Here is a 57,671-nt window from a genome sequence, read left to right on the forward strand (position 1 = left end):
TATTCTAGACGAACCAAGTATTGGTTTGCACACAAGAGATACCGAAAGACTCATCAAAGTACTAAAAGAACTACAATCATTAGGCAATACTGTGATTGTTGTTGAGCACGATTCTGATATGATTAACGCTGCTGATCATCTTATTGACGTTGGTCCTAACGCAGGAAGACTAGGTGGTGAGATCGTATTTAACGATGAGTTAAAGGTTATTCTCGATGGAAATACCAATGAATTAGTTCAGAAATACCCTCATTCTCATACCCTTAAGTATTTAAAAGGTGTAGAAAAGATTTCAACTCCCGCATCAAGAAGAGCATGGAATCAATCTATTTTACTTACAGGAGCACGAATGAACAACTTGAAAGGAGTTGATATTGAAATTCCACTAAATACCTTTACTGTTGTAACAGGTGTGAGTGGTTCGGGTAAATCGTCGTTAATTAAAGGAACATTATATCCTGCTTTGAAGCGTCATTTAGATGAAACTGCAGACCTACCAGGCGAGTATAACGAGCTAAAAGGAGATTGGGAAAGTATTAAACACGTTGAGTTTGTAGACCAAAACCCTATTGGAAAGAGTTCAAGATCTAACCCTGCAACCTACGTCAAGGCTTATGATGCCATTCGACAGCTATTTGCAGAACAACCATTGGCAAAGCAAATGGGCTTCTCTCCACAATATTTCTCATTCAATGCAGATGGTGGAAGATGTGAAGAATGTAAAGGAGCGGGTGTTATTACCGTTGAAATGCAGTTTATGGCAGACCTTGTTTTAGAGTGTGATGCATGTCATGGACAACGCTTTAAGCAAGATATTCTATCAGTTATGGTAGATGGAAAGAATATAAATGATATTCTAAATTTAACTGTTTCTGAAGCGATTGAATTCTTTACACAACACAAACAAAAGTCAGTTGTAAATAAATTAAAGCCTTTAGAAGATGTTGGACTAGGATATATCAAGCTAGGTCAAAGCTCATCTACATTGTCTGGAGGTGAAAGTCAGCGTGTAAAATTAGCTTATTTCATAGGACTCGAGAAACAAGAACCTACGATGTTTATCTTCGATGAGCCCACAACAGGACTTCATATCAATGATATTAAAAAGCTTTTGGCTGCTTTTGATGCACTAATAGCACGTGGTCACAGTATACTTGTAATTGAACACAACCTAGAAGTAGCGAAATGTGCAGACTATATCATCGATTTGGGACCTGAAGGAGGCGATAAAGGCGGTAAACTTGTATTCCAAGGAACTCCAGAAAACCTTGTAAAATCAAAAGAAAGTATCACAGGAAAATACTTAAAAGACCTACTTTCTAAGAAATAACTCAAATATAATAGATGATAAAACATCATCAAATACGAGCAATATAAAATACAAATATCTAGCAATGGATAAACTATTTTATATTGCTCGTTTCTTGTTACACTCTTCCCACTCTCCTATCCGCTTTTAGATCAACATACTTTATCCTTAGAATTCAATTCCTTTACCCCCTATCTAAGTCACAACTCACACCCTTTTTAGAATACTTTTACCCCGCAAAGGATATAATATATCTTCTACTTTTATTAACTTCATACACCTAAAAAACTTTTCTAGTATTCTAGAATAAGATTTATTGCTTAATAAAAAACTATATCTTCTACTCTAAAAGCAATTCTTTTACATGCTAATAGCATTGAGATTACATTGTAAAAGCATTTTTATTACATCACAAAAGCATAGCTTTTAAAATAGGACAGCTGTTCCTTTATCAAATAACTTCAAATCTACTACATTTAAGATCTAAAGAACTTTCACTCAACATATTATATATTAAGAACTTACAGAGTTATAAATTTAAGTAGAATAATCAAATTTTGGAATATAATCTCTTAGAAACTCCATTTCATTAAGATACCTATTTAGTATAATCTTTCAGACAAATTAATCCTCTTAACATTGAATAATGCAGCCAAAATGTTTGTCGATAATTTGTGTTTTATTTACATCTAATTTGTAATCAAACGTTAATATGTTTTATATTTTAACAGTAAAGCGAAGAATAGTTTAAAACTTTGCAATGCAAACTCAACCTATATATACTAAGAATGCCCAACTCTTCACAGAGCTAGGCATTTAAACCAATAGGTATTAGTCTTTTAAAGGTAAAAAGATTGTATTCAGGATAACGTGTACAAAGATAATCTTTTTAGTGTAAAAGACCAAATATTTCAGAAAGATAATTATCTTTTTACATTAAAAAGAAATATTAAAATCACGCTTATCAAACGTAAAGGCAAGCCATAGTTATATATAATTATTGCTAAAAAGAAAAGCCTTTAATAGGCATTTAGAAAAGAACAAAAAATAAAATATATTTAATTGGATCAGTATCTAAATGTGATGAAAACTACAATAGCATAAAACAAATTAAATAAAGTGCATTAATAATGTAATAAAACCTCTTTTATTGCTTTGTTCTTCACCCTATTTTAAGTATCTTTGCACGCATAATTAACATCATAAAGTTATGACAACATTAGAAGGTAACAATACAGAAGAAAAGAAAACTTTAAGTTTTGTAGAGCAATTGATTGAACAAGACCTTGCAGAAGGTAAGAACGGAGGTAGAATTCAAACACGTTTTCCACCCGAACCAAATGGTTATCTTCACATAGGACACGCCAAAGCGATTTGTATGGACTTTGGTGCTGCAGAGAAATATAAAGGTATTTGTAACCTAAGATTCGATGATACCAACCCAAGTAAAGAGAATAATGAATATGTAGACAATATTCTTAACGACATTAAATGGTTGGGCTTTAAATGGGAAAACATTTATTATGCATCGGATTATTTTGAAAAATTATGGGATTTTGCAGAATGGCTCATCAATAAAGGACTTGCTTATATCGATGAACAAAGCGCAGAAGAAATAGCAAAACAAAAGGGAACTCCAACAACTCCAGGTGTTAATTCTCCTTATAGAGATCGCCCTATCGAAGAGAGTTTGGCACTTTTTAGAGCAATGAACACTCCTGAAGCAGTTGAAGGTAGCATGGTATTGCGTGCTAAACTAGATATGGCTAACTCTAATATGCACTTCCGTGATCCTATTATTTATCGTATAATACATACTCCACACCATAGAACTGGAACCAAATGGAATGCATATCCAATGTATGATTTCGCACATGGACAAAGCGATTACTTTGAAGGTGTAACTCATTCTATATGTACTCTTGAGTTTGTTCCTCATCGTCCATTATACGATAAGTTTGTTGATTTCTTGAAAGAAAAAGACAATCAAATGGACAACCTACATGATAATCGTCCTCGACAGATTGAGTTTAACCGCTTGAACCTCACCTATACAATGATGAGTAAGCGCAAACTCCTTGCTTTAGTCGAAGAAAATCTAGTGTCAGGATGGGACGATCCACGTATGCCTACATTGTGTGGAATGCGCAGAAGAGGCTATTCTCCTGAAAGTATACGTAACTTTATCGATTCTATTGGATACACTAAGTTCGACGCTCTCAATGACATGGCACTATTAGAGGCTGCTGTTAGAGATGATTTGAACAAGAAAGCAATTCGTGTTTCTGCTGTACTTAACCCTGTAAAGCTAGTTATCACTAACTATCCTGAAGGTGAAATAGAGCAATTAGAGGCAGTAGATAATCCTGAAGACAAAAACAGTAAGACTCATACTATTGCCTTCTCAAAGAACTTATGGATTGAAAGAGAAGACTTTATGGAAGACGCACCAAAGAAATTCTTCCGTATGTCACCAGGCAAAGAGGTACGCTTAAAGAATGCTTATATCGTTAAATGTACTGGATGTACAAAAGATGCTGAAGGCAATATCGTTGAAATTCAAGCTGAATATGACCCAACAAGCAAGAGTGGACTTGAGGGAGCGAACCGTAAAGTCAAAGGAACTCTACACTGGGTGTCAGCAGATCAATGCAAGAAAGCAGAGGTTAGAATATACGATAGATTATTTAATGTAGAAAACCCATCGGCAGATGAGAGAGATTTCAGAGAGCTATTGAATCCTGAAAGCAAGACTGTTCTAACCGATTGTTATATCGAAGATTATGCAGCAGATATGCAACCAGGACAATATTTGCAGTTCCAAAGAATTGGATACTTTATGAAAGACCTCGATTCTACAAATGAACAACCAATCTTTAACAAAACTGTTGGTTTGAAAGATACATGGGCTAAACAAAATAAAGGATAGGAAATAATGGATTGGTTCACAAGTATAATAGACCAAATAAGAAACTTTCCGGAACTGCTTAACACGCTTTTAGAGCATTTAAATTATGGAACTATCTTCTTTTTAATGCTTCTTGAAAGTACAGTTATTCCTGTTCCGTCTGAGTTTGTAGTGTCTCCTGCAGCCTATAAAGCTGCTTCTGGAGAGCTAAACGTATGGCTTGTTATCTTATTCGCAACACTTGGAGCAAATGTTGGTGCATCAATTAACTACATTGCAGGCTACTATTTAGGAAGACCTGTTATCTATCGCTTTGCTAATAGCAAGTGGGGCAAGATGTGTTTGCTTAACCAAGAGAAGGTAGAAAAGAGTGAAAAATACTTTGATAAGAATGGAAAAGCAGCTACAATAACAGGTCGTTTAATTCCAGGTATTAGACACTTGATATCTATTCCTGCAGGACTCACACGAATGAACTATTGGAAATTCTTTCTTTACACAACCATTGGAGCAACTGTTTGGCACTCTATTCTAGCTGCAATGGGTTGGTATCTTCATTCAATAGTACCTCAAGAGCAACTTCATGAGAAGATAATGGAATACGGAGAATATATCAAATTCATCATTCTTGGTATCGCTGTTATTGCCATTCTCTTCTTCTTAGTAAAGAGAATAGTAAAGAATAAGAAGAAAGAAGTTTAGTTGAAAGAAAACAGAACGATTGATATTTGAATTCAAGCTATTTAATCATTAATCGTCCTTTACAAAGAAATAAGAAAGAAGTCGCTCATATTTGAATTTCAAAATGAGCGACTTCTTACTTTAATATATTCGGAATCGAAATATAATCTATTGAGAACTAAGATGCTAATAAAGCTTCTATACTTTGTTTAAGCTTTCCTTATACCAATCGAATAAACGTTGAACACCTTCTTCAATCTCTACACTATGGCGCCAACCAAGTGCATTTAGCTTTTCAACACTAATCAACTTGCGTGGTGTACCATCAGGTTTTGAAGCGTCAAAGCAAATCTCTCCACTAAAATCAATAACTTTCTTAACCAAGAAAGCTAAGTCTTTTATTGTTATTTCTTTACCTGTTCCGATATTAATATGGCAGTTTCTAATTTCTCCTAGAGATGGTATTGCTCCTCCTCTACCCACACTTTCGTTTCTATCTACAGCACCATCAGTCTTTGAACCATAACAAACAGAAGAATATTTGTCTATCCCTATTATATCTTTAAAGTCGACATTCAATAGCAAATGCACACAAGCATCGGCCATATCTTCGCTCCATAAGAACTCACGCAAAGGTGTTCCAGTACCCCAAAGCTCAACTTTATTATCAGAAATGCCATACTTTTCTAATGTAGATAAAATCACATTTTTATCACATTCACCATTAACTCCAACTACAGGGCGTAGATTTAAGTCTTGTTTTATCGAGTTCCAATCATTTTCATGAACAAGTTTTGCAAGATAAATCTTACGCATCATTGCAGGCATAACATGACTATTCTCTAAATGAAAGTTATCGTTTGGACCATAAAGATTCGTTGGCATCACTGCAATATAATTGGTTCCATATTGCAAGTTATAGCTTTCGCACATCTTTAAGCCCGCAATTTTTGCAATAGCATACTCCTCATTAGTATATTCAAGCGGTCCTGTTAATAACGATTCTTCAGTTATTGGCTGTGGAGCTGCTTTGGGATAGATACATGTTGAGCCCAAAAACAAGAGTTTTTTCACGCCATGTTTATAGGCCTGCCCTATTACATTGCACTGCATTTGCATATTTTGCATAATGAAATCAGCACGATATATAGAGTTAGCCATAATGCCTCCAACAAATGCAGCGGCAAGAACTACCACCTCGGGACGTTCCTTTTCAAAGAAAGAAGCAACGCTATTTTGGTCTGTTAAGTCGAGTTCAGAGTGTGTTTTACCAATAAGATTATGATAACCTCTATTCTTTAGGTTCTTCCAAATAGCCGAACCAACCAGTCCTCTGTGTCCTGCAACATATATTTTGGTATCTTTCGATAGCATACTTACGATATTATTAGAGTTTAATCTTTATGGTGTAATTTATCAACATACTCCAAATCGTGTTGCACCATCAATCGAACTAACTCTTTAAATGATGTCTTTGTTGGATTCCAACCAAGCTTTTCTTTTGCTTTAGAAGGGTCTCCTAAGAGCTGTTCTACCTCACATGGACGGAAATATTTAGGGTCTACTTCAACCAACACACGATTAGTTGCGACATCAATACCACGTTCTTCTACTCCACTTCCTTCCCAACGAAGTTCTATTCCTGCTTCTTTAAAAGCTAAATCGCAGAACTCTCGCACGGTATGCATCTCTCCTGTTGCAATCACAAAGTCGTCTGCTTCAGGCTGTTGGAGCATCAACCACATACATTCCACATAGTCTTTAGCATATCCCCAGTCACGTCTTGCATCTAAATTACCTAAATATAGTTTATCTTGATAGCCCTTTGCGATGCGTGAAGCAGCAAGAGTTATCTTTCGAGTTACGAAAGTTTCACCTCTACGTTCACCTTCATGATTGAATAATATACCATTACAACAGTACATTCCATAGCTTTCTCTATAATTTTTTACAATCCAATAGCCATATAATTTAGCTACTGCATAAGGAGAACGAGGATAGAATGGAGTTGTTTCTCTTTGTGGAATTTCTTGTACTTTACCATATAATTCAGATGTAGAAGCCTGATATATACGGCAAGTTTTATCAAGTTGACAGATACGTACAGCCTCTAACAAGCGTAAAACACCAATAGCATCGGTATCCGCAGTGTATTCTGGCACATCAAAAGACACCTTTACATGGCTTTGTGCTGCAAGATTATAGATTTCAGTAGGACGGATTTCGCCAATAATTCTAATCAAAGAAGAAGAGTCTGTCATATCTGCCCAATGCAAATTAACGAGTCTTTTCTGCTTCATATCTCTCACCCATTCGTCTAAATACAAGTGTTCTATACGACCAGTGTTAAAAGATGACGATCTTCTTAATAGTCCATGAACTTCATATCCTTTATCTATTAGGAACTCTGCAAGATGAGAACCATCTTGACCAGTAATGCCTGTAATAAGTGCTATCTTCTGATTCATTGCTTTCTTTCTATCAATTTTCATCACGAAACTGTCTGATTCGTTGCTCTTCAGACATCTTACATATTAATAATTTACCATCTTGTTCTGCCACAATATATCCATCTAAGCCTTGAATAATTACTTGCTTAGCTTGTGTTGTGTGAATGATACAGTTACGAGATTCAAATAACTTAATATTATTTCCTATGCAACTATTTCCATATAGGTCATTCTTTGTGTGCATAAGTAGTGATCCCCATGTACCAAGGTCACTCCAACCAAAGTCTGATGGGAAGACAAATATTTCGTCAACTTTCTCCATAATAGCATAATCCACAGATATATTCTCACATTCAGGATAACGTCTGTCGATCTCTTCTTGCTCTTTTTCAGTTCCATAGATGGGTAACATTCCTTCAAAAATCTTGCTCATCGCAGGCTGATAAATACGGAATGCATTGACAATTGTACTTACATTCCAAATAAATATACCTGAATTCCAAAAATAGTTATTATGTTGAATATACTCTGTAGCTGTTTCTAAATCGGGTTTTTCACGAAAAGAATCAACTCTAAAGATTTCATTATTAAGTGGGGAACCTAGGCGTAAATCTGCTTGAATGTATCCATATCCAGTTTCAGGACGAGTTGGTTTCATTCCAAGAGTTACAATAGAGTCGGTTTCGCTCGTAAATTTTAGAGATGCTGTGATAACTCTTCTAAACTCATCTACATCGGTTACAATAGCATCACTTGGTGCAACAACAATGTTTGCTTTAGGATCTTGCGACTTAATTCGCCAACTTACATAAGCAATACATGGTGCGGTGTTACGACGACAAGGTTCTAACAAAATATTAGACTCGTTGAGTTCAGGAAGTTGTTCCTTTACTAATGACAAATATTTACGATTGGTTACAACCCAAATATTTTCTTTTGGGCATATTCCACTAAATCTATCGATTGTCAATTGTATTAAAGTACGTCCAACTCCTAATACATCTATAAATTGTTTAGGTACATCTGCAGTGCTCATAGGCCAAAACCTACTGCCTACGCCACCTGCCATTATCACCAAATGATTATTATTGTGACTCATAGGTATCTCTTTTTTATAATCTACAAATATAGTATAAATAATCTGATTATAGAAATTTTAAACGCTGTTTTTATTCTATAACTACGATAAACAAAGGTTCTTTAGGCTTATCTATCATTGATGATGACAATGTTTTATTTATAACATAAATACTTCTTTCTATTTGACTAGGTTTCAAAAACAATGCTTTCACGATGTAAAAGCTATCTTTTTAGTGTACAATTACACTGCTTTTACAATGTAACAACAATGCTTTTATGATGAGAAAATAAACCTCTATTTATCAAAATATATTATGTAATAAGGTAAGAAAAGATTTATTAGAAAATTGTTAAGATAGAAATAGACAAAAAAAAGAAAAGTACAGCATTCATTGTAGTAAGAAATTACTCAACAAAAACTGTACCTTTCGTTATCTGTGACTCTCGTTTATCTTGCAAACGAGATCTTTCTCATTTTCAATTAACCGAAGTTATCGAACATAATGCTCTCAGGTTCAACACCAATACTATACAACATATCTTGTACTGCCTTAGACATTGGACCAGGACCACACATGTAATATTCAATATCTTCAGGTGCATCGTGATCTTTAAGATATGTTTCATACATCACTTGGTGTACAAATCCTGCTGTATAAGGAACTCCTGCTTCATCTGCTTTAGGGTCTGGACGGTCTAAAGCTAAATGGAAATGGAAGTTAGGATATTCTTTTTCTAGAGCATGGAAGTCCTCTAAGAAGAATGCTTCACTTAGTGAACGAGCACCATAGAAGTAGTGCATTTCACGGTCACGAGTGTGCAATGTCTTAAGCATATGCATGATTTGGGCACGCAAAGGAGCCATACCTGCTCCACCACCAACCCATATCATCTCTTTCTTTGAGTTGAAAATAGGATGGAAATCACCATAAGGTCCACTCATAAGAACTTTATCCCCTGGCTTACGAGAGAAGATATAAGAACTTGCAATACCTGTTGGCACATCTTGGAAGCCTACTTCTGGACGTGGTTTAAATGGTGTTGTTGCAATACGAACTGTTAGAGTTATGCGATCACCTTCTGCAGGATAGTTCGCCATTGAGTATGCTCTTACAGTATCTTCTGGATTATGTGCTTTCAAAGAGAATATGTTAAAGTTCTCCCAAACTGGTACATACTCTTCCCCGATATCATTCTTATCGAAATCTTTATCGTAATCAATGCAATCGTAAGCAGGAATCTTTATCTGTGCATAAGAACCTGGAATAAAGTCCATGTGCTCTCCTGGTGGAAGCTCAACAATAAACTCTTTAATGAAAGAACTTACGTTCTTATTCGAAATAACGGTGCATTCCCACTCTTTTACACCCATAACACTTTCGGGAACTTTAACCTTTAAGTCGCTCTTTACTTTACATTGACAACCTAAGCGCCAATTATCTTTAATTTCTTTACGTGTGAAATGAGAACGTTCAGAATCGAGAATCTCTCCTCCACCCTCAACAACTTGAAGCTTACATTGTCCACAACTAGCTTTACCTCCACACGCAGAAGGAAGGAATATACCATTCTCATTCAGTGTATTCATTACTGAATTTCCCTGTTCCACAGATAATTCCTTTTCTCCATTAATGTTTATTTTAACATTACCACTTGGTGATAAGAACTTCTTTGCTATCAATAAGACAACAACTAATAGAAGAATAATAACCAAAAAGACAATAATGCTAACAATAATAAAACTTTGATTCATAACTTATTAGTTTTCTTCTTCTTTTAATTAAATCTTAATTCCACTAAAACACATCATTGCTAATGCCATCAAACCAACGGTAATGAAAGTAATTCCAAGTCCTTGTAATGGTTTAGGAACATCGCTATATTGCATCTTTTCACGAATAGCTCCCATAGAAGTAATAGCAAGTGTCCAACCAAGTCCACTACCAATAGCATACACAATACTATCTGCTACACTCTTAATTGCCTGAGTATTTGATGCATCCATATTCACTCTTTGTTGCATAAACAATGAAGCTCCCATGATTGCACAGTTTACAGCAATCAAAGGAAGGAAGATTCCAAGAGCTGCATACAATGAAGGTGAATACTTTTCTACTGCCATTTCAACTAATTGAGTGATACCTGCAATAACTGCAATGAATAGAATAAAACTTAAATAGCTTAAGTCTGCGCCTTCGATAAGCAAGTCGGGACCTAATACTTTTGTTTGCAATAAATAGTTAATTGGCAATGTTACAAACAATACGAATGTAACTGCAAGACCTAATCCCAATGAGGTTTTTACGTTCTTCGATACCGCTAAGAATGAACACATTCCTAAAAAGAATGCGAAGATCATATTATCTACGAAGATAGATCTAAAGAATAAACTTATTAAATGTTCCATTTTACTTTCTTCCTTTATCAAAATAAGCACGATGAACCCAAATAACTACTCCTAAAAGTATCAACGCCATTGCTGGCATTGTCATCATACCATTATTTAAATAACCTGCATCATACACTCCTTGTGGAATTATTTGGAGACCTAATAAAGAGCCTCTTCCAAAGAATTCACGGAAAGCTCCAACGATAACTAATATCAAAGCATAACCTAATCCGTTTCCTATTCCATCTAGGAAGCTAGGCCAAGGCTTGTTCATCATTGCGAAAGCTTCGAGTCGTCCCATAAGAATACAGTTGGTAATAATCAATCCAACATATACTGAAAGGGCAACACTCACGTCGTAAACAAATGCTTTTAATACTTGACTTACAATTGTAACAAGTGCAGCAACTACCACCAATTGAACAATAATTCTTATTCGTGTTGGAATGGTATTGCGCATTATTGAAATAATTACATTTGAGAATGCAGTGATGATTGTAACAGCTAATCCCATAACAATTGCGGGTTTTAACTGTGATGTTACAGCCAAAGCACTACAAATACCCAACACCTGAACCAAGATAGGATTATCTAGGTTAAGCGGTGTGAATAAAACTTCTTTGTTTTGTTTTGAAAATAATGACATGATCTATTATTTTTTATCATTAAAGAACTTAATATACGCTCCTAAACCTTCATGAAGCATTTCTGTAACACCATTCATTGTTAAGGTTGCTCCTGTAACAGCATCAACCTGATTAGCTTGCTTTTCTGGATCTATCTTCTTTGAAATAGATAACGCTACAGTATTTCTATCATTCGCAAAGATGTGCTTATTCTTAAATAAAGCCTGCCAATTAGCGTTATCTTTGATTTCAGCTCCAAGTCCAGCGGTCTCACTTGCGTGATTAAAATATACGCCATAAATGGTTGACTTATCATCGTTTACAGCAATATAACCATTGATTGGTCCCCAAAGTCCCATTCCATATACTGGAATAACATAAACTTTCTTACCATTTACATTACAATCGAAAAGAGCAAGCTTACCATTTTTGAAATCATCGCCAGTGAGTTTAAAACCGTCTTTTACTCCTCCTTGTTCGCCATTGCTAATCACTTTAGCATTTGTATCAATCACCTTATCTCCCAACACAATATCATGATACGCCTTGTTGGTTTCTTCGTCTGAAAGATCACGTATATTTAACGAGTTAAGAATCTGCTTTTTCTTATCTAATGCCTCATTAGCATCTTGTCGAGATTTAAATACTTGGAAGACAAGAGCCAACAAGAAAGCTACTACAACTACAAGAACTGTAGAATATATAATAATGTATGAGTTTGAATTGGTATCAAATCTCTTTTTATTTCCTTCTGCCATGTCTTTATTTCTTTGTTTTTAAACGTTTCATTCTCTTATCAATATTACGTTGAACTACGCAATAGTCAATTAGAGGAGCAAACATATTTCCGAATAATATAGAAAGCATCATTCCTTCAGGGTAACCTGGATTCATAACACGAATAATGATTGTCATTGCTCCAATCATAAAACCAAAGATGTATTTTCCTGTCTCTGTTCGTGCAGATGTAACAGGATCAGTTGCCATAAATACAGCTCCGAAGCAGAATCCACCTAAGATTAGGTGCTCATACCACTCTATTGAAGTCATACCTAAAGACTTGAAAAGAAGTGACATCACAATACCTCCGAAGAAAACACTAAACATTGTTTTCCAACTTGCGATACCTGTCCACAACAATATAATAGCACCTATTGCAATTGCAATAACACTTGTCTCTCCAATAGAGCCAGGAATGAATCCTACTATCATATCAGAAATAGAATAAGTAATAGGTGTATGTTGTGCTAACTCGCCTAAAGGAGTTGCAGCAGTGAACGAATCAGGAAGGTTATTACCTACTCCTAAAATTGAATTGGTAGATACCCAAACGCTATCTCCTGTCATTGTTGAAGGATAAGAGAAGAATAAGAACGCACGAATACATAACGCTACGTTGAAAATATTCATTCCTGTTCCTCCAAATATCTCTTTACAAATGATTACAGAGAATGCCGTTGCAATTGCAAGAGTCCACAAAGGACAGTTAACTGGAACAATTAAAGGAACCAATATACCTGTAACTAGGAATCCTTCTTGTATCTCTTCGTTCTTCCATTGTGCCCAAGCAAACTCTATTCCCAAACCAACTGCATAACTTACAACTAGCTTTGGCATTACAGCAAGGAAACCATAGAGAAATACTTCGAAGAAACTTGCATCATTATAAGTATTTGATAATGTATAATTGAAATAACCAACGTTATACATTCCAAATAATAATGCAGGCAGAAGTGCAATCACTACAAAACTCATGATTCGCTTTGAATCAATCGAATCATGAATATGAACGCCTGTTTTTGAAGTCTCATTGGGAACATATAGGAATGTTTCCAATCCTTCAAACACACTTTTGAAAGCATGAAGTTTACCTTCTTTCTCAAAAGATGGCTTTATCTTATCTAGATAATTTCTTAAAGACATAAGAATATATTAATTATAAAACAATCTAAATTTATTAACAATAAGGTTTAAGCATTTTCCTTTCGGAGCATATCTAAACCCTTACGAACAATTGATTGAAGCTCTAGTTTCGATGAATCAACAAACTCTGCAAGCGCAAAATCTTGTGGAGTTACTTCGTATATACCAAGTTGTTCCATCTTATCTATATCTTCTGCAATGATAGCTTTTATGAGATACTCTCCAAAAATATCCATAGGAAGAACCTTATCATACTCTCCACTCATGATCATATGACGCTCTCCGCCCTTTATTCTACTATCTAAATCATACTCTTTCTTGCCTAATAGCCAAGAAAAATAGCTTCTATTAGCAGAATATTGATTAAAACGAGGAAGTATCCAGCCAAACATTTCATTACTATCATCGCCTTCTGGGATTACAGTTACTTCAGAAGAGAATGCTCCAAGATAACCTTCTTCACAGCTCTTTACACCAGTTAGAGGATTACCATCAATAATTCTAACATGTTGTTCTTTAACTATTCTGTCCTTTAAAATAACTGACAAAGGAGTTCCTGTTATGGTTTCAACATAAGAAGGTTCGTTTATCATACTACCTGCAACTGCAACTAAGCGAGTAAAGTCAAGTGTTCCTTTATTCAATAAACGACCAATAAAAACAACAACCATTGGATCTACCATCCAAACAACTTCTCCTTTATTTACAGGATCAAGATGATTTACTTGAACAGAAGCATTACCTGCAGGACAAGACCCATCAAATATATTTACTTCTACATCTTTTGCACCAAGTAAAGCTTCACTCTTCTGATGACGTCCAACGCCCAAGTAGGTTTTAGCTACACGTGAAAGAGCAGTCAATCCTGTTTGAAACTCATTCTCATTACCTTTTAATTCAAATTCGAAGTCTGCAGAAAGAGGCATATCTCTGAATGCAGAAACAAAAATAGATTTTGGCTTTACTGATGCATTTGTTGACACGCCATAAGGTAATTGGGTAATATAACCCAACAATCCTGCTGAAGATAAAAGTGTAAGTAACTCGTCATCTGAGAAGTTCGAATGTCCTTTCACCTCAAATTCTTTATACTCCTGCGCTTCAGAAGCAAGAACTTTAACGTAAAGAACCTTACGTCTGTCTCCTCGAACGATTTCTTTTACAGTTCCACTTACTGGAGAAGTAAATACAACATCTTCAAAATCTTTGTTCACAAATAAAGGATCTCCAACCTTAACATTATCACCTTCGCGCACAACTACTTTTGGACGTACTCCAATAAAACTGCTTGGAGCAAGTGCATACTCGCCTTTTATCCCCAAAACATCTTTTCTTTCCTTCGCTTTGCCTTTTAGGTTTATGTCTAAGCCCTTACGTAACTTAATTACATTTGCCATAAATTTTTATATAACTAATAGACTAAAAAGTTTATCAAATCGATTCTTCCTTTAGAAAAGAGAATATCAAATATACAATATTTAATAACTCTTTTATAGGCTGTGCAAATTTACTAAAAAAGAAATAGAAATGAAAGAAAACAGCCCTTTTATTCCTCTTTCCTGTATAAATATTGTAATTTTGTGCAGGTTTTTAGTTCTTTAGGGGTATTTGAGACGACTTAGAAAGATAATAAACACTGTAATTTGGTCGCTAGTTGGACTATATTTACTTTCTGTAATACTATTGCACATACCAATAGTACAATCTTTCATTGGCTCAACTGTAGCTCAAGCTGTTAGCAAAAAATTAGGGACCGAAGTTGTTGTAACAAGAGTTGACCTTGGATTCTTCAACAGAATCATCATTGATAACTTTTACATTAAAGACCACAAACAACAAAACCTTCTAAAAGCATCACGTCTTTCTGTAAAGATCAACCCTATTTCGATCTTCAAAGGAAAGATTATTATATCATCAATACAGCTTTTTGGTTCTAAATTTAATCTCTATAAAGAAAGCAATACTGCAAAAGCTAACTTTCAATTCGTTTTAGATAGCCTTGCGTCAAAAGATACTTTAAATCAAACTCCATTAGACTTAAAGATCAATTCTATCATTATTCGAAATGGAAAAGTTTACTATAACATTCTCAACACCCCTCATACTCCAAAGAGATTTAATACAAATCACATTGACATTAGCAATCTAAGTGGACATATTATACTTAATACTCTCACCAATGACTCGATAAATGTCAATATAAAACGACTCGCATTAAAAGAAAAAAGCGGTATTGATCTCAAGAATATTCAACTGAGTTTGGATGCAGGAAAACAAAGTGCAAAACTTAAAAAATTACAAGTTCAACTACTCAACTCTACCCTTCAATCCGATAGTATAATGGCCTTCTATCGCATTAAGGATAAAACTATTGAGCTACCTTCTCTCACTTTCAATGGAAAATTTAACAAGATTGATATAAACCCTTATGATTTAAGCACTTTTGAGAATACCTTAAATAAGATAAATCATCATTACATTGGCGCCTTTTCTTTTGAGGGAACCTCTACATCTCTCAACATTAAAGACTTTACCCTACACTCTTCTGATGGTGGTTTGAAGCTTAAAGCAGGCATATTTGTGAAAGGTGGATTCAAAAAACCAAAATGGTTCATCAGTATTCCTCAATTAATAGCCACTCAAACACACATCAGCTACATTCATAAACTTATAACATCGCAAAAAGAACAGCCTCATTGGCTCACTCAATTAGGTACAGTTTCTTATACAGGAGAGCTGGGTGGATATGGAAAAGAGTTATCCACTCGAGCAAATATCAAGACAAATGTAGGTAATGTTCTACTAGACTTAGGTATCCATGGAAAAGATATTAACGGACACATCAACTCTAGTAATATTAACATTAAAGAACTTACAGATAATCAAACATTTGGAAATATATCTTTAAAGTTAGACTTTAATGGAATAATCAACAACAATAAGCTCAGCAAGATAAGTCTAAAAGGCGTTGTTCCCCTATTCGATTACAACAATTATTCTTATAAAAACATCACCGTTAATGGCTCTTATGAAAAGGACATCATTAATGGAAAACTTGCATTGAACGACCCCAATGGAAATATAGATATTGATGGTAGAATGAATATTAGTCCTAAAAACTTTATGGCTAATATCGAAGCAAAGGCCAATCAAGTAAATATCAATGCGCTAAAGATAACCAATAAGTATCCACAAACAAACTTTAGCTTTGTTCTTTCTACCAATTTCACTGGAAAAGACATTAATTCTCTCAATGGTAGAATTGACCTTAAAGACTTTAAAATGGTATCTGATAAGTTGAATTATGCACTCGAAGAATTCAATATCACTGCCCAAAACAAAGGTAACACCCATGTGGTAAATCTACACTCAGACTTTGCAGATGCTCAAATTGAAGGTTTTTATCAATATCAGACATTATATATTAGTGTTCTAAACCTCATTAATAGTCGCCTTTCTACTATACCGGGACTACCAAAATCTAAAGGAATTACAAAGAATAACTTCACCATTAATGCCACATTATATAAGGCAGACTGGCTCAATCACTTCTTTAATATACCTTTAGATGTAACCCACCCTATAACTATTGCAGCAAAGGTAAACGACAAAGAGCAAGATATTGATCTTACACTTACAGCCAATAACTTTGTTTATGCAGGCAAAGAATATCAAGAAGGCTGGCTAAACATCACCTCTCCAGGCGATTCTTTATGCGTAAAAACAAATATCTCAAGTGTCAACTCTCAAGGAACTAAATTAGACTTGGGCTTAAATGCTATTGCAATACACAACCAACTAAGCACCCAACTCTCTTTTAATAATAATCAAGATAAGAGACTTAAAGGTGAAATCAATGCCGACACACGCTTTTTAAAGAATAGTAATGGCATTTCAACTGCTGCAATTAACATCAAGCCGTCAACGATTATGATTGGCGATAGCACTTGGACCGTTGAACCTTCTACAGTTAATTATAGTAAAGATTTGCTCGCTATCAACAACTTTAAAATAAGTCATAAGGAGCAATACCTTAACATCAACGGAAATGCTACAAAGAGCTTAAACGAGTCTTTGCAAGTTGATTTTAACGATATTGATGTTGATTATATTTTGAACTTTGTCAACTTCACTGCTGTAAGCTTTGGAGGTCAAGCTACAGGACACGCATTTATAAGCGGTGCTCTATCGTCAAAACCTGAAGGTTTCGCCACATGTGATGTCAAACAGTTTACTTTCGAGAACGGTCCAATGGGAACTTTAGCAGCTAATGTTCTATGGAATTCAAAAGAAGAACAAATTGAAATCGACGCTATTGCAAACGAAGCAGATAACAAGAACACGCTTATTGAAGGCTATGTGTCGCCTAGGCGCAATTATATCGATTTAGATATCAATGCTCAAAACAGCAATTTGGCATTTGTTGAGAGCTTTACTAAGTCGTTTATGAAGAACGTTAACGCCACAGGAAAAGGCTCAGTAAAGCTTTCTGGGCCTTTAAACATGTTGAATTTAACTGGAAAGATTGAGGCAAATGGTAGTTTAGATATCACAAGTTTAAATACAACTTATTATCTAAAGAACGACATTGTAACCTTTATTCCTAATGAAATTAGATTCGAAAACGACTCTATTTACGACCGAAACGGCAATATCGGCATCGTAAATGGAACTCTTCATCATAAAAACCTTACCAATCTTACTTATGATATTGGTATAAAGGCAAAGAAACTACTTGCATACGACACACATACTTTTGGTGAAAATACATTCTATGGAACTGCTTTCGTAACAGGAGATTGTAACATAAAGGGAAAAAGTGGTGAGGTTGTGATTGACGTAAACGGCACAACAGAAAAAGGCTCTACCCTTGTTTACGACGTATCAAACAAGAACTCACTCAGTGATAACAGCTTTATTCACTGGAATACTTATAAAGATAGTCTTGCATTTGAAGACGATTCTATTGTTGTAGAGAATAGAACTATCTACAAAAAGGAAATCTTTAAGCCCAAAGACATACCCACCAATATCCATATAAACTTTGCAGTTAACTGCACAACTGATGCCTCTGTAAAACTCATTATGGATAGTAATAGTGGCGATCATATTATTCTTAAGGGTGAAGGTGGATTGAGAGCATCTTATTATAACAAAGGAGGTTTTGAGCTATTTGGTAACTATCTTGTTCAAGAAGGTGTGTACAAGCTTACTATTCAGAATGTAATTAAAAGAGATTTCACATTCCAACCAGGTGGAGTTATCAGCTTCGGAGGCGATCCTTTTGCTGCTGCTCTCAACCTAAAGGCAGTCTATACGCTCAATAGTGTTAGCTTGTCTGAGCTTAAATTAGGCCGTTCTTTCTCATCAAACAATATCAAGGTAAATTGTTTGATGAACATTTCGGGTACTCCAGAGAGTCCTAAAATCGACTTTGGACTCGATATGCCAACTATTAATAGCGACATAAAGCAAATGGTATTCAGCCTTATCAATGGAGAAGAGGAAATGAATCAGCAAGTATTATATTTGCTTGCAGTAGGCAGATTCTACACGAAAACAGCAAATGCACCCGATAATAGCAACATAGAACAACAGAGTCAGGCTTCTCTTGCTATGCAAAGTATTCTAAGTGGAACTATTAGTCAGCAGATAAATTCGGTATTAAATTCGGTAATCAATAGTTCTAATTGGAGCTTTGGAGCGAATATTTCAACTGGAAATAATGGTTGGAATAATGCTGAATATGAAGGTTTATTAAGCGGAAGACTATTAAACGACCGCCTACTCATTAATGGTCAGTTTGGATATAGAGACAACATCAATAGCACAACCAACTTTATCGGCGACTTTAGTATTCGTTATTTACTAACTCCTAAAGGCGGATTCTCGGTAAATATCTATAATCAAACCAACGATAGATACTTCACTAAGAATAGCTTAACAACACAAGGCATTGGTATTTTGATAAAGAAAGAGTTCAGTAGCTGGCGTGATTTATTTGGCAGAAAACGTAAAAAGAAGGCTAATGATTCTATTGATGTCAACAAGAAGGATGTTGCTCAATAGCAATAAACACAGCTATCTCTCCCCTTTTATTCTTTATTCAACTCTTTCTCTCTTATTCTTTTCTCTGAAAAGGATAACTTTTACTCTATAAAAGCATTGACTTTGCCTTCTAATTACATTGCTTTTTAACGACAAACTCAATGCTTTTACAATACTACTATTAATGAGTAGTATCCTCAAGCGTTGAAAACTTGTCCCGTATAATTGTTTAATTCATTATTATTCAATACCTTTGTATCATCTAAACAATTATAATCACCTTATAAAAGACATAAATGATTGACCCTAAACAGTATTATAAAGCACAACAGCTTGAACATAGAAACATTTTAAAAGCATTACAAAAGAAAGAGCTCTACCTTTTTATTGCTAGATTACTTTCGGGCTTTTCCTCTTTATCTCTACTGATATGGGGATTTTATACCAAATCAATAGAACTTGGTTTAGGTGGCGTTATCTCATTATTACTATTTATTGTTTGTGTATATTGGTATAAAAGCAATATCAATAAAATTAAACAATGCAAGCAAATTCTCAAAGCTGTTAATAATGAGCTAGTCTATTTCAAAGGAGAATTTACGACATACAATGGCAAAGACTATGTTTCTGCCCAACATCCATTTACATACGATATCGATATTTTTGGCGAATCATCTTTATTTCATCGCATCAACAGAACTATAACTCAAAGTGGCTCTAAGCAATTAGCCTCTTTCTTATCGAATGTAGGATGCGGAAAGCATGCTATTTTACAACGACAAGCAACCCTAGATGAGCTAGAAAAACAGCACAACTACTTAATTCATCACAAATCAATTGCTGAAATAGAAAGTAAAAAGATTCGTTTTAGTATAGAAAGTTACTCTTCTATATTTAATATAAAGACACTAAGCATCATCATGTCTTTATCTCTTTTCATTCTAATAAGCTGTTGGGGAAATCTTTTCACATGCTTGTTTTTAGAAAAATCACTCATTCTACCTATTTATATTCTTGCAAGTATCATCTTCATTAATGGCCTAATTAGTACATTTTACTTTCAAAAGGGAAATAAAATCATACTAAAACTCAAGCAGTTAATATCTTTATCTGAAAGTTATGCCCCTATTATATCTTTAAATACAGCCATAACATTTAAAAGTAATACTTTAAAAGAAATTCAATCAGCCTTACTACTGCATAAAAAGAGTGTGAAAGAACTCAGTACGATGAATGAATTTCTTGGCTTTAGGAATAATGTTATTTTGTGGATGGTTAGCAATACACTTTTCCTTCTTGATGTATTTATCTTTATCAAGTTCATAAAATGGGAAAAGAAAAACTTGTCAAAGCTTCATGATTTAGAGGACACTATAGGACATTTAGATGCTTTAATAAGTTTAGCAACATATAATTTTAATCATCCTAATGCTGTAACTCCTCAGATTGTAACAAGTGGTTGCATATCAGGAAAGAACATCTATCACCCATTTATGGCCTTTAAAGAAGCCATAGGAAATGATTTCACTCAAGAAGAAAGTATAATTACAATTATTACTGGTGCAAATATGTCTGGAAAGAGTACTTTTTTACGCACCATTGCTCTCAACATTGTACTTGCAAATACTGGTTGTAAAGTGTGTGCAGAGTCCTTTCTGCTTAATCCTTCAATCAAATTGTTTACAAGTATGCGTACTCAAGATAATATAGTTGCAGGCAAATCCTATTTCAATGCAGAGATAGACAGGTTAGAAAGTGCTATAGATTATGGAATGGAGCACCCTTCTACGTTGTTTATCTTCGACGAAGTTTTAAAAGGAACTAACTCGGAAGATAAACTATTGGGCTCTATTAACCTTTTAAAATTCTTCTCTCAAAAGCAATTTATGGTAATTATTGCTACGCATGACCTAGGAGTTACACACCTAGAAGAAGAGTTTGGCAGTAATAAGTATATCAATTATTGCTTTGAAATAGAATTAACAACTCCTATTTTGTACTCCTATATAATCAATAAAGGTGTTTGTAAAAATAAGAATGCATCTTTTATTGTCAATAAGATGTTGGAGTCAAAAATAAAGATGAATAATAATATAGAAGAAAAATAAACATTTCTTTCAAGAAACATCCTTCCATTGAGTTATTGAATTCACTTCAATAACTCTTTTTTATACTGGAGTTTCACACTAAATTCATTTTTCTTGCACCATCAACAACTACGAAAATCGTTTTAGTTTAAACACAATTACATATAAAACGATAGGTGCACCAACTAGAGATGTAACTGCATTAAGTGGTAATGCCCCCCTCTCTCCTGGCAAAACACACAAAAGATTGCAAAATAAAGCCATTGCTACTCCTGTAAAGAGCGTTAAAGGCAAAAGCCATTTATTATCTTCTGAGCTAATAACCAAGCGTACAAGGTGCGGAACTGCAAGCCCAATAAAAGATATAGGACCACAAAAAGAAGTAACACTAGCAACAAGTAGACCTGTAATGATTAATAAAATACTGCGCAAGGTTTGCACTTTTATACCTAAATTACGGGCATATAACTCTCCTAGAGAAAAGGCATTTAAAGGCTTTATCAAGAAAAACGTACTGATCAAAACGGGTATAATAAGCAGCGAAAAGAGTGGTATTTGCTCTAAAGTAACGCTATTAAAGCTACCCATTCCCCACAATAAATACGACCGAACGCCATCGGCTGTAGCATAAAAATTAAGGAGTGTGATGGCTGAAGACGTTAAATAGCCTATCATTATACCGATAATCAATAGTACAATGGCATTGCGAACAATATTCGAAAAGAATAAAACTATCAATGCAATAGTTATTGAACCCACAAAAGCAGCTATCAAAACAGCAGCATAACCACTTGCAGTTAAACCGCCAAGTGTGATGTTTCCTCCCATCATTAACAGCACTAAAGCAACCCCAAGTGCTGCTCCTGCATCAATACCAAACAGAGATGGCCCTGCCAAAGGATTCTTAAAGGTTGTTTGAAGCAACAGACCTGATATTGCAAGAGATGCTCCACACAATATTGCGGTGATGACTTGAGGAAGTCGAAGACCATAAATGATATAACTACCAGCTTGTAATTCGTTAGAAGTATCACCACCTAAAATAGCCATTACATCACTAAAAGGAATGTAAACACTACCTACAAGAATGTTCAACACTATCAATAAAGGAATAAAGATAGCAAGAACGATGCAATATGTATAAAGCTTTGTTTTCAAAGTTTCTTGTAATATTTTAATTGATTTGCCTGAAAATGATTAGGATGAAGCATGATGATAAAGTCGTGAAGAAGCCAATCTGGACGGAAAGGAGTTTCTTCAAAGAATGGAACTTTAGACGCATTACAAGCATAAACACTTCCATTTGACACCACTTTAAGAGCCTTATATCGATCATTTTCTTTCAGTAAATCACCCATTGTCATATCTTTCTCACCATTATAAGTAAACGCCCACACCTTTGCTTGCTGTGTTTTAGCAAATACTTGTTCGAAAGTTAAGGGAATAGAACCTGCCTTTTCATTTTCGGCAAACGAATAAATACCATTTGCATCCTTAATTAATTGCGCAATAGTACTTGTTCCTCCAGGGCAATACCACGTGCCAGACATCAATCGTTCAGTAAATATTTCGTTCTTAGAATTCAACTGATGAGCCATATCTGTTTGTGCTTTATAGTTTCTTTCCACCTCTTCAAACAGCTTTTCTGCTAATTCTTCGCAATTAAAGAACAAGCCATAGACCTTCATCCACTCTGCTCTTGCTAATGAAGAAGATTCCATATAGTCGGCACAAAAAATGATAGGAACACCTAATTTATCTAAGTTTTGGTAGCTTCCAGCCTGCTCATAGGGAGAAAGGAACAAGGCATCGGGCTTTATCAATATAAGTTTCTCGATATTAGGTTGAAACTCTTCGCCTGCATCAGCAATCTTTCCTCTTTTAATTTCATTTTCTATTACAGGTATATGAATATACTTTCGTCCTAAGACAGCAGCCATATTGGTTGTTTGTTTTAATTGATCTAAAAGATAACAATGGGCTGCAGTAGACATTACACATCGCTCTAAAGGAATAGAAACCTTTGTTCCTTGGAGTGAAGAAGGTAGCTTTTGAACATTATCTCGAGTGCAAAGAATGTATCGTTGCAATAGTTCTTTACTCTTCCAGGGATTCTTTATATTAACAATGGTATAGTCCTGATAACGAATAATATCAACTCCATGAGCATATTTCAAATGAAGTGTATCGCCCACTTCTGTAAAATCTCGTTGCTTTGAGAAATTACATGAAGTGAACAACACACTCAATATAACTATAATAGAATAAATAACAGAATGCATTATTTCAAGAATACTATTGCATTAGGATTGATTCCGCCTGCACTAAACTTATTAATGTAAGTACCATTCTTATCAAAATGATAAACAACACCATTACTAACGTAGTCTGTTGTACCAATATAAAAGCTTCCATCCAATGAATTTCTTGTAACCATATACACAGTATTAGAATACAACTCTGTAGGAACATTCTTCAAATTCCATGTACTTGTTTGTTTGGTATCGCTATTATATATCGCGAAACTGTTGACATCTTGAGAGATTGCAGCAGACTTATTCTTCACCATATAAAGCAAATTATCTACTGCAAGCACCTTATCTACTTGTGCAATAAGCTGATATTCAAACTTATTTAGGTCGTAAGAATAAACTTGTCCGTAATAACTTGACCAGTCTGCAGTGTGATATAACGCTGTGATATAAGTGTAGTTACCAGCTGCAACAATACTTGTTGGGTTGTAAGGAGCTTTATGTGTTGTTGAAGTTTTAAACTCTTGGATATCAATTGCAGATAAAGTGTTTCCTTCTCCATATCCCGAGTTAACACAATAGAGCTTTCCTTTCGCTTCAATTATCTGCTCAGGGTTAGCTCCAACCTTTACACTATCTTCAAGAGTTAGTGTCTTTGCATCGAAACGAGCAACGTATCCGCCATAACATGTCACATAAAGTTTATTATTAACTGCCACTACTTTACGTGGAGCACCAATGGTGTTAAACTTCTCGAATGCTGCCAATTGAAGTCCAGCACCACTCAAACGCAAAAGTCTTTTTGAGTTATTCACCACAACATAGATATCGCCATCATAAGTAATCATATCATTTGCAGTGTCACCTAACTTCTGTTTGTTTTGGGTTTCGTAGATGTCTGCATTAAAGATTGTATCGGTTTGAGGATTAAAGAAATAGAGATGAGAGTTATTTCCACCAAAACTTCCTTCGCTAAGAACAAAACCTCTGTACGAAGGTAAATCCACTTTAGAATCTTTTCTCCATTCTTCCATTCCGTTGTTATCATCAGAACATGATGAGAAAAGAGACAAAGAACTTACAATACACAAGGCAAAAAGCCATAAACTAGTTAATTTTTTCATCTATTAAATTGTTTTTATAAAGTTAGAGATGCCGTGAATCGCACTTGACGACCAGGCATCGGATAATATTTTATGATATCATATTGCTGATTAGTGATATTCTGTAATGTGAGTGAACACACCATTTGGGCTTGCTTTAGCATAAAATCTTTACTCAATGTGACGCTATGCTCTGCGAAAGGAGCAAGTCGGTATTCACTTGTTTGCTGCATCATACTATAACGTTCGCTATTGGTAGACATACTATAACCAACACTTAGCCAAGGTAATTGAGCAACAAGCGTGCAATGAGCACTATGCTTTGGAGTGTAAGGCAATTGCTTATTGAAAGAATAAGTAGTGCGATCACTTCTATCTAATGCTTGTTGTAGCGAATAAGAAAGGGTTCCTTGTAGGGAAAAGTCTTTAGAAAGAGGCCAAGAAACATTTGTAGTAAGATCTAATCCATAGATATTTACTTTTCCAAAATTCACCATCTTCCATACATATAGTGATGGGAATGCTACCAATTTATCTTTCACCTTATTATAATATGCATCTACTGTGGTTTCTATTTTCGCCTTATTGAAAAGCGATCCCTTATAGGTTAATCCACAATTCGCCATTATTGCTTGCTCTGGTCGAAGCTTCGTGTTGCCAAACTTTAAATAATAGAGTTCATTAAACGATGGCATTCGATAGCAACCCTTCAACATTAAGCGCATCAACAAGCCTTTATTAGGAAGCAAAGCATAAGACATTGCAATTGAAGGAGATAGATTAAACCTTGTAAGAGCAGATGAATTATTCCTTGTTTTCTCGCTACTAAAAGACGAAACAAGCGTCCCTTCGCCTTTAAAACGCTTATAATGATATTTTAAATTGAGTGCAGTTAAACTTGTAAAGCGAACTGGCTGCGCTGTTATTGCAGCACCTTCAAGAAGTTTATTCAAAGAGAAATCTTGCGAAAGAGATAACGTTAAAGCTGAAGAAAACGTGTAAGCAAAGGCAGAAGAAAGATAGAATTCGTTCTGACTGTTGATTTCTTTCAGCATACCTGTTGGGTATTGACTACCTACATCTATATATTTATTTCGGGCATAACTATAATTTAAGATTGCTTTCATTTGCATTCTTTGATCTAAGAGAGGCATTTGAAGAGTTGTCTGGAAAGCAAAATTATCATCCCATAATCGTTCTTTAGCATCGTGGTTATACAGAATCACTCCTCCAGGAAGTCCTCTTTCTGAATGATAATAATTGACCTTAGACTGTAATAGCACTCCTTCTTTAACCAAATGAAAAAGGTTCAACTCTGAATTCAGAGAAGAAATATCATCATTTTGACGTTTTTCTTTGGTTGTTAAACTTCCATTTTTCAAGGTAAAAGGATAATCACCCTTACTCTTTATATATGTAACATTAGCTCCAATAGATGTTGTTGGGTTTATTTTCTGCCACAAACGGAAAGCTGGTTGATAGTAATTAAACGAGCCCAAAGTGAGACTTCCATTTACACTTGTATGCTTATTCGAATAGAAAAAAGCTTTTCCATCAGTCTCTATCATTAGTACTCCTGCCGAAGCATAATGTCTTGCCGTTTGTAATAAAGCACTGCTATGTCCCAAAGCCACACTTGTTTGAGTCACTCCGTCTGTGGTAAAGCGTCCAATATCAATCTGTCCTGCTTGCAAATTACTAAGAACTAATCCATCATAGCTAACAGCTGTGTGGTGAGAAGATAGTCCTCTAAGACTAATTGTCTTCAATCCTCCCTGTCCACCATAATCTTTTACAGCTACACCAGCAAAGTATTTCACCGCATCTGATATACGATGGAAACCCAATTGCTGCATTTGCAGGTTATCAAAGGATTGTATGGGTTGTAAAGAAAGGGCATTAACGGGTTGCTTACTACCATATATCTTCACTCCTTCGAGTTGATATGTGGCAGTAATACTATCGTTCTGTGCATCAATAGGCAATACACACAAGAATAGAAAGAAGAGAATTAGATTCTTTCTTAACATATTGTATTTCCACAAAAAGACGTTTTTGACAGTCTTCCTCGAGACGAATCAAAACTTAAAAAGCATAATGGCAGGTCTTCTGACTTTGCAAAACGAAGATAAACGTCTTCCCAATTACATCAGTGACATCGTGTTTATTTCGTAATAATTATTGCTTACAGCAGCGGGACTGTTCAAGACTTTCACTTGATTCCCTTTTAATTCGTCTATCCATATCATGCTGAATATCTCACAATTCTTTACATGTTATCAAAAGAATGAAACCATTTGCATTTGCAAAAATACAATATTTATTTTGAAAGACGTGTAAATTCGTCCTTAGCTTTTTGCAGTTGTTTCATAAAAGACTTGTCTGCATGCAAACGAGCAACGGCTGCACTACCTGCAAGACGAGCATTATCGACATCGCTTTGATAATGAAATCCAGCAATAACCCTACTCTCTCCTATCTCATATCCACGTTTAAGAATTTCCTCTTGTCGTGCAGGATTGATCTCAGAGAGCACCAATGCAATTCCCCAACCAGTGGCAGAATGTCCTGAAGGATAAGAACCTGTATTGCGATAATGTGGTTCCTTGGCAGGAATAGAGGTCGTTTCATGAAATTGAACGAATGGACGCTTGCGCATATAGTGATGCTTTGCAGTTTGAGTTGCATATCCACAATCTGAGTTTAGCAAGGAAAGTAGATAAAATATCTGCGGAGTTGCGGTCTGAGAGATTTCTAATCCAAAAGCTTCAGAGAACTGTCTTGCTAACGATTCAGCTGTTTGTGTTGCATCATCAATAGCTTGTTCGCCTCTTTTTGAATTTCTTATAGACTTTCCCCATTGATATCTTGAGAAGTCATTGAAGAATGCAACGCTCGAAGTATCAGGTGGAGCGGGTAGATATTTCACACCATCTGGAAGGTCTTTTACACTTAAAAAAGAAGGATACTTATTGTTCTTTGCTTGTGAAAAAGCGATATTCGGACTACTAGCAATAAAACAAACTGCCAATATTCCCACCATTTTATTTTTCAATATCAATTTCATCTTTATATTATTAATAAGGTATAAATAAGGATTTATTATTCGTCTTCAACTTCACATTCTGTGAATCCCATTGCAGTTGCACGTTTCTTATCAAATGTGAAATAAGTGGCAACACCATGAACACACACTTCGTGGTTTTCATTTTCGATGGTTGCTTCTATATTTACGATATTTCTAAAAGTCGAAGAAATATGCGAACGCACGACAATTACTTTTGAAGAAGAAAGTATTGGCTTACGATAATTCACCTCTAACTTACTTGTTACACCTGTTGTTTGCATCTTTCTCAAAACAACCCAGCCTGCAATTTCGTCTATTATCGTACTTAATATTCCTCCATGCATCACGCCTACCCAACCTTGATAATGCTCACTGGGGTGCCAATATGATATAATTTCATCACCTTCTTCATAAAATTCCATCTTCAAACCTAATGGATTATCAGGACAACAACCAAAGCAATGGTATTCTTCTTTATGCAACCAAGGGTTCTTTATTTTCTTCATCTTAAATTATTGTTTAACATCTTATTTTTTACAATTGTTAATTCTTAACAGAAATACACAAACTTCACTCCATTAAGCAAAGCAAAATTACTTATTTCTGTTGAAATAAAAGTTTTTTATACATTTTATTCTACAACGTATAAGTTATTTTTGTAAATTTGCAATAACCACTATAAACCTACAAACAAGTCAAGTTATGAACGACAAAGCAAAAATGATTAAGATTTATATAAGTAATACAGACTTATATGAAGACGAGCCTTTATATCATTTTCTAGCTCGAATGGCCAAAGAATTCAATATGGCAGGTGCTACAATCTATAAAGGTATTATGGGATATGGATGCAGTTCTTCAACGATATTGCATTCACATTGGGAATTTACAGACAAGGTTCCTATCACTGTTGAGATTGTCGATAATGAAGAAAAGATTCACGACTTTCTTGATAAGATTAAGCCTTTGCTTCAAAAGGAGCCTGATGGTTGCATCATAACAACACAAGATGTTGAAGTTGCACTCATTACTTTAGACTCAAAGTAATAAGCTCTTACTTTTACTTTAAGTATCTTTTACACATAGCCTTGTAACAAAAGCATAATAGGATATGTGCGGTTCTGTAACAACAATTAAATTAAAACAAGATAAGAAGATTACCCCTTTCGTACTTTTTATTAGCTAAACTGAAATAATACCATAAATACCACCCTTTTGTAGGAATGGCATTATCGATATATTGGTTACAATTAATGCAAGAAACAGATTGCAAGTTTAAAGGATACTACATTCTAAAAGAACTCAACACACAAGTGATTCCTAATATTATCCTTAATATTCCTATCTTTATTACTATAAAATAATAGATTGACAGCTTTACATTTGAAGACCTTTCAAAATGTTTGCCATCTTTTGTTTTGTAGTAATACGGGTTGGAACTAATGGTAATCGAAGTACATTCTCAATGAAACCCATTTCGCTTAATAATGCTTTCACGCCCGCAGGATTACCATCTACAAATAATAAATCATACAACTCTGCAAAACGATGATGAATAGTTCTAGCAGGTTCGTATTCTCCATTAAACTCTAAACGTATCATTTTAGAGAATTCTCTAGGCAAAGCATTACCTATTACCGATATTGCTCCAGCTGCTCCACTAGCAACCATTGAGAATGTTAAGGCATCATCACCACTTAATACATCAAAACGATTAGGTTTATTTTGAATAATCTTATCCACTTGTTCTAAGTTTCCGCTTGCTTCTTTAATTGCAATAATATTCTCACAATCATTTGCAAGGCGCACAGTTGTATCCCATTGCAAATTCACTCCAGTTCTACCTGGAACATTATAAAGCACCACTGGCAACGGACTTTCTTTAGAAATAAGTTTAAAATGCTGATATAAACCTTCTTGGGAAGGTTTGTTATAATATGGACAAACACTCAAAATGGCATCTACCCCTTTAAAATCTGTAGTTTTCAGCTCATGTACTACGGCTTGAGTATTATTTCCTCCACATCCAATTAAGATGGGAACTTTACCTCTACATTGGTCTACAACAATATTTTTTATAGTCTGTTTCTCTTCAATCGACAAACAAGGAGTTTCTCCTGTTGTTGCTAATATGCACAAAAAGTCGGCTCCATTCTGCAATTGATAATCGATAATACGTTGCAATGCATCATAATCAACACTTCCATCTAACTTAAATGGAGTAACAAGAGCTGTTCCTAGACCTTTAAATATATTACAAGCCATAATTTTATTGAGATAAAGTTATGATATCACAGTATTCTTTCTCGTAAAAAAAACTCCTTGGTTATCTACTTTCAACGCTTTTAACACAATCTATCTCCTTCATTTCAACGAGTAGAAACGCCGTGAATCTATGCAAAGATAATAAATTTATTTGAAGAAATAATTGGAAACATACAAAATAAAAGAAATAAATACGCAACCATATAACAGGGGATACAGAAAACCATTCAAAAGATAATTATGAAAAGAAAAATAAGGATAAACTTGCAATGGGTTTCATATTTTTGTAATTTTGTAAAACGATATTAACCAAAAACAACAATAATGAAAGCATTTATTTATTCTATTATTACAGCACTATTTATCAATCTGTGTGCTTGTGAAAAACCTTATTCTCCAGAAAAAGAGAAAAATAAGAAAGAAACTACTATCGATTCTGAAGATGAAAAGGAAGAAGAAAAGCCTTCGGATGATGAAAAGAAGAGCCCTTCTGAAGATAAAAAAGAATCTGAGAACAACCCTCCCACTCCAGAAAAACCTAATCCTGACAAAGAAAAGGAAGGTACTACACCTGACAATCCATCAAACGACAAGCCCGATAACGGCAATACAGTTCCTAAAGAAGACCACATTTCAATATCTGATTTCTTAACTAAAGACTATCTATATCAAATATGGGTACAAGGTTATATTGTGGGTTCATGCTCAGGAAACATAAAGAATGCTACTCTAGAAGCACCTTTTAGCGGTCTATCTGCCATACTATTAGCAGATAATCCAAACGAGAAAGACATCAAAAAAATGATTGCCATTGAATTAAAGAGTAGATCTCAAGCAAGAAAAGAACTCAATCTTGTAGATAATCCTAATAACTTTGGACGAAAAATAAAGGTCTTTGGGTATCAAGAAGATTATCTAAATATTCCAGGAATTAAATCATGGGGCAACTCATACGAATGGGTTAAATAATTATATCATCATTCCTTATCCTTATAATTGCCTCAAAGGCAATCAAATTGTAACGCAGAAGTCTCTTCAAATCAGCGAGAAGAAGACATATCTCGCTTTGATTTTGAACGCACAACAAGCCAAACTCCTATAAAAATAAGGACTACAGCAATAAAATGGTTGAATGTTAACGCTGCTAATCCCAAAGAAACACTCACTATGGTAGCCACAACTGGTTGCATATAGTTATACATGCTCACTACAGTAGGACGTAAGACACGTTGTCCTGAGATCATCAATAAATAGCAAATAAAGGTTCCAAACACTACAACATACCCTACTTCTAAGTAGGTTTTTAGCGATATTTGTGAAAAAGATATCGCTTGAATGCTGGGAAAGGCGAACGGGAACAACAGCAGTGTAGCCCAAAGAAACATCCATTTATTAATGGTAAAGACAGAATAACGCTTTACAAGTTTATTAAAAATGGTAAGATAGAGCGTATAAGACAATTGAGCTCCTAGACATAGGAGGTCTCCTTTGATACTTCCTACCCCATTAACTCCAGCCATTCGCAAACTTGTTGAGATCAATAACACAGCCCCTGAAAATCCAAGAGCTACCCCTATTGCCTTTTTAGGAGTGATCGGCTCTTTCAAAATCAAAGCTGAAAGTATCAAAGCAAAGATAGGCATTGTGGTAGTTATGATGCCAGCATTAATGGGAGAGGTAAGACTTAAGCCTATGGTATAGCAACATTGATTACAAATTAAGCCCAAGATAGCAGCTAACATAAAAAGGAAAATGTCTTTTCGGCATACATTCTCTTTCTGAACAAATAAAGAAGCAAGCCAAAAGAGTGTAGCTCCTCCTAGAATACGGAACATCACTAATGCTACTCCATTTATACCATTATTCATTGCATCTTTACCTAAAGGGGCCATTAACCCCCAAAATGTTGCAGCACCTAACAAACTAAAGTGCGCAAAAAGAGGTTGCTTTGTATTTTGATTCATATTTGTTCTGTTCATTATATATTAACCTCGGAAGATGAACTTTTTACTTCTAAATACTTACTTCATTCACATTAAATATAATAGTATAGCTTCTCGCCTACAATAGCATTGCTATTAAGATGTAATTCTACTTCTTTTAGAATGCAATATCACAGCATTTTACTTTCACTATCATTTTATTTAAACTATGCCTACTATGATTGAAAGTCAGAATTTCAAGTAAATCAGCTCACAATTCACATCAATAAAAAAAGGAATTATGCCTTTTCGTGACACAATTCCTTTCTAATTTGTTGGGTGGTAGATGGGACTCGAACCCACGACATTCAGAACCACAATCTGACGCTCTAACCAACTGAACTACAACCACCGTGTAAATACTTCCCTGTTGAAAGCGAGTGCAAAGTTAAGGGATTTACTTGAAACTACCAAATAAATCCCTATATTTTTTATAAAATTTCTATTTTGCAGGTGTTTTAGGTGCCTGTTGAGTTGCTTGAGGAGCAACATCACCGGTTGCAGGCGCTGTAGTTGGTGTTGAAGTTGCACCAAATCCTGGAGTTGTATTTGGATTTGTTGCAGGCGCTTCAGTAGACATTCTTTCCACAGCACTCTCTTCTGTTGCAGCTTTAGGTGCTACATAAGCACATACTACGCTAAGAACTACCATCGAAACAGCTAAAATCCAAGTTGTTTTTTCTACTACATCTGTTGTTTTACGCACTCCCATAATAGAGTTGCTAGATGAGAAGTTAGAAGCTAGACCTCCACCTTTAGATTCTTGTATCAATACAATAGCAATCATAAAGAAAGAAGCTAACAGGATTAGGATAATAAATAATGTGTACATCTTTTGTTTGTTTATTTATTTTTATTATTAAGTATCAATTTCTCTAAGAAACGTAATTGATCTGCAAAGTAAACATTTTTTTTTGGATAATTCAAATATAAACGCTTAATTATTTCAATTGCACGTTCATATTGTCCTTGTTTTATATATATTTTTGCAAGAGTTTCAGTGAGATAACCTTCTTCAGAGAGCGTTTTATTTTCGTCATTACCCTCTAATTGAGGGATATATTCAGGCTCATCTTTCAGTTGAATGCGTCCAGGTTCTTTGTTGATAAAGTTATCTATCAAGCTTTGTCCCTTCATAATCGACTCGCCTTCTTTCTTATTCTTTTCCTCTTCGCTTTCTATTTCTAAAAGATATGAAACATAATCAACCGCTGCATCTGCAGGAGTTGGTTTTCTTTGAGGTTCTTTTTTCTCCTCTTCTTCTGGAATAGACTCTAAGAAAGTGTCGATAAGACTAATCGTTCTGTTGCCGTCTTGAATAGCCTCTTCTTGATTGCTTACCAACTTTGACTCTTTCTTTAAACGATAATGAACAGCCTCTACCAATTCAAAAAGAACTTTTTTATCTGTTAAATAGATGGCAGAACGACGCAATTCCTCATCAAAAGAAGAATCATGAAGAATATAAAGGTTTTTCAACATCAACAAACGAGCAGGTTGGTAATAAGGATAGATGGCAAGAAAACTGCGTAAATCATACAGCGTTTCCCTACTCATTGTTTCCGGATGCTCTATTAAATAACTAATATCCATTATTCAACTTCTTCTTTCTTTATTACCAATTAGCCACTGTGGCATTGAAAATTTGCTCGGTTAAGTCTTTCACCATCTGTGTAACTAGCTCTTCTTGAACAGAACTTAGGTTACGAGTTGTTTCGTAAGACTGTGACGCAGTGAATTGACGTTCGAAGTCTTCGCTGTGATTTTTATTATTGATAAAGCGAACATTCACAGTGATAGAAAGTTCAGTTTGAGCCGAATAACCTTCACTTGAAACCGATTTATTACGTTGCGAATATTGCGTAATCTCTCCCTCTATCTTTAAATCTCCATTTCTTTTCACTTGAACAAGGCGTGTATGGTTAGCATAAATATCTTTTAATTCATTATTAAAGATAGACGCCATTGGTCCCCACACATAGGTTGAGCGAATGGGGAAGTCGTTAATTTGAATGGTCTTTGTCTTTGTATAATCTATACTCGCACCATTAAACTTATAAGAAACAGAACATGCGAACAATAAGACACAAGTTAATAACAAGGGAAGCAGAGCAAAAACTACTCCTCTTAAACCTTTAGTTCTGTTTATATTATTCTTCATCAAGTCCATATTGTCTTATTCTTCTATATAAAGTTCTATCAGAAATGCCCAAATCTCTTGCTGCTTTCTTTCTATTTCCTCCATTCTTTTCAAGGGCCTCTACTACCATTTTACGCTCAAAATCGTTCAGATTTAAGCTTTTAGGTTCCGCAATTTCTTCTGCTTCAGCATCTACGATTGGCAAAGGATTCAATGTAACGGCATGGTGTCTTACCACTGGATGCACCTCAGACGCAGGAAGATGTTCTTCTTCATTAGCAACACTTGAAAGCTTTGCGTTAAACCCTCCAACACTATTTAGGTGTTGTGTTTCGTCTAATTGCTTACGCAAATTAGCCATTTCTTGGCGCAAATCACTCACATTTCCACGTAGTTCGTAAAGAATTTTATACAGAATCTCACGTTCACTTTCATACGAGTGAGATCCATTTTTTGATATTGGAGCTAGCTCTGTGCTTTCAGGGTCCTCTGGAATGAATTGAGTTAAAGCCTTTGCATCAATTTCTCTTTCAGTACTAAGCACCGACATTTGTTCCGTTATGTTTTTAAGCTGTCTTACATTTCCTGGCCACTTATAACGCAACATCATTGCCTTTGCATCTTCTGTCAATGTTATTTTAGGCAAATGATAGGTTTCTGCCATCTGCATAGCAAACAAACGGAAGAGTAAAAGTATATCATTTCCTCGATCTCTTAATGGTGGAATTTGAATAGGAATGGTGTTTAAGCGATAATAAAGGTCTTCTCTGAATCGTCCTTCACTAATTGCTTTACGCATATTTACATTAGTTGCAGCAACTATGCGCACATCGGTTTTTAATATTTTTTGCCCTCCTACTTTTATATACTCACCTGTTTCAAGAACTCTCAACAATCGAGCTTGAGTAGCAATGGGCAACTCTCCCACTTCATCTAAGAAGATTGTACCCTTATTTGCGATACCAAAATAGCCTTCACTTTCGCCAATTGCGCCTGTAAAAGAGCCCTTTTCGTGTCCAAAAAGCTCACTATCTATTGTACCTTCAGGTATCGAACCACAGTTTATTGCAAAGTATTTCTCCCTGCGTCGTGTTGAGTTATCATGAATAATGCGTGGAATAATTTCTTTACCCACACCACTTTCACCAATAATAAGCACAGAAAGATCGGTAGATGCAACCTGCAAAGCCACATCTAAAGCCCTATTTAAGCCATCACTATTACCAACAACATTATAGCGTTGTTTTATATTTTGCAAATCTGAAGTGTTCATTTTGTTACAAAATTACGCATTTTATTTGAATTAGAGATTTAGAATATAGGTCTTTTTCTCTTTTTTAAGAGAAGAAATTTTAGCTATGTTCACATATACAAATGTAAACACTCTCCTATATTTCGCTAAGAAACCAAATCTAAATCTCTGCGGAAAGCTCTACCCTAACAATATTCCAAGAGAGAGTAACAAGCCATAAATAAAGATGTTTCGAGCCGTTTTCCCCAAGACTTTATTTAATTCTTTTCCTTTATCAATGGTCTTCATTTCGATAAAGGTAGATATATGAAAAGGTAAAAACAATAGTGGTAAAAGACAAGCCATGAGGTTTGAATGAATAAGGAACAAACCTCCAAGTAATAAGACTGCTACTCCTATTCCACAATACAAAACCAATGTATTTTTCTTACCAATGTAAACCACCAGTGTTTTCTTTCCTGCAGCCTTGTCATTATCTATATCTCTGAAGTTATTTACAATCAAAAGTAAATCTATTACCAATCCACAATTAATAGCAGAAACAACTACATCTAGATTAAATATCGTAGAGCCAGGTAGGGCAACTAGATAATATGTAGCTAAAACTGGAACCAATCCAAAGAATACTAAAACAAGAACATCACCTAATCCCCAGTAAGATAAATGTGTTGTATATAGGAAACAGAAGACAACACATGCTAATCCTAGAAGAATAAGCTGATAACCTCCGAAGAAAATAAGGGGAAATCCAATTGCACTCGCTATAATTGTGGTTAGAATTATTGCATGAAACATACTTCTAGGTTTTATCCAACCTTGGGCACAAGCACGCTTAGGGCCTAATCGAGTTTCGTTATCATTACCTCGTTTAAAATCGAAATAATCATTAATAAAATTCGCATCAATCTGCATAACAATAGCAAATGCAAAACAAAGAACCAGTGGTAGTGTATTTACATCGTGTCCTCCATGCACAAAAGCCCATGCAGCTCCAATACAAACGGGAATTATTGCACTGATCAAAGTTTTGGGACGAGTGGCAAGTAGCCATGCTTTCCAAGAGTTCTCTGCTATTCTCTGTTCCATAATATTGCAAAAATAAACATTTAATTGTATATTTGCAAAATAATAACGGCAGATTTATGAGCAGTAGAGAGGTAAACTTAGAGCTAATGTCATTTGTAGAAACCAACATTCTTCCACAATATAATGACCTTGAATCACATCACGGGTTAAGTAAAATTCTAAACATAATAAAGCAGAGTTTACAGCTTGCAAGAGTCACAACGGCCGATATCAACATGGCTTATACTATTGCTGCGTATCATGATTTAGGACTAAATGGGCCTAAAGCGATACACCACATCACAGGAGGAAAAATATTATCTAAAGACGCCCGCTTACTAAATTGGTTCTCAAAAGAACAAATTACAACCATGAAAGAGGCCATTGAAGACCATAGAGCATCGATGGCTCATGCCCCAAGAAGCATATATGGTTGTATTATTGCTGAGTCTGTGCGAGATTTAACTCTGGAAACGGTATTTAAAGACACTATAACTGCAATTCGCCTTCAATATCCCAACGCTACAAAAGAAGAGGTATTTAGATATTTCAAGAAACATATCACTGCCAAATATTCTGTTAATGGCTACATTCGTTTATGGATTCCTAACTCTAATAACGCAAAGGGACTAAGCGAAATAAGACGTGTTATTGAATCGGAAGTAGAGCTTCAGAATACTTTTAATCACTACTTTGATTTATAAACCCTAAACAGCAAAACGAAATAGCATTGACTTTGAATTGTAATAACAATGCTTTTAGAATACAAACACAGTGAGTTTATAATATAAAAAGATGCTTTTTAAAGGATAGAGGCAAGCCTTCAAGGAAGAAACAGAATACATATATTTTCTAATATATCTACAAAAGAAAAGAGCTTGATATGTGTTTATCAAGCTCTTTTACTTTATTAATCTTGTTCGGGAGTAATAAGTTTGTATCCCTTACCATGAATATTAATGATTTCTATTTGATCATCATCTTTCAAATGCTTACGCAATTTGGTAATATAAACGTCCATTGAACGAGCATTGAAATAATTATCGTCAATCCAAATAGTCTTCAAAGCAAAGTCACGTTGCAAAATTTCGTTTGCATGTGAGCAAAGTAAAGCCAACAATTCATTTTCTTTTGTAGTAAGCTTTGTTTGCTTATCGCCAATAGTTAGCAATTGCTTCTGTGTATCGAAAGTAAATCTACCGATGTTATACAATGTACTTTCTTTGTTTTTCTTGCCATGTACACGACGTAGAATTGCTTCAATACGGAATACCAACTCTTCCATAGAGAATGGCTTGGTGATATAATCGTCTGCACCAATCTTGAAACCTTCTAAGATATCCTCCTTTAATGTCTTTGCAGTAAGGAAAATAATAGGCATTTCTGCATTCGATTGTCTTATCTCTTGTGCAAGAGTGAAACCATCTTTTTTAGGCATCATCACGTCAAGCACGCAAATATCAAACTTACTTTTCAAAAATTCTTTATATCCAGCTTCACCATCTGGGCAAAGAGTTGCTGCGTAACCTTTTGCTTGTAGATATTCTCTAAGCAACATTCCTAGGTTTTCATCGTCTTCACACAATAGGATTTTTAATTTGTCTTCCATAATTTTTAATTTTTAATTATTGGTAATTTAATTGTAAATGTCGTTCCCTTTCCATATTCACTCTCAACAGTTATTTCACCACCATTGATGTCTACAATCTGCTTAACGTATGCAAGTCCTAATCCAAAGCCTTTCACGTCGTGCACATTGCCTGTGTGAACACGGTAGAATTTATCAAATATTTTTTTAAGATTATCTCTCTTTATTCCTAAACCAGTATCTCTTATTGAGAGCATAATGGCATCTTCTTCATTCCAAGTCTTCAAGAAAACATCGAGCGGAGTATCGGGTTTACGATATTTAACCGCATTATCTAGAAGATTGAAAATTACGTTTTGGAAGTGCATCTCATCAACATATACCGTTGAATCAACCGCCTCTACCTCTGTATATATCTTTCCTCCTGTATGCTCTACACGCAGAGTAAAGGTGTTTGCAATATTATAAACCATCTCATTTAAATCCAGTTCTTTAGATTTATAGATAGCTCTATTCTTGTCAAACATAGACATCTGAAGTACTTTCTCAACCAAAAAGCGTAGGCGTTTCGACTCATCATTAATCACAGTCCCTATGTGTTTAAGCATAAGTGGACTTTTACCTATCGACTCATCATTAAGCATCTGAGCTGCGAGTGAAATGCTCGAGATGGGCGTTTTCAACTCGTGAGTCATATTATTGATAAAGTCATTCTTCAGTTCAGTGTACTTTTTCTGTCTGAATATGATAACTATCGTAAATATAAATGTGATTAATAGCACCACAGTAAATATCAACGATGGAATTACAAACCACACAGAAGAGTAAATATACTTATCCATTTCAGGGAAATGAATACGCACAATACCTATCTTTGCCTGTGGATCATTCCTAAACAGAACTTGAGAATAGCTATATTCTTCACCTGCATCACTATAATCGGGGCATCGATATACTTCTCGTCCATCTTGAGTTGAAACAATGAAATGATAAGGAATGTCTATTCCATAATTCATTAATTCAGCCTTAAGGTCTTGATCTAGAAGCTTAAAGTTAATTCTTTCCTTCAACGGTTTCTCTGAAGCTGAATAAAGTATTGAGTAAACAACCTCGTCAAGTAAGCCTTTCTGATAAATGTATCTACTCTTTACTAATTCCTGAAACGACCTTGATGCCTCTGTTATAGAATTCTTATCTCTACCCAAAATCATTCCCTTTGGAATTTTTGAGGGGCGTATTGTTATCGTCTTTAACTCGAATGAAGAATAAACTGTTCCGTCTTTGCCTGTAACCGAGTATTGATGAGAATGCTGAATGGCTTTTCCTCCTTTCTTAGATACCGCATTTATCGAATCTCGAATAAAGGCTTTACGCTCTGTTTCGTTTATATCTTTTTCAAGATAACGCAACGTTTCATTGAGTTCTAAATTCTTTGAGGCTTGATATAAAGCACGATTCACCGATTCGTTGAATTGCTCTTTCTTCATTTGCACCATTCGTTGCATGTATTGCAACTGCAAAAAGAGTAGTGCAAGGAAAGAAAATCCCATGATAACTGCTATTATTCCTATCGTCCTCTTTTTCATATTGGCAAATATACGACAAAGAGTAACACTTTAACAACATAACGTTAATAAAATGCTTTATATTTTATTATGTTAACAAAATACATTGATTTAATTTCAAATATACAATTATCTATCTTATAAAAGCTCTATTTAAACAAATAAAGAAATCCAATTAGACATCATCTTCTCTCCTTGAGGCGTCAAAATACTCTCTGGATGAAATTGTATTCCACATATATTATAATAGGTATGCTGCAATCCCATTATAATATGATCATCGGTTTGGGCAGTAATTTTTAAAGAATTAGGAAGACTTTCGCTATCAACAGCCCAACTATGATAACGCCCTACGGATATTTTTGAGGGCATTTCACGAAAAAGAACATTGCTATTATCTACCGAAAGCAGTGAAGTTATACCATGAAAGACATCATTTAAATTGTATAATTGTGCTCCAAAATATTGCGCAATAGCTTGATGCCCCAAACAAATACCAAGAATTGACTTCGTTTGAGCATACTTTTCTAATAAAGAAGTAATATTGGGATAATCTAAAGGCAAACCAGGGCCAGGACCAATAATGAGTTTTTGATAATTATCTAAAAGATTTATATCTAAAGAAAGACTATCAAATACATCTACTCCACTCCCCGTTTGTTCAATTAAATATTTGATGTTATAAGTAAACGAGTCGTGATTATCTATTAGAGCAATGTTTTTCATTCTTTCAACAGCTGCCTATCTTGCTAACACCTGCTGTAAAGATTGTAGCTTTTCAATATCTTTTAAACCTTCTTCTGTTTCAATTTCAGCATCTACATTCAATCCCAAGAAAGCTTCATTCTTTATTTCTTTTAAGGCATTTACTACGCTTTCGTCAGCAGCCCCACCAACAAAGAAAGGAAGAGAAGATGCAAAGTTATTCAAAGCTTCAACTGTTTTTGAAATCTCTTGAGATACTAATAAAGTGGGATTGAGTTTAAAAAATATCATATCGGCATGACCTCCAAAAGGCAAAGCCTTATCGAGTTCATCGTAAGAATTTACCTCTATTGTTTTTATAACGTCTAAAGATGGAGCAATATCACCTATAACTGTAGTTTTTAAATTGTCGATCATCACTGTATTTTCATCACCATTTAGTTGAACTCCATTAAGTTTAAAGTTATAGATACGTGTGATTATGTTTTGAGGCATATCGTCTTTAAATACTCCAAAGACCTTTACATTGGCAAAAGATAGAATGTCTTTATTTTTCTTTATGGCATCAACTTGAAGAGAACTGTAGTCTGGCTGTATTCCACTATTAGAAGAATACATCTTTACAAAACGTGGATTTCCTTTTTCAAAGTTTAATCCAATCATTGCAACACCTTGTTCTATCACGGCACGAATATTCTCTTTTTCGTACACTCCGCACACCTTTAATATCATAAAACGTTATTTTGTCCTTTGAAATTTACTTACTTTTATCTCTATCAATAATGATATTAATGCAAAGATATAGTGTTTATTCTAAAATAAAGAGGATTAATGCAAGATTTTTAAGGATGGAGATTATAACCAAAGGGATAATTTACACTTTATTTATACTTGAAAACATTATCATATTTGTATAACCAAGATTACTAAAACTAGATCAAAGAATACATCTATTTTATATATAAAATCATCACATAACACAAATTCAACAAGCATAATAACCTTTATATACTCAGCTAATTCATCTCCAACTTCATCAAACCTTTTTCCTTCTTCTATCCTACTCTATACTCATCATAAAACAAGTGGCAAATAGTTATAGATGAATATGATTTCCTCCTCTCAATAAAAGCATAACTTTTACATCACAATAACATTGCTTTAACCCTCTAATATCAATGCTTTTAAAGGTCAAAAGCAGTACTTTTAAATTTGAAATAAAATGGCATGGAAATAATATTTAATAAGAGTAGAAAATGAAAGTGGTAAATAAAGAATTACTTCGACAATAAAACATACTTTTCTCAATAATGAAAAAGATAAGTTGAAGTATTCTTTTACAATCAAGAATGAACCTAAACAGAAAATAACTGATAAGAAACTACGTTATAAAACTCTAAAACAGAATACATATAGATGATGATTCCACTCATAAAGTACGCAACTCCAACAGCCTATTTAGACATCATTATAAAGTAAGAAAAATCATATTTCTATTATAAATAGTAAACGTAACCTCCCCCCTCTTTTAATCATTTTATGAATTACAAAATATAGTTTAAGTATATATTTATATTAAATCAACTTATACATTGGATTTAAATAAGTTACAAAAGTACAGCAACAGTCCATTAAAGAGAGTATTAAAACAACGAAAATGGGACCCAAAGGAAACCTTGAGTCCCACTATTATATCTTAAAGAACAAAGAATTATTATTATCTTTTATCCCAATATTCTTGACAAAACAATTCTCCTTGCTCAAAACCTTCTTCGTATAAATCTTCAAGTTTTGTAACATCACGTTCTATTCTATCTACTTCTAAAGGATGAACAGGACGAATACATACTATTTTTCCTTCATTTTCGAGTTGCTCTATCAAATCTAATTGCGCATTATATACGGCAACTCTCCTACTTAAAGCCACTCTAAGACGAGGATAATTCTTATAGATAAAACGAGGAATTTTATAGTCTTTCGATGTATTTCGATAACCTCTATTTCGTGTAAGCACCACAACATTGGTAGGATGTCCCTTTTCTATTGATCTAAGAACAGGAATACTATCAACAATTCCACCATCAAGCATAGGAATTCCGTCGACTGTTACAATCTTACTTACATAGGGTAAACTCGACGAAGCCTTTACAATATCAAGTGTTCTTTGCTTGTCTTGCTTATCAACAAGATACATTGCCTCCCCCGTTAAGCAGTTAGTTGTAACCATTTCAAACGTTGCGGGATTTTTAAAATAGGTGTCAAAATCATAAGGAAGATAATCGTTTGGCAAATCATCGTATAACAATTTCTGATCAAAAATACATCCTTGAGAAAATAAATGTCTAAGTCCAATATAGTCATAACGTGCTAAAAAATCAATATTTGTCATTCTAGCACGACGATATTGCTTACTCATATACGACATTCCGTTGCCTGCTCCTGCCGAAACTGCAACGACATAATCAAAGTAAAGATTATGTTTCATGAATGCATCTAATACACCACTGGTGAAAACTCCACGCATCCCACCTCCCTCTAGTACAAGTCCTACGTCTGATGTGATATTCATAAGAATACAATTAAAGTTGTTACAAAGTTACATAAATTGAACTATTTTTCGTAACTTTGCGATATATATTAAATAAATCTTTTAATATGTTTGACAAAAATACATACATCAAACGCCGTGAAACGCTAAAGAAGCTGGTTAAAAGTGGCATTATCATATTATTTGGCAATAACGAATCGCCTTGTAATTACCCTAATAATGCTTACTCACCATTCAGGCAAGACTCTTCATTTCTTTATTACTTTGGTGCTAATAGAGATGGATTAGTAGGAATTATAGATATTGACAACAACACAGAAACACTTATTGGCAATGACATTGACATTGATGATATTGTGTGGATGGGTCCTGTTGACTCGGTTAAAGATATGGCTTCGGCTGCAGGAGTGGAGCAAACTGCTCCTTTTAAAGAGCTAAAACATATTTGTTGTGAGGCTTTAAAGAATAAAAGAGATATTCATTTCCTTCCTCCTTATAGGTCGGATATTATGATTTTGATATACGATCTCTTAGGTATTCATCCTAATCAACAAAAAGAAAAGGCATCTTTATCACTTATAAAGGCTGTTGTTAAGATGCGTTCTGTTAAAGAACAGCAAGAAATTGAAGAACTTGAACGTGCTTTCGAGATCGGATATTTGATGCATACAACTGCTATGAAGCTTACAAGAGAAGGGGTTACAGAGAAGTTTATCAGTGGACAACTCGATGGAATTGCTAACTCTTATGGTTCAAAGGTTAGTTTCTCTACTATCTTTACACAAAGAGGTGAGATTCTACATGGCGCTCCTACAATGACAACTCTAAAGAATGGAAAGCTTGTTTTATGCGATTGTGGTGGCGAAACCATCAATAACTATTGTTCAGACCATACAAGAACATACCCTGTTAATGGCAAATTCACTCAAAAACAATTAGATATCTACTCTATTGTTGAGGCTGGTCACGACTTAGTTCTACAGATTGCGAAACCTGGTGTCAAATGGTTTGACGTTCACATGGACGTTTGTAGACTTATGACAACTCGCCTTAAGGAACTTGGTTTGATGAAAGGTGACGTTGAAGAGGCTGTTGCATCTGGAGCACACGCATTGTTCTTGCCTCACGGTTTAGGCCATATGATGGGAATGGACGTGCACGATATGGAGGGACTAGGACAAGTATATGTAGGTTATGACGATGAAATTCAACCTTCAACACAATTTGGAACTGGCTCACTTCGTATGGGTAGACGAATTGAAGAGAACTTTGTTATCACTGATGAACCTGGTATTTACTTTATTCCTGCACTTATTGACGAATGGAAAGCAAAGGGAATTGGAAAAGACTTCATTAACTTTGATGCTTTAGAACAATATAAAGACTTTGGAGGTATTCGCATTGAAGACGATGTTCTCATCACAAAAGACGGCTGTAGATTCATCGGAAACAAAGAAATTCCATATCATCCCAAAGACATTGAGGCTTTTATGAATCAATAATAGCTATTCAAAGCTAAAGAATATAGTAACACATTGGACTAATAAAACATATTATATAAATAGTAAAAACAGTAAAACATGAAAAAATTAATCATGCTAGCTGCACTTACATGCGCTATAACAGGCATGCAGGCAGAAACAAACAAAGACAGTATTAAAGCGGTTAAGCCAGTATTTACTGTCGTAAAAGCAAATAAGATTACAAGTATCAAAGACCAAAACAAGAGCGGAACTTGTTGGGCTTATTCAACAATCAGCTTCTTCGAAAGCGAAATCCTAAGAAAAACAGGTAAGACTTACGATTTAAGCGAAATGTTTGTTGCAGGTAAAACATACATGGATAGAGCAATTAAAGCTGTTCGCATGCACGGAGATGTTAGCTTTTCTGAAGGCGGTAGCGGTTATGATGTACAATATTGTTGGGAACATTACGGTATGGTTCCTGAGTCTGCTATGCCATTACCAGGTAAAATGATTGGTGATTCATTAGCAAACTTCTCTGAATTCTTTAGCGTTATGACTCCATACGTTGAGGCTGTAGCAAAGAATAAGTCATCAAAACTAACTCCAGCATGGAAGAATGGTTTACAAGGTATCATCGATTCATATCTTGGTAAAGCACCAACTTCGTTCCAATACGAAGGTAAAACATACACACCACAATCATTCGCTGCTAGCTTAGGATTGGATATGAAAGATTATATCAGCTTCACAAGCTACACACACCACCCATTCTGGACTGAATTTGCAGTTGAGGTACAAGACAACTGGCGTTGGCCAATGAGCTGGAACGTGCCCATCGACGACCTATGTAAAATCATTGACCACGCTATCATGAATGGTTATACAGTTATGTGGGGTGGAGATGTTACTGAAGATGGATTCACTCGCAAAGGTTTAGGTGTTGCTTATGACGTGAAGAAAGCACGCTCTATGGCTGGAACTGACGCTGATCGCTGGTTCAAACTATCAAGCACTGAAAAGAAAAGTAAGCTAGATGCTCTTGGAATTAATGCTCCTGAGATTGTACCAACACAAGAAATGAGACAAGAAGCTTTCGACAATTGGGAAACAACTGACGACCACGGAATGCACATTTATGGTATCGCTAAAGACCAAAACGGTAAAGAATACTACATGGTTAAGAACTCTTGGGGTACTTATGGCGACTATAAAGGAACATGGTATATGACAAAAGCATTCGTTGCTTACAAAACTATGGACTTCATTGTGAACAAAAATGCAGTTCCAAAGGATATCCGTAAAAAGATTGGTCTATAATAATTGCACCATAAACTATAAGTAAATACGCTTATAGTCACAATAAAAAGATAAATAATCTTAAGATTCTTCCACCTTATTATATATAAGGATCAAAGGAAAGGCTTAAGATTATTCATCTTTTTTATATCTACCTACTACCCTATAAAACTACAATACGAATAAAATATGAGTGTTAAATAAATATTTTAAAGGCTTTTATTTGTTTAATATCAATAAAACTATTACTTTTGTATTGAAATAAAACTACACATCTAAACTATACTAACAAAACAAACTAACAAGAATATGTAGATAGAACAAGATGTAAAACGAAGTAACTTAATAACAATTATTACAAATAAAAAAACAATCTATTATGAAAATGAAAATTTTTACTCCTCTTTTAAGTCTAGGTATGGCTTTATGTGCCTTTAACTTTGCACAAGCACAAAGCTACACACAACCTTATCAAACCGTTCCTGGTTATAAACATGCACCAAGCCAATCACTTTATAGCGTAAATGTAAGCATCGATGGTAATATTGTTATGTCATATACCGATGCAAATGGTAGACAACCATATAACTGGTTGCAAGACGAATATTCATTTACTGCAAAAAAAGGACAAGAAGTTACACTTGATGTTCGTTCTGGTATTTGGTCGTGGGACATTGCAATTGGTTTTGATTGGGATCATGATGGTACATTCGAAGACCAACAACGTGCTTTTTCTGAAGTAGGTTCTACAGCTTCAGAAACAAATAGTTCTTGGGGGCATTCACCTTATAACGAAAAGGCATATCGTGAAAGTCAACAAGCAACATTAGGACATCGTGGTGTAGTTCAACATACATTTAAATTCACTGTACCTGCAACAGCAAAAGCAGAGACCACAAGATTCCGTATTCTTTGTGATGGAAATGGTTATGCTAACGGAAGAACAGTACCTCCATTCAACTTAAATGACAAGGTAGGTTATGCTGGTTCTATGCACGATTTCGGTGTAACAATTGAAGAAGAAGCTGGTCCTGAAACAGGAATTATCAACACAACAGTAACAGATAATTCAAATAAACCAGTAGAAATCTACACTATAGATGGTCTTCGCCTTAACACTTCAGTAGATAAACTTACAAAAGGTATCTACATCATCAATGGTAAAAAGGTGGTTATTAGATAATCAATGAAGTTGCACTGCTACCCTATTTATATTTAAAATGGTGTAGTATATAAAATAAAGAAACAATAAAGGCAAAGATCCGCTATAACTTTCAGTTTTTAATAGGGTCTTTGCTTTTTTATTTTCACAGATAAATCAACCACAATAGCATTAATATAATACCTTGCAACATCTTTACGAGCAAGTAAAAACTATCATATTGCATGCTAATTGCTATCTTTTTGCATTTTAATTGCAATGCTATTAGAGACCAATAATAATGCATTTTGTGTAAGAAAGTCAAATTCTTTTATATCGCTTTATCATTATATACAACAATGTGTTGCCATTATTACCACGAATAAAAAAATAGATTATCATAGAAAAACAAACAAAACAATTTATTCTTTAATCCAAAACACTATGAAAAAACAAATTTTCTTTATGCTCCTTCTAATGAGTTGCATAATCACAAAAGCCCAAGTAAGGTTACAACCTCTATTTACTGACAATATGGTTTTACAGCAACAATCTCATGTTCCCATTTGGGGAGAAGACAAAGCAGGGAAAGAAATCACTATAATCACGTCTTGGGATAATCACAAATATAAAACAATTACAAGATCTAACGGAAGTTGGAAGATAACAGTAACAACCCCCAAAGCAGGTGGTCCTTATGAAATTACGTTCAATGATGGTAATATCGTAAAGCTAAAAAATGTTCTTATTGGTGAAGTTTGGCTATGTTCAGGACAATCAAACATGGAAATGCCTATTGTTGGCTGGGGAAATAACTATTTTAAAGAAGAACACAAAGATGCTGATAATCATCCAAACATACGACTCCTACAAGTTAATTTAGAAACAAGTTCACATCCTCAAACTCATTTTACAGCACGAAATGATGGATGGATGGTATGCAATTATGAGAACTTAGCAAACTTTTCTGCTACTGCTTATTTCTTCGGAAGAGACCTTGAACAGCATCTTAATGTACCAATTGGACTTATACAAACTTGCTGGGGGGGTACTACAATTGAAGCTTGGACAGGAAAAGAAGCACTAAAATTAGACCCTGACTTTATAAAAGACCTCAAACTATTATCTGATGTTCCAAGTTCAAAAGAAAATGCACTACAGGAATACAAAAGAAAGAAGCAAAAGTGGCAACAAGAAATTAATGAGAAAGATACAGGAATGAAGGGAAATAAGGCTATATGGGCTTCTCCCAAGATAAGCACTTACTCATGGAAGACAATACAAATTCCTTCTCCCTTTTCTCAACAAGGCCTAGATACTTTCGATGGTTTAATATGGATTAGACGTATAGTTGATATTCCATCATCTATGACAGGAAAAGATCTTACATTAAAATTAGGACCAATTGATGATAATGATATAACCTACTTTAATGGTATTGAAATCGGAAAAACAGAAGGATGGGATAAAGAGCGTATCTATAAAATCCCTTCAAATTTAGTAAAGCCTGGCAAGAATGTAATTGCTATACGTATTTTTGACAGAGAGAGAGATGGTGGATTATATGGAGATACTAATAAAATAAAGATCGAAAAAGTACAATCTAACCCTTTAGATTCAGTTATACAAGAAATAAATATCAGTGGGGAATGGCTTTATAAGATTAGTAAGCATATACAGGATATTCCTAATGAACCTATAAACCCAAATGATAATCCATGTTTTCCCACAGTACTCTACAATGCAATGATAAATCCACTTATACCTTATACGATAAAAGGAGTTATTTGGTATCAAGGAGAAGCCAATGCTAATAGAGCTTATCAATATCGACGCCTTCTGCCTTTAATGATAAACAACTGGCGCTCATCTTGGGGATACAAGTTCCCTTTCTATATTGTTCAACTTGCAAATTTCATGGAACATCATAGCGAACCAACTGAGTCAACATGGGCAGAACTACGTGAAGCACAACAAATGGCAACAGGATTAGATAATACAGGAATATCATGTACTATTGATATTGGTATGGAAAAAGATATACATCCAAGTAACAAACAGGACGTAGGACATCGGTTAGCTCTTATTGCAAGAGCAAAAAGCTATAACGAAAATATAGAATTTAGTGGCCCTACTTATAAAACACATGAAATAAAGGGAGACTCTATTCGTATTTATTTTGATCATACTAAAGGAGGATTAAAAACAAAAGACAATAACTCCCTCACAGGATTTGCTATAGCTGGCCCAGATAAAAGATGGTATTGGGCACATGCAACAATTGAAGGAAATAGTGTAATCGTAAAAAGTGATAATGTAAAAATTCCTATTGCAGTACGTTATGCATGGGCAGATAATCCAATCTGCAACTTATATAACGGCGAGAATCTTCCTGCTTTTCCCTTTAGAACCGACAATTGGAATGGAATAACTTATAATAAGAAATAAAACCACTTACCATAAATATACTATTAAATGGTATTTCTATCTTCACTATAAATAAATTCAATAGTCTCAAACTGACAATAATAAAGGAAGTATAGTAAACATTCTCTTAAAGATCTATTCTTTTCAAGACTAAGGAAGGAAGATAAAGGAAAAGTTTTCGGTTAGATATATTGCAAAATAAAAGGACTAATAATCAAAGAAAGTAGATAATGATATCTCTTAGTTGATTATTAGTCCTTTATATAAAGTCTTTTATCTCTTTTTTTATTCTTCAGGCTTCATATTTGTGTAAACATTCTGAACGTCTTCGTCATCTTCTAGGATGTCAACCATCTTATCTATAACCTCACGCTCTTCGCTTGTAACCTCTTTTAAGTCGTTAGGAATGCGTGTAAACTCAGCACCTGTAACTTCAAATCCAGCCTCTTCAAGGTGTTTTTGCAATTCACCAAAGCTCTTAGGGTCACCATAAATAGTTATTTCATTAGCCTCTTCATCTTCATCGAAGTCCTCTTCTACTCCATAATCAATCAATTCCAAGATCAATTCTTCCATGTCTAAACCATCTTTTTTCTTGAAAGTAAAGACACATTTTTGGTCGAATAAGAATGAAAGACTACCTTGAGTACCTAGATTTCCACCATATTTATTAAACACAGCACGTACGTTAGCAACTGTTCTTGTTGTGTTGTCTGTTGCTGCATCTACAAATATTGCAATACCATGAGGTCCGTATCCTTCGTAAGTAACTTCTTTAAAGTCCTTTTGATCCTTACCCATTGCATTTTTAATGGCTCTTTCTACGTTTGCATTAGGCATGTTCTCACGCTTTGCAGTCTGTATAATAGCACGCAAATGAGGGTTGTTTTCTGGTTCAGGACCACCAGCTTTCACTGCAATAGCAATTTGTTTACCAATCTTGGTAAATGTTCTTGCCATGTGTCCCCATCTCTTCATTTTCGCAGCTTTGCGATATTCAAATGCTCTTCCCATAGGAAATAATATTTATTTTATTTATTATTACAATTATCTTAACTCGGCATTTAATCTCTTTGTGAGGTTATCTATGAGTTTGTTCATGATTGAATCGATCTGTTTGTCATTCAAAGTCTTCTGCTCATCTTGTAAGATGAAGTTTACAGCATAACTCTTTTTGCCTTCAGGTAGATTCTTTCCTTCATATACGTCGAATAGTTCTACAGCCTTTAAGAGCTTCTTTTCTGTAGAATAAGCTATTTCTTTGATTTGTTCGAACTCAACAGTTTTTTCTACAAGCAACGCTAAATCACGACTTACAGCAGGATATTTGCTAATTTCTTTATATTCCACTACGTGTTTCTTCACTGCCTTCAACAAATTATCCCAATAGATATCAGCAAAGAATACTTCGTTTGTTATACCCATATTCTTTGTTAGCTTGTATGCAACAATGCCCAATTCAGCAATGATCTTGCCTGCTTTTGTTATGATAGAAATACTATCTTCGAAAATATTATTTTCACCTTTTACAAGTGTAACTGCTTGAAGTGAAAGTCCAAGTCGCACCAAGATATTCTCTACATAAGCCTTTAACTCATAAAAAGAAGCATCTTCATTGGGGTGAGCCCAGCTATTTTCAACTCTCTTTCCAGTAATCCAAAGTCCTAAATGTTGGTCTTGTGTATATGCTTTTATCAACTTATCTGCCTCTTTCTTCGATTCATCATAGTGATAGCAATTACCAAATTCAAAGAATCTAAGATTAGAATTCTTTCTATTAGCATTGCGAACAATACTTTCTAAACCTCCAAATAAAAGAGTTTGACGCATCACTCCAAGGTCAGCACTTAAAGGATTAAGAATCTTAACTGTTGTTTCTTCTGTATAACGATTGAGGTCTTTATAATAAGAAACTTTGGTTAGAGAGTTATTTAAGATTTCATTAAATCCGCCTCCAACGAGCTGTTCAGAGATAAGATTGATATATTTACGATTTCTATCTTCATCTGTTGGAATGGTTAAGGTACCTTTTAGTTGCAAAGGGATTTCGACATTGTTATAACCATAGATACGAAGTATATCTTCAACAACATCACATGGGCGCTTAACGTCAACTCTATAAGCAGGGACAAGAATTTCTATTTGATTTTCATTCTCTGCTTCAATCTTCATATCTAAGCTGGTTACGATACTCTTAATGGTATCTTTTCCAATCTCTTTACCGATGAGTGAGTTGACATAATCATATGCAAGCACCACCTTACTGCCTTCGATTGGCTCGGGATAAACGTCCTTTATTTGCATAGATACTTGGCCACCTGCTAACTCTTTGCAAAGAATTGCAGCTTGTTTCAAAGCATATACCTGTCCATTAGGATCAATACCACGTTCAAAGCGATAGCTTGCATCTGTACTTAAGCCATGACGTCTTGCGCTTTTTCTTATCCAAGTTGGGTGGAAATACGCACTTTCTAAAACTATATTGCGTGTATTTTCGTATGTACCACTACCCTTTCCACCAAAGATTCCCGCAATACACATAGCCTCATTTGCATTGCATATACTCAAATCTCTTTCACTTAAGCTATGCTCTTCACCATCTAATGTGATGAATTTGGTGCCTTCTGGCTGAGTGGTAACAACAATTTTATGACCTACAACCATATCTGCATCGAAGCAATGCATTGGTTGACCGTATGCCATCATAATGTAGTTGGTGATATCTACAATATTATTTATAGGACGAATTCCAACTATCTTCAATTTATTTTGTAACCATTCAGGACTTTCTTTCACTTCACAATTGCTGATACTAACGCATGCATAGCGTTTGCAAGCTTCAGTATTCTTTACTTCTACATCAATTGTTAGTGACTCATTATCTACTTCAAAAGCATCACAATTGGGCTTATGAAGCTCTGTTTGATAATTATTTTGCTTTAGCCATGCATACAAATCACGAGCAACACCATAGTGACTCAAAGCATCTGAGCGGTTAGCTGTGATATCAACTTCAATCACCCAATCGCTTTCTAAATTGTAATATTCAGCCGCAGGCATTCCTATTGGAGCATCTTCTGGTAAAACAATGATACCATCATGACTTGTTCCTACTCCGATTTCATCTTCGGCACAAATCATTCCAAGGCTCTCTACACCTCTTAGCTTACTTCTTTTAATTACAAATTCTTTGTCTCCATCATACAAAACACAGCCTAAGTCTGCCACAATCACTTTCTGATTTGCAGCAACATTGTGTGCACCACAAACAATTTGTTGTGGTTCTCCTTTACCAAGGTCTACAGTTGTAATATGTAAATGGTCGCTATTAGGATGTAGTTCACATGTTAATACTTTACCAACATATAATCCTTTTAATCCACCACGAATCGTTTGTACTTCTTCTAAGCCTCCTACTTCAAGTCCACATGAAGTAAGTGCTTCTGCAACATGCTGTGGAGTAAGATCAAAATCTACATACTCTTTCAGCCATTTGTAAGAAATATTCATTATATTTTTTATTTATGTATACACAATTAATGCGCAAATTTACTAAATTATGGGCATTTGCACAAGTCCAACTAAAGATATTTACAATGATAAAGTCGAACTTTTTCGAATTTTTCTCTTTGTTGTTTCAGTTAATAGAAACCTCATATCCTTTGCGACTTGCCTTCTTTTAGTTGATGAAGATAAAAGAAGAGGAAGACAAGCTCTTAATCTTCTATTGTTTCAAGCTGAGAAAATAGCTTTCTTTTCTTGGCATAATACTGCCACAACAAGAAGAAAGACATTCTTTCTTTAATCATTTTTTGCACAGCATTTGCTTGTATATGCTTGCGTTTTCCTGTTAACTGAGGAATCATTTGCTTGAAATCTCTTCTCGCTTTTACAACAGCTTGAAAGTCTTTCCATCCGCCTTCAGATAATAAGAGTTTAAATGCTGCAATATAATCGAGAACGAAACGAGTTCTCATTATTGGCTTTAATTCATCTTCTGGCAAGTTTTTATATAGCATTGCAAGATTATTTCGGAAGTTAAGATAAGTCTTTCTTGGATTGGATTTAGGCAGAGTTCCCCCTCCAAGGTGATATACTACGCTGTCTGGAACACAATAAATATCATATCCAAGTTGGTGAAGTTGCCAACAAAAATCAATCTCTTCGTTGTGAGCAAAGAACGAATCGTCTAATCCACCCACTTCCCAATAACACTCACTACGCACCATTAGACAAGCACCTGTTGCCCAAAAGATGGGCATTACATTATTATATTGACCTAAATCTTGCTCTATTGTATCAAAAACTCGACCTCTACAAAAAGGATATCCGTATTTATCTATAAAGCCTCCACATGCTCCTGCATACTCAAAAGAATCTTTATCTACAACCGATAACAACTTAGGTTGACAAGCTGCAACATGCTGATGACTATCCATGAACTCTATTAAAGGAACTAACCATTCGTGAGTTACCTCCACATCACTATTCAACAAGACGTAATAGTCGGCCTTCACCTGCTCTAAAGCTTTGTTATAACCTCCAGCAAAGCCATAATTCTTATCTAATTGAATCAGCTTACACGTAGGAAAGTGTTGAGATACAAATTCAACCGAATTATCTGTTGAAGCATTATCGGCAACAAACACCTCAGCATCAGAGCTCGAATACTGCATAACTTGCGGTAAATAACGCTCCAACATCTCACAACCATTCCAATTTAAGATAACAACAGCAACTTTCATCTCACCTTATTTATTATAAGAGTTCTACCTTTACAGCTGATTTATCGTGATTAAAATCTACCAACCGCACTGCCATTATTTGATTATCGTACTCTTCTTTTGAAAGATTTGCAGGCAACTCCACTCTAATATAGTTATCTGTAAAGCCGTGCATTGCCTTTCCTTTTATATTCTTTTCAAATAAAACTTGAGCTGTTTTACCCAAATGAGCAGCATAAAAAGCTTGTGTTTTGGCATCAGAAAGCTCGAGTAAACGCTTTGAACGCAACTTCTTATCTTTATCATTCACAATATATGGAATATTTAAAGCTGCGGTTCCACGACGTTCACTGTATGGGAATACATGAAGCTGAGTAACATCTAAGCTATCTAGAAAATTATAACAATCTTCAAAGAACTCAGGCTTCTCTCCTCTACTTCCTACCATCACGTCTACACCTATAAAGGCATTAGGAATCAAAGTTTTTATTTTATGCACCTTATCTGCAAACAATTCTCTATCATACTTGCGTTTCATTAAACGAAGAACATCGTTAGAACCACTTTGAAGAGGCAGATGAAAGTGTGGCATAAAGGCTCTACTATTAGCACAATACTCAATTATTTCATCGCTAAGTAAATCTGGTTCTAAGCTACTTATACGAAATCGCTTGATACCTTCAACCTTATCGAGGGCTTTAATCAAATCAAAGAAGGTTTCATTTGTACTTACTCCGAAGTCACCAATATTCACTCCAGTAAGTACAATCTCTTTTCCTCCCTCGCTTGCAGCCTGTTCAGCCTGCTCAACTAACGACGAAATAGATGGGTTTCGTGAAAAGCCTCGAGCAAAAGGAATGGTACAATAAGTACAAAAATAGCTACAGCCATCTTGTACTTTTAAGAAATATCGAGTACGATTACCACGAGAACATGATGCAGCAAAAGTCTTTATATCTTTTGTTTTAACCGAATGGAATGAAGATTCATTTGCATTTTTCTCCTCACCATTGCTCCATGCGTCTGAAAGATACTGAATTAAGTTGGCTTTTTCATTACTTCCTAACACCAAATCAACACCTTCCATCTTGCTTATTCGTTCAGACTCTAATTGCGCATAGCAGCCCGTTACAATAACAAAAGAACCTGGATTTTCTCTAACCATTCTGTTAATTGCTTGGCGACACTTATGATCTGCCACCTCAGTAACCGAACATGTATTGATTAAACATATATCGGCACGTTCTCCACGCTCAACAGTTCGAACGCCCATGTCTTGTAACATCTTACCAAAAGTAGATGTTTCTGAAAAGTTTAATTTGCAACCTAATGTATAATATGCTGCTGTTTTGCCTTGAAAGGCAGATGTATCTATCATTGTTTTATTTTATCCTCATTATAAAAAGAACTGCTTTTAAAGCATTCTTCCACCTTATTATATATATAACCAATTTTAATTGGCTTACAAAGATACAACATTTAGCCCGAAATGGGTAGAAAAAAACACCATGTTTTTATATTGTGTGCGCACAAAATTGACTAAGAAACGAGATAAAAACAATACAATAAAATCTTTAACTTTTATTCACTCTTTGTAAATTACTGATAAACAATAAGTTACAAATTAGTTACAAAAAGCACTAAAAAAAAGCAGTTAAAAAAGAGTTGAGTATAAAAAAAAGTCTTACCTTTGCAATGTTTTAATAAACAAATGATTGTTTTACAGTAAATTAAAAAGCAAAGAAAATGAAGAAATTAGTTTTAATGTTCGTAGCTATCGCAGCTATCTCATTCGCATCTTGTGGTAACAAAACTGAAAAAGCAGCTGGTACTGATTCATTATCAAACGATACAACTGCTCAAGTTGACACAACAAGCGCTGATACAACTGCAACAGATTCAGTTAAATAATTAGTGAAGTTTAGTAACTAATACGAACAAATTGAGAGTGAAGTCGTTATATCTTGTAGATATAACGACTTTTTCGTTTATAAGCATATCCCCTTTTCTCTTATATTCGCACAGCTTTTACTTTCCTTCTGCTCCTCTAAGTATATCTAAACAGAAAGCTGTATCTTCTTTTCTACTTTCTTTCTCTTATTATATAACACTTCATCACACCACAAAAGCTATGCTGTTATGATACAAAAGGATAGTTATTATCCTATAAAAGCTATACTTTTGCAAGACAAAAGAAGAGAGTTTACTTGGAAAGGAATAACTAAAAGACTTTTATTGCTTTCCTTTTATAAATAAACAGAAATAAGTTTTACCCATAAAGACAATAAAATAAAAATTATCCTTCATACTTTTTGTATTTAGAAAAGCATGAAGGACAACCTTTTATTGAGCAGTTTAAAAGAACAATACCGCTCTTATTCAAATTCAAGTAGTCATTTAGAAACTCATATTAAAGCCAAAACGAATTCCGTTTTTCTTTGTTCCAGGAACATCGTTATAATTAAATCGATGTACATAATCAATTGCAAAGAACTTAAAGATATTATGAACTCCCGCCACTAACTCCATATATGGAACCTTTTTATCCATCAATTGAGTTGTTGAAGGCAATTCAAATAGCAACTCATCTGTTGCATTTTGAGTTAGCAAACGAGGATTATTCTTGTCTGTAAGCGTTCCCCACATTCCCTTAAAGGCAACGTATTCACGCCATTTTAAGTGTTTCACAAGCGGTAAACGATTTAGAATCTTTCCATTTAAATCCCATGCAACTGACCAGAATGCATATCTATCGTTCAAGAACTCCATATTCTTCATCATACTGAAGGTATTCTCATGTTCGAAGAAAGATAAGTTTACAGGAGGCATAATCAAAAGTGGGAAGGGTACTTTGTTCCACTCTATTCCTCCATTTAGATGCGTATCAACATATCCCCAGCTACCCATCCAAAAGCGTTTGTACACTCCTAACTCGGTTCTATTAAACTGATATTGACCTCCAAGCACGTTACTTAATCCCATGGTGTGAGAAAGTTTGAACTCAGGAGAATCTAAATTCACTGGCCAACGACGTTGTTTGGTATTCATATAGGTTTGTCCTGGGTTATAACGGATACCTACCGCCAATTCAGTTGTACGTATTTTATCTACAAATGGGTCTGTCAATATCTGCGAAGAAGCAGGCATTCGCTTAAATACAAGACCTCCAGTTGGCTCGTTACTCTCTGCTTTTAGTGAAGTGTTAAAGCTAAATCCCCAGTCTGTTTCATAATCAAAGCTCAACTTTTGTCTATGATAGAAATACAATTGTTGCACTTTTTGAGTTCTAAAAGCCATAAAGATATTGTCTTTATTATGACGCAAGAACTTATCAGAAGGCGACATTATATCATAAGAAGTCTCGAAAGTGATATTTCTTTGTGGGAATTCAAATGGTAAATTCTTTTTCTTATTCAGACTATAGGTTACCTCTGAGCTATAATAATGTTTGTGACTCTTCGAACCATAAGCATAATATCCACTCCAGAACCAATGTTTATTGAGATTAGCTGTGGTTCTTCCGCTTAGTCTAAAGCGTAAACCATCTACGAAATTACTAGACACCATTGTTGTAACAGGACCTA

General features: G+C 34.8%; 45 protein-coding genes, 1 tRNA gene and 1 riboswitch (2 of these 47 cut by a window edge). Of the genes, 13 read left to right on the forward strand and 33 right to left on the reverse strand.

Translation table 11 applies throughout. The features are described 5' to 3' along the window. The 3 genes from uvrA to A3GM_RS0101950 all read left to right on the forward strand — a co-directional run. Positions 1-1,330, forward strand: partial view of an excinuclease ABC subunit UvrA gene (gene uvrA, locus A3GM_RS0101940; protein ID WP_018361701.1) — the final stretch only. 1,505 nt of this gene lie to the left of the window's left edge; only the last 1,330 of its 2,835 coding nucleotides appear in the window; its start codon lies beyond the left edge, outside the window; it ends in the stop codon at positions 1,328-1,330. A 1,189-nt stretch (positions 1,331-2,519) separates the two neighbouring features. After that, on the forward strand, positions 2,520-4,238 hold the full coding sequence (locus A3GM_RS0101945; RefSeq protein WP_018361702.1) for a glutamine--tRNA ligase/YqeY domain fusion protein: 1,719 nt from the start codon (positions 2,520-2,522) through the stop codon (positions 4,236-4,238). A 6-nt stretch (positions 4,239-4,244) separates the two neighbouring features. Continuing rightward, on the forward strand, positions 4,245-4,919 hold the full coding sequence (locus tag A3GM_RS0101950) for a DedA family protein (protein WP_018361703.1): 675 nt from the start codon (positions 4,245-4,247) through the stop codon (positions 4,917-4,919). Positions 4,920-5,096: 177 nt separating this feature from the next. Here the strand turns inward: A3GM_RS0101950 and A3GM_RS0101955 are convergent, their stop codons facing one another. The 9 genes from A3GM_RS0101955 to A3GM_RS0101995 all read right to left on the reverse strand — a co-directional run bounded on the left by A3GM_RS0101955 (position 5,097) and on the right by A3GM_RS0101995 (position 14,763). Continuing rightward, a complete protein-coding gene (locus tag A3GM_RS0101955; RefSeq protein WP_018361704.1) occupies positions 5,097-6,272 on the reverse strand; it encodes a GDP-L-fucose synthase family protein in 1,176 nt (391 codons plus the stop codon). 20 nt (positions 6,273-6,292) lie between these two features. After that, entirely contained in the window at positions 6,293-7,366 is a 1,074-nt protein-coding gene (gmd, locus tag A3GM_RS0101960) for a GDP-mannose 4,6-dehydratase (RefSeq protein ID WP_025829697.1), read from the reverse strand. 13 nt (positions 7,367-7,379) lie between these two features. Then, the gene (locus tag A3GM_RS0101965; protein ID WP_018361706.1) at positions 7,380-8,447 is read right to left on the reverse strand and encodes a mannose-1-phosphate guanylyltransferase; all 1,068 of its coding nucleotides are present in this window, start codon (positions 8,445-8,447) and stop codon (positions 7,380-7,382) included. A gap of 462 nt (positions 8,448-8,909) precedes the next feature. After that, positions 8,910-10,181 (reverse strand): NADH:ubiquinone reductase (Na(+)-transporting) subunit F, encoded by a 1,272-nt coding sequence (nqrF, locus tag A3GM_RS0101970; RefSeq protein WP_018361707.1) that lies wholly within the window; start codon positions 10,179-10,181, stop codon positions 8,910-8,912. Positions 10,182-10,208: 27 nt separating this feature from the next. Next, entirely contained in the window at positions 10,209-10,835 is a 627-nt protein-coding gene (gene nqrE / locus A3GM_RS0101975) for an NADH:ubiquinone reductase (Na(+)-transporting) subunit E (RefSeq protein ID WP_018361708.1), read from the reverse strand. Between the two features lies 1 nt (position 10,836). Continuing rightward, on the reverse strand, positions 10,837-11,463 hold the full coding sequence (locus A3GM_RS0101980) for an NADH:ubiquinone reductase (Na(+)-transporting) subunit D (RefSeq protein ID WP_018361709.1): 627 nt from the start codon (positions 11,461-11,463) through the stop codon (positions 10,837-10,839). A 6-nt stretch (positions 11,464-11,469) separates the two neighbouring features. Then, complete coding sequence (gene nqrC, locus A3GM_RS0101985; protein ID WP_018361710.1) at positions 11,470-12,201, reverse strand: NADH:ubiquinone reductase (Na(+)-transporting) subunit C; 732 nt, start codon at positions 12,199-12,201, stop codon at positions 11,470-11,472. 4 nt (positions 12,202-12,205) lie between these two features. Then, positions 12,206-13,366, reverse strand: a complete 1,161-nt coding sequence (locus A3GM_RS0101990) for an NADH:ubiquinone reductase (Na(+)-transporting) subunit B (protein ID WP_018361711.1) — start codon at positions 13,364-13,366, stop codon at positions 12,206-12,208. 47 nt (positions 13,367-13,413) lie between these two features. Then, a complete protein-coding gene (locus tag A3GM_RS0101995) occupies positions 13,414-14,763 on the reverse strand; it encodes a Na(+)-translocating NADH-quinone reductase subunit A (protein ID WP_018361712.1) in 1,350 nt (449 codons plus the stop codon). 229 nt (positions 14,764-14,992) lie between these two features. Between A3GM_RS0101995 and A3GM_RS0102000 the strand changes: the two genes are divergently transcribed. Next, the gene (locus A3GM_RS0102000) at positions 14,993-19,435 is read left to right on the forward strand and encodes a translocation/assembly module TamB domain-containing protein (RefSeq protein WP_479691181.1); all 4,443 of its coding nucleotides are present in this window, start codon (positions 14,993-14,995) and stop codon (positions 19,433-19,435) included. 275 nt (positions 19,436-19,710) lie between these two features. Beyond that, entirely contained in the window at positions 19,711-21,522 is a 1,812-nt protein-coding gene (locus A3GM_RS0102005) for a MutS-related protein (RefSeq protein WP_018361714.1), read from the forward strand. A gap of 108 nt (positions 21,523-21,630) precedes the next feature. On the opposite strand, the gene A3GM_RS0102010 is transcribed toward A3GM_RS0102005, so the two are convergent. The 6 genes from A3GM_RS0102010 to A3GM_RS0102035 form a co-directional block, all read right to left on the reverse strand. Continuing rightward, positions 21,631-22,659, reverse strand: coding sequence for an iron ABC transporter permease (locus A3GM_RS0102010; protein WP_018361715.1), 1,029 nt, complete (start codon positions 22,657-22,659; stop codon positions 21,631-21,633). Then, positions 22,656-23,783 (reverse strand): ABC transporter substrate-binding protein, encoded by a 1,128-nt coding sequence (locus A3GM_RS0102015; RefSeq protein ID WP_018361716.1) that lies wholly within the window; start codon positions 23,781-23,783, stop codon positions 22,656-22,658. Before A3GM_RS0102015 ends, A3GM_RS0102010 begins: the two co-directional genes overlap by 4 nt. Further along, positions 23,783-24,877: a YncE family protein gene (locus A3GM_RS0102020; RefSeq protein ID WP_018361717.1), complete on the reverse strand. Its 1,095-nt coding sequence runs from the start codon at positions 24,875-24,877 to the stop codon at positions 23,783-23,785. Before A3GM_RS0102020 ends, A3GM_RS0102015 begins: the two co-directional genes overlap by 1 nt. Positions 24,878-24,891: 14 nt before the next feature. Then, positions 24,892-26,886: a TonB-dependent receptor plug domain-containing protein gene (locus tag A3GM_RS0102025; protein ID WP_018361718.1), complete on the reverse strand. Its 1,995-nt coding sequence runs from the start codon at positions 26,884-26,886 to the stop codon at positions 24,892-24,894. A 52-nt stretch (positions 26,887-26,938) separates the two neighbouring features. After that, positions 26,939-27,135, reverse strand: a riboswitch (cobalamin riboswitch). A 41-nt stretch (positions 27,136-27,176) separates the two neighbouring features. Next, the gene (locus tag A3GM_RS0102030) at positions 27,177-27,899 is read right to left on the reverse strand and encodes an acid phosphatase (protein ID WP_018361719.1); all 723 of its coding nucleotides are present in this window, start codon (positions 27,897-27,899) and stop codon (positions 27,177-27,179) included. 59 nt (positions 27,900-27,958) lie between these two features. Then, positions 27,959-28,429 (reverse strand): PaaI family thioesterase, encoded by a 471-nt coding sequence (locus A3GM_RS0102035; RefSeq protein ID WP_018361720.1) that lies wholly within the window; start codon positions 28,427-28,429, stop codon positions 27,959-27,961. A 214-nt stretch (positions 28,430-28,643) separates the two neighbouring features. On the opposite strand from A3GM_RS0102035, the gene A3GM_RS0102040 reads away from it, so the two are divergent. Continuing rightward, positions 28,644-28,970, forward strand: coding sequence for a DUF190 domain-containing protein (locus tag A3GM_RS0102040; protein WP_238299177.1), 327 nt, complete (start codon positions 28,644-28,646; stop codon positions 28,968-28,970). Between the two features lie 330 nt (positions 28,971-29,300). On the opposite strand, the gene dapA is transcribed toward A3GM_RS0102040, so the two are convergent. Next, on the reverse strand, positions 29,301-30,188 hold the full coding sequence (gene dapA, locus A3GM_RS0102050) for a 4-hydroxy-tetrahydrodipicolinate synthase (RefSeq protein WP_018361723.1): 888 nt from the start codon (positions 30,186-30,188) through the stop codon (positions 29,301-29,303). A 324-nt stretch (positions 30,189-30,512) separates the two neighbouring features. Between dapA and A3GM_RS0102055 the strand changes: the two genes are divergently transcribed. After that, complete coding sequence (locus tag A3GM_RS0102055) at positions 30,513-31,157, forward strand: DUF6359 domain-containing protein (RefSeq protein ID WP_018361724.1); 645 nt, start codon at positions 30,513-30,515, stop codon at positions 31,155-31,157. Positions 31,158-31,228: 71 nt separating this feature from the next. Here the strand turns inward: A3GM_RS0102055 and A3GM_RS0102060 are convergent, their stop codons facing one another. The 7 genes from A3GM_RS0102060 to menA form a co-directional block, all read right to left on the reverse strand. Then, positions 31,229-32,152 carry a DMT family transporter gene (locus A3GM_RS0102060; RefSeq protein WP_018361725.1) on the reverse strand — a complete coding sequence of 308 codons (924 nt, stop codon included), beginning with the start codon at positions 32,150-32,152 and terminating at the stop codon, positions 31,229-31,231. 295 nt (positions 32,153-32,447) lie between these two features. Further along, positions 32,448-32,523: transfer RNA gene (locus A3GM_RS0102065), tRNA-His, on the reverse strand. A gap of 89 nt (positions 32,524-32,612) precedes the next feature. Further along, positions 32,613-33,002, reverse strand: coding sequence for a preprotein translocase subunit SecG (secG, locus tag A3GM_RS0102070; protein WP_018361726.1), 390 nt, complete (start codon positions 33,000-33,002; stop codon positions 32,613-32,615). 11 nt (positions 33,003-33,013) lie between these two features. Continuing rightward, positions 33,014-33,763, reverse strand: a complete 750-nt coding sequence (locus A3GM_RS0102075; protein ID WP_025829694.1) for a hypothetical protein — start codon at positions 33,761-33,763, stop codon at positions 33,014-33,016. A 22-nt stretch (positions 33,764-33,785) separates the two neighbouring features. Next, positions 33,786-34,340: an LPS assembly lipoprotein LptE gene (lptE, locus tag A3GM_RS0102080; protein ID WP_018361728.1), complete on the reverse strand. Its 555-nt coding sequence runs from the start codon at positions 34,338-34,340 to the stop codon at positions 33,786-33,788. Further along, a complete protein-coding gene (locus A3GM_RS0102085; protein ID WP_018361729.1) occupies positions 34,321-35,583 on the reverse strand; it encodes a sigma-54 interaction domain-containing protein in 1,263 nt (420 codons plus the stop codon). The genes lptE and A3GM_RS0102085 overlap by 20 nt, the downstream gene beginning before the upstream one ends. 159 nt (positions 35,584-35,742) lie before the next feature. Beyond that, complete coding sequence (gene menA, locus A3GM_RS0102090) at positions 35,743-36,648, reverse strand: 1,4-dihydroxy-2-naphthoate octaprenyltransferase (protein ID WP_018361730.1); 906 nt, start codon at positions 36,646-36,648, stop codon at positions 35,743-35,745. A gap of 56 nt (positions 36,649-36,704) precedes the next feature. Here menA and A3GM_RS0102095 point away from each other — a divergent pair, with 56 nt between their 5' ends. Beyond that, entirely contained in the window at positions 36,705-37,331 is a 627-nt protein-coding gene (locus A3GM_RS0102095; RefSeq protein ID WP_018361731.1) for an HD domain-containing protein, read from the forward strand. 206 nt (positions 37,332-37,537) lie between these two features. Here A3GM_RS0102095 and rprY read toward each other — a convergent pair whose 3' ends face one another. The 5 genes from rprY to A3GM_RS0102120 all read right to left on the reverse strand — a co-directional run bounded on the left by rprY (position 37,538) and on the right by A3GM_RS0102120 (position 43,054). Next, entirely contained in the window at positions 37,538-38,236 is a 699-nt protein-coding gene (gene rprY, locus A3GM_RS0102100; RefSeq protein ID WP_018361732.1) for a response regulator transcription factor RprY, read from the reverse strand. A gap of 5 nt (positions 38,237-38,241) precedes the next feature. Continuing rightward, positions 38,242-39,801, reverse strand: coding sequence for a sensor histidine kinase (locus A3GM_RS0102105; protein WP_025829691.1), 1,560 nt, complete (start codon positions 39,799-39,801; stop codon positions 38,242-38,244). Positions 39,802-39,933: 132 nt separating this feature from the next. Further along, the gene (locus tag A3GM_RS0102110) at positions 39,934-40,506 is read right to left on the reverse strand and encodes an anthranilate synthase component II (protein WP_018361734.1); all 573 of its coding nucleotides are present in this window, start codon (positions 40,504-40,506) and stop codon (positions 39,934-39,936) included. Positions 40,507-40,521: 15 nt separating this feature from the next. After that, entirely contained in the window at positions 40,522-41,217 is a 696-nt protein-coding gene (locus A3GM_RS0102115) for a hypothetical protein (protein ID WP_018361735.1), read from the reverse strand. A gap of 985 nt (positions 41,218-42,202) precedes the next feature. Continuing rightward, positions 42,203-43,054, reverse strand: coding sequence for a patatin-like phospholipase family protein (locus tag A3GM_RS0102120; protein WP_018361736.1), 852 nt, complete (start codon positions 43,052-43,054; stop codon positions 42,203-42,205). 86 nt (positions 43,055-43,140) lie between these two features. Between A3GM_RS0102120 and A3GM_RS0102125 the strand changes: the two genes are divergently transcribed. From A3GM_RS0102125 to A3GM_RS0102145, 4 genes are all read left to right on the forward strand, one after another. After that, a complete protein-coding gene (locus A3GM_RS0102125) occupies positions 43,141-44,535 on the forward strand; it encodes an aminopeptidase P family protein (RefSeq protein ID WP_018361737.1) in 1,395 nt (464 codons plus the stop codon). A 78-nt stretch (positions 44,536-44,613) separates the two neighbouring features. Then, positions 44,614-45,816, forward strand: coding sequence for a C1 family peptidase (locus A3GM_RS0102130; RefSeq protein ID WP_018361738.1), 1,203 nt, complete (start codon positions 44,614-44,616; stop codon positions 45,814-45,816). Between the two features lie 358 nt (positions 45,817-46,174). Further along, positions 46,175-46,978 carry a GEVED domain-containing protein gene (locus tag A3GM_RS0102135; protein WP_018361739.1) on the forward strand — a complete coding sequence of 268 codons (804 nt, stop codon included), beginning with the start codon at positions 46,175-46,177 and terminating at the stop codon, positions 46,976-46,978. Positions 46,979-47,380: 402 nt separating this feature from the next. Beyond that, on the forward strand, positions 47,381-49,384 hold the full coding sequence (locus A3GM_RS0102145) for a sialate O-acetylesterase (RefSeq protein ID WP_018361741.1): 2,004 nt from the start codon (positions 47,381-47,383) through the stop codon (positions 49,382-49,384). A gap of 264 nt (positions 49,385-49,648) precedes the next feature. On the opposite strand, the gene A3GM_RS0102150 is transcribed toward A3GM_RS0102145, so the two are convergent. The 4 genes from A3GM_RS0102150 to mtaB form a co-directional block, all read right to left on the reverse strand. Beyond that, the gene (locus A3GM_RS0102150) at positions 49,649-50,377 is read right to left on the reverse strand and encodes a YebC/PmpR family DNA-binding transcriptional regulator (protein ID WP_018361742.1); all 729 of its coding nucleotides are present in this window, start codon (positions 50,375-50,377) and stop codon (positions 49,649-49,651) included. Positions 50,378-50,410: 33 nt separating this feature from the next. Next, positions 50,411-52,873, reverse strand: a complete 2,463-nt coding sequence (gene pheT, locus A3GM_RS0102155; RefSeq protein ID WP_018361743.1) for a phenylalanine--tRNA ligase subunit beta — start codon at positions 52,871-52,873, stop codon at positions 50,411-50,413. A 206-nt stretch (positions 52,874-53,079) separates the two neighbouring features. Further along, positions 53,080-54,108, reverse strand: coding sequence for a glycosyltransferase family 2 protein (locus A3GM_RS0102160; protein WP_018361744.1), 1,029 nt, complete (start codon positions 54,106-54,108; stop codon positions 53,080-53,082). 13 nt (positions 54,109-54,121) lie between these two features. Beyond that, positions 54,122-55,465 carry a tRNA (N(6)-L-threonylcarbamoyladenosine(37)-C(2))-methylthiotransferase MtaB gene (gene mtaB / locus A3GM_RS0102165; RefSeq protein ID WP_018361745.1) on the reverse strand — a complete coding sequence of 448 codons (1,344 nt, stop codon included), beginning with the start codon at positions 55,463-55,465 and terminating at the stop codon, positions 54,122-54,124. Between the two features lie 368 nt (positions 55,466-55,833). On the opposite strand from mtaB, the gene A3GM_RS11665 reads away from it, so the two are divergent. Then, on the forward strand, positions 55,834-55,998 hold the full coding sequence (locus tag A3GM_RS11665; protein ID WP_018361747.1) for a PG1828 family lipoprotein: 165 nt from the start codon (positions 55,834-55,836) through the stop codon (positions 55,996-55,998). Positions 55,999-56,484: 486 nt separating this feature from the next. Here the strand turns inward: A3GM_RS11665 and A3GM_RS0102175 are convergent, their stop codons facing one another. Beyond that, positions 56,485-57,671 carry the 3' portion of a DUF5686 and carboxypeptidase-like regulatory domain-containing protein gene (locus A3GM_RS0102175; protein WP_026216092.1) on the reverse strand. Its footprint extends 1,375 nt past the window's final position, so only the last 1,187 of its 2,562 coding nucleotides appear in the window; the start codon falls outside the window, past its right edge; it ends in the stop codon at positions 56,485-56,487.

The sequence above is a fragment of the Hoylesella nanceiensis DSM 19126 = JCM 15639 genome (assembly GCF_000379965.1).
GTDB classification, from domain to species: domain Bacteria; phylum Bacteroidota; class Bacteroidia; order Bacteroidales; family Bacteroidaceae; genus Prevotella; species Prevotella nanceiensis.

Coding starts and splice junctions, on each gene's coding strand:
- A3GM_RS0102075 (WP_025829694.1), bottom strand. CDS start 33,763: ATGGATATTAGTTATTTAATAGAGCATCCGGAAACAATGAGTAGGGAA.
- mtaB (WP_018361745.1), bottom strand. CDS start 55,465: ATGATAGATACATCTGCCTTTCAAGGCAAAACAGCAGCATATTATACA.
- A3GM_RS0102135 (WP_018361739.1), top strand. CDS start 46,175: ATGAAAATGAAAATTTTTACTCCTCTTTTAAGTCTAGGTATGGCTTTA.
- A3GM_RS0102160 (WP_018361744.1), bottom strand. CDS start 54,108: ATGAAAGTTGCTGTTGTTATCTTAAATTGGAATGGTTGTGAGATGTTG.
- A3GM_RS0102150 (WP_018361742.1), bottom strand. CDS start 50,377: ATGGGAAGAGCATTTGAATATCGCAAAGCTGCGAAAATGAAGAGATGG.
- nqrC (WP_018361710.1), bottom strand. CDS start 12,201: ATGGCAGAAGGAAATAAAAAGAGATTTGATACCAATTCAAACTCATAC.
- gmd (WP_025829697.1), bottom strand. CDS start 7,366: ATGAATCAGAAGATAGCACTTATTACAGGCATTACTGGTCAAGATGGT.
- A3GM_RS0102005 (WP_018361714.1), top strand. CDS start 19,711: ATGATTGACCCTAAACAGTATTATAAAGCACAACAGCTTGAACATAGA.
- A3GM_RS0101965 (WP_018361706.1), bottom strand. CDS start 8,447: ATGAGTCACAATAATAATCATTTGGTGATAATGGCAGGTGGCGTAGGC.
- dapA (WP_018361723.1), bottom strand. CDS start 30,188: ATGGCTTGTAATATATTTAAAGGTCTAGGAACAGCTCTTGTTACTCCA.
- A3GM_RS0102085 (WP_018361729.1), bottom strand. CDS start 35,583: ATGAACACTTCAGATTTGCAAAATATAAAACAACGCTATAATGTTGTT.
- A3GM_RS0102105 (WP_025829691.1), bottom strand. CDS start 39,801: ATGAAAAAGAGGACGATAGGAATAATAGCAGTTATCATGGGATTTTCT.
- menA (WP_018361730.1), bottom strand. CDS start 36,648: ATGGAACAGAGAATAGCAGAGAACTCTTGGAAAGCATGGCTACTTGCC.
- A3GM_RS0102055 (WP_018361724.1), top strand. CDS start 30,513: ATGAAAGCATTTATTTATTCTATTATTACAGCACTATTTATCAATCTG.
- A3GM_RS0102130 (WP_018361738.1), top strand. CDS start 44,614: ATGAAAAAATTAATCATGCTAGCTGCACTTACATGCGCTATAACAGGC.
- A3GM_RS0102145 (WP_018361741.1), top strand. CDS start 47,381: ATGAAAAAACAAATTTTCTTTATGCTCCTTCTAATGAGTTGCATAATC.
- A3GM_RS0102060 (WP_018361725.1), bottom strand. CDS start 32,152: ATGAATCAAAATACAAAGCAACCTCTTTTTGCGCACTTTAGTTTGTTA.
- secG (WP_018361726.1), bottom strand. CDS start 33,002: ATGTACACATTATTTATTATCCTAATCCTGTTAGCTTCTTTCTTTATG.
- nqrF (WP_018361707.1), bottom strand. CDS start 10,181: ATGAATCAAAGTTTTATTATTGTTAGCATTATTGTCTTTTTGGTTATT.
- lptE (WP_018361728.1), bottom strand. CDS start 34,340: ATGGACTTGATGAAGAATAATATAAACAGAACTAAAGGTTTAAGAGGA.
- nqrE (WP_018361708.1), bottom strand. CDS start 10,835: ATGGAACATTTAATAAGTTTATTCTTTAGATCTATCTTCGTAGATAAT.
- A3GM_RS0101945 (WP_018361702.1), top strand. CDS start 2,520: ATGACAACATTAGAAGGTAACAATACAGAAGAAAAGAAAACTTTAAGT.
- A3GM_RS0101995 (WP_018361712.1), bottom strand. CDS start 14,763: ATGGCAAATGTAATTAAGTTACGTAAGGGCTTAGACATAAACCTAAAA.
- A3GM_RS0102020 (WP_018361717.1), bottom strand. CDS start 24,877: ATGAAAAAATTAACTAGTTTATGGCTTTTTGCCTTGTGTATTGTAAGT.
- A3GM_RS0102025 (WP_018361718.1), bottom strand. CDS start 26,886: ATGTTAAGAAAGAATCTAATTCTCTTCTTTCTATTCTTGTGTGTATTG.
- A3GM_RS0102035 (WP_018361720.1), bottom strand. CDS start 28,429: ATGAAGAAAATAAAGAACCCTTGGTTGCATAAAGAAGAATACCATTGC.
- A3GM_RS0101980 (WP_018361709.1), bottom strand. CDS start 11,463: ATGTCATTATTTTCAAAACAAAACAAAGAAGTTTTATTCACACCGCTT.
- A3GM_RS0102125 (WP_018361737.1), top strand. CDS start 43,141: ATGTTTGACAAAAATACATACATCAAACGCCGTGAAACGCTAAAGAAG.
- pheT (WP_018361743.1), bottom strand. CDS start 52,873: ATGAATATTTCTTACAAATGGCTGAAAGAGTATGTAGATTTTGATCTT.
- A3GM_RS0102015 (WP_018361716.1), bottom strand. CDS start 23,783: ATGCATTCTGTTATTTATTCTATTATAGTTATATTGAGTGTGTTGTTC.
- A3GM_RS11665 (WP_018361747.1), top strand. CDS start 55,834: ATGAAGAAATTAGTTTTAATGTTCGTAGCTATCGCAGCTATCTCATTC.
- A3GM_RS0102115 (WP_018361735.1), bottom strand. CDS start 41,217: ATGATATTAAAGGTGTGCGGAGTGTACGAAAAAGAGAATATTCGTGCC.
- rprY (WP_018361732.1), bottom strand. CDS start 38,236: ATGGAAGACAAATTAAAAATCCTATTGTGTGAAGACGATGAAAACCTA.
- A3GM_RS0102120 (WP_018361736.1), bottom strand. CDS start 43,054: ATGAATATCACATCAGACGTAGGACTTGTACTAGAGGGAGGTGGGATG.
- A3GM_RS0101955 (WP_018361704.1), bottom strand. CDS start 6,272: ATGCTATCGAAAGATACCAAAATATATGTTGCAGGACACAGAGGACTG.
- A3GM_RS0102030 (WP_018361719.1), bottom strand. CDS start 27,899: ATGGTGGGAATATTGGCAGTTTGTTTTATTGCTAGTAGTCCGAATATC.
- A3GM_RS0102110 (WP_018361734.1), bottom strand. CDS start 40,506: ATGAAAAACATTGCTCTAATAGATAATCACGACTCGTTTACTTATAAC.
- A3GM_RS0102040 (WP_238299177.1), top strand. CDS start 28,644: ATGATTAAGATTTATATAAGTAATACAGACTTATATGAAGACGAGCCT.
- A3GM_RS0101950 (WP_018361703.1), top strand. CDS start 4,245: ATGGATTGGTTCACAAGTATAATAGACCAAATAAGAAACTTTCCGGAA.
- A3GM_RS0101990 (WP_018361711.1), bottom strand. CDS start 13,366: ATGTCTTTAAGAAATTATCTAGATAAGATAAAGCCATCTTTTGAGAAA.
- A3GM_RS0102095 (WP_018361731.1), top strand. CDS start 36,705: ATGAGCAGTAGAGAGGTAAACTTAGAGCTAATGTCATTTGTAGAAACC.